At 62.4% G+C, this 47601-nt stretch carries 51 protein-coding genes and 1 tRNA gene; 27 read left to right on the forward strand and 25 right to left on the reverse strand.

Features of this window, described 5'->3' with window-relative positions; translation table 11 throughout:
• Positions 1-55: 55 nt before the first annotated feature.
• Positions 56-778, forward strand: coding sequence for a heme-dependent oxidative N-demethylase family protein (locus B4F27_RS09605; protein ID WP_286759537.1), 723 nt, complete (start codon positions 56-58; stop codon positions 776-778).
• 39 nt (positions 779-817) lie between these two features.
• On the opposite strand, the gene B4F27_RS09610 is transcribed toward B4F27_RS09605, so the two are convergent.
• The 4 genes from B4F27_RS09610 to B4F27_RS09625 form a co-directional block, all read right to left on the reverse strand.
• The gene (locus B4F27_RS09610) at positions 818-1255 is read right to left on the reverse strand and encodes a glyoxalase superfamily protein (RefSeq protein ID WP_286759538.1); all 438 of its coding nucleotides are present in this window, start codon (positions 1253-1255) and stop codon (positions 818-820) included.
• 279 nt (positions 1256-1534) lie between these two features.
• Positions 1535-2338, reverse strand: coding sequence for a lytic murein transglycosylase (locus B4F27_RS09615; RefSeq protein WP_286759539.1), 804 nt, complete (start codon positions 2336-2338; stop codon positions 1535-1537).
• A gap of 149 nt (positions 2339-2487) precedes the next feature.
• Positions 2488-3894: a type I glutamate--ammonia ligase gene (gene glnA, locus B4F27_RS09620; RefSeq protein WP_005852657.1), complete on the reverse strand. Its 1407-nt coding sequence runs from the start codon at positions 3892-3894 to the stop codon at positions 2488-2490.
• A gap of 36 nt (positions 3895-3930) precedes the next feature.
• A complete protein-coding gene (locus B4F27_RS09625; protein ID WP_005852659.1) occupies positions 3931-4269 on the reverse strand; it encodes a P-II family nitrogen regulator in 339 nt (112 codons plus the stop codon).
• A 246-nt stretch (positions 4270-4515) separates the two neighbouring features.
• Between B4F27_RS09625 and B4F27_RS09630 the strand changes: the two genes are divergently transcribed.
• Both B4F27_RS09630 and B4F27_RS09635 read left to right on the forward strand, forming a co-directional pair.
• The gene (locus B4F27_RS09630; RefSeq protein WP_286759540.1) at positions 4516-5358 is read left to right on the forward strand and encodes an NAD(P)H-hydrate dehydratase; all 843 of its coding nucleotides are present in this window, start codon (positions 4516-4518) and stop codon (positions 5356-5358) included.
• 103 nt (positions 5359-5461) lie between these two features.
• Positions 5462-5545: transfer RNA gene (locus B4F27_RS09635), tRNA-Leu, on the forward strand.
• 122 nt (positions 5546-5667) lie between these two features.
• Here the strand turns inward: B4F27_RS09635 and B4F27_RS09640 are convergent.
• The 5 genes from B4F27_RS09640 to B4F27_RS09660 all read right to left on the reverse strand — a co-directional run bounded on the left by B4F27_RS09640 (position 5668) and on the right by B4F27_RS09660 (position 11314).
• Positions 5668-6180, reverse strand: a complete 513-nt coding sequence (locus B4F27_RS09640; RefSeq protein WP_286759541.1) for a hypothetical protein — start codon at positions 6178-6180, stop codon at positions 5668-5670.
• Between the two features lie 139 nt (positions 6181-6319).
• The gene (locus B4F27_RS09645; RefSeq protein WP_286759542.1) at positions 6320-8122 is read right to left on the reverse strand and encodes a cation:proton antiporter; all 1803 of its coding nucleotides are present in this window, start codon (positions 8120-8122) and stop codon (positions 6320-6322) included.
• 185 nt (positions 8123-8307) lie between these two features.
• Positions 8308-9591, reverse strand: a complete 1284-nt coding sequence (locus B4F27_RS09650) for a serine hydrolase domain-containing protein (RefSeq protein ID WP_286759543.1) — start codon at positions 9589-9591, stop codon at positions 8308-8310.
• 173 nt (positions 9592-9764) lie between these two features.
• Entirely contained in the window at positions 9765-10388 is a 624-nt protein-coding gene (locus B4F27_RS09655) for a glutathione S-transferase (protein ID WP_286759611.1), read from the reverse strand.
• Entirely contained in the window at positions 10385-11314 is a 930-nt protein-coding gene (locus B4F27_RS09660) for an AEC family transporter (RefSeq protein ID WP_005852681.1), read from the reverse strand. Before B4F27_RS09660 ends, B4F27_RS09655 begins: the two co-directional genes overlap by 4 nt.
• Positions 11315-11422: 108 nt before the next feature.
• Between B4F27_RS09660 and B4F27_RS09665 the strand changes: the two genes are divergently transcribed.
• Positions 11423-11950 (forward strand): hypothetical protein, encoded by a 528-nt coding sequence (locus B4F27_RS09665; protein ID WP_005849675.1) that lies wholly within the window; start codon positions 11423-11425, stop codon positions 11948-11950.
• 60 nt (positions 11951-12010) lie between these two features.
• Positions 12011-13381, forward strand: coding sequence for a glutamate--cysteine ligase (locus tag B4F27_RS09670; protein WP_286759544.1), 1371 nt, complete (start codon positions 12011-12013; stop codon positions 13379-13381).
• On the opposite strand, the gene B4F27_RS09675 is transcribed toward B4F27_RS09670, so the two are convergent.
• From B4F27_RS09675 to B4F27_RS09705, 7 genes are all read right to left on the reverse strand, one after another.
• Positions 13375-13650 carry a hypothetical protein gene (locus B4F27_RS09675; RefSeq protein WP_286759545.1) on the reverse strand — a complete coding sequence of 92 codons (276 nt, stop codon included), beginning with the start codon at positions 13648-13650 and terminating at the stop codon, positions 13375-13377. The genes B4F27_RS09670 and B4F27_RS09675 overlap by 7 nt on opposite strands.
• A gap of 4 nt (positions 13651-13654) precedes the next feature.
• A complete protein-coding gene (plsY, locus tag B4F27_RS09680; RefSeq protein WP_286759546.1) occupies positions 13655-14266 on the reverse strand; it encodes a glycerol-3-phosphate 1-O-acyltransferase PlsY in 612 nt (203 codons plus the stop codon).
• 2 nt (positions 14267-14268) lie between these two features.
• Positions 14269-15549: a dihydroorotase gene (gene pyrC, locus B4F27_RS09685; protein WP_286759547.1), complete on the reverse strand. Its 1281-nt coding sequence runs from the start codon at positions 15547-15549 to the stop codon at positions 14269-14271.
• A 155-nt stretch (positions 15550-15704) separates the two neighbouring features.
• The gene (locus B4F27_RS09690; protein WP_037944808.1) at positions 15705-16241 is read right to left on the reverse strand and encodes a hypothetical protein; all 537 of its coding nucleotides are present in this window, start codon (positions 16239-16241) and stop codon (positions 15705-15707) included.
• Complete coding sequence (locus B4F27_RS09695; protein WP_005849663.1) at positions 16238-16753, reverse strand: hypothetical protein; 516 nt, start codon at positions 16751-16753, stop codon at positions 16238-16240. Before B4F27_RS09695 ends, B4F27_RS09690 begins: the two co-directional genes overlap by 4 nt.
• Positions 16750-17190 (reverse strand): hypothetical protein, encoded by a 441-nt coding sequence (locus B4F27_RS09700; RefSeq protein WP_286759548.1) that lies wholly within the window; start codon positions 17188-17190, stop codon positions 16750-16752. Before B4F27_RS09700 ends, B4F27_RS09695 begins: the two co-directional genes overlap by 4 nt.
• On the reverse strand, positions 17187-18134 hold the full coding sequence (locus B4F27_RS09705; protein WP_009825243.1) for an aspartate carbamoyltransferase catalytic subunit: 948 nt from the start codon (positions 18132-18134) through the stop codon (positions 17187-17189). Before B4F27_RS09705 ends, B4F27_RS09700 begins: the two co-directional genes overlap by 4 nt.
• A gap of 156 nt (positions 18135-18290) precedes the next feature.
• Here B4F27_RS09705 and B4F27_RS09710 point away from each other — a divergent pair, with 156 nt between their 5' ends.
• The 5 genes from B4F27_RS09710 (at position 18291) to B4F27_RS09730 (ending at position 25213) form a co-directional block, all read left to right on the forward strand.
• Complete coding sequence (locus tag B4F27_RS09710) at positions 18291-19064, forward strand: uracil-DNA glycosylase (protein ID WP_197145825.1); 774 nt, start codon at positions 18291-18293, stop codon at positions 19062-19064.
• Positions 19057-19665, forward strand: a complete 609-nt coding sequence (locus B4F27_RS09715; protein ID WP_037966025.1) for a LysE family translocator — start codon at positions 19057-19059, stop codon at positions 19663-19665. Before B4F27_RS09710 ends, B4F27_RS09715 begins: the two co-directional genes overlap by 8 nt.
• On the forward strand, positions 19662-20204 hold the full coding sequence (moaB, locus tag B4F27_RS09720; protein ID WP_005849653.1) for a molybdenum cofactor biosynthesis protein B: 543 nt from the start codon (positions 19662-19664) through the stop codon (positions 20202-20204). The genes B4F27_RS09715 and moaB overlap by 4 nt, the downstream gene beginning before the upstream one ends.
• A 142-nt stretch (positions 20205-20346) precedes the next feature.
• Positions 20347-21807 carry an efflux RND transporter periplasmic adaptor subunit gene (locus tag B4F27_RS09725; RefSeq protein WP_286759549.1) on the forward strand — a complete coding sequence of 487 codons (1461 nt, stop codon included), beginning with the start codon at positions 20347-20349 and terminating at the stop codon, positions 21805-21807.
• A gap of 4 nt (positions 21808-21811) precedes the next feature.
• Entirely contained in the window at positions 21812-25213 is a 3402-nt protein-coding gene (locus B4F27_RS09730; RefSeq protein ID WP_286759550.1) for an efflux RND transporter permease subunit, read from the forward strand.
• Here B4F27_RS09730 and B4F27_RS09735 read toward each other — a convergent pair whose 3' ends face one another.
• The gene (locus tag B4F27_RS09735) at positions 25214-26011 is read right to left on the reverse strand and encodes a protein-disulfide reductase DsbD domain-containing protein (protein ID WP_286759551.1); all 798 of its coding nucleotides are present in this window, start codon (positions 26009-26011) and stop codon (positions 25214-25216) included. It abuts the gene before it with no gap.
• A gap of 129 nt (positions 26012-26140) precedes the next feature.
• Here B4F27_RS09735 and B4F27_RS09740 point away from each other — a divergent pair, with 129 nt between their 5' ends.
• A complete protein-coding gene (locus B4F27_RS09740) occupies positions 26141-26701 on the forward strand; it encodes a YqgE/AlgH family protein (protein ID WP_005849645.1) in 561 nt (186 codons plus the stop codon).
• Between the two features lie 27 nt (positions 26702-26728).
• Here the strand turns inward: B4F27_RS09740 and B4F27_RS09745 are convergent, their stop codons facing one another.
• Positions 26729-27673: an L-threonylcarbamoyladenylate synthase gene (locus tag B4F27_RS09745; protein ID WP_286759552.1), complete on the reverse strand. Its 945-nt coding sequence runs from the start codon at positions 27671-27673 to the stop codon at positions 26729-26731.
• Between the two features lie 152 nt (positions 27674-27825).
• On the opposite strand from B4F27_RS09745, the gene B4F27_RS09750 reads away from it, so the two are divergent.
• The 5 genes from B4F27_RS09750 (at position 27826) to B4F27_RS09770 (ending at position 31937) form a co-directional block, all read left to right on the forward strand.
• Positions 27826-29541, forward strand: a complete 1716-nt coding sequence (locus B4F27_RS09750) for an acyl-CoA dehydrogenase (protein ID WP_286759553.1) — start codon at positions 27826-27828, stop codon at positions 29539-29541.
• Positions 29541-30590 carry an MBL fold metallo-hydrolase gene (locus tag B4F27_RS09755; protein ID WP_286759554.1) on the forward strand — a complete coding sequence of 350 codons (1050 nt, stop codon included), beginning with the start codon at positions 29541-29543 and terminating at the stop codon, positions 30588-30590. The genes B4F27_RS09750 and B4F27_RS09755 overlap by 1 nt, the downstream gene beginning before the upstream one ends.
• A 3-nt stretch (positions 30591-30593) precedes the next feature.
• Positions 30594-31079, forward strand: a complete 486-nt coding sequence (locus B4F27_RS09760) for a DUF6173 family protein (protein ID WP_005849637.1) — start codon at positions 30594-30596, stop codon at positions 31077-31079.
• 89 nt (positions 31080-31168) lie between these two features.
• Positions 31169-31303, forward strand: a complete 135-nt coding sequence (locus B4F27_RS09765; RefSeq protein ID WP_009825233.1) for an aa3-type cytochrome c oxidase subunit IV — start codon at positions 31169-31171, stop codon at positions 31301-31303.
• Between the two features lie 31 nt (positions 31304-31334).
• Entirely contained in the window at positions 31335-31937 is a 603-nt protein-coding gene (locus tag B4F27_RS09770; protein ID WP_286759555.1) for a hypothetical protein, read from the forward strand.
• On the opposite strand, the gene B4F27_RS09775 is transcribed toward B4F27_RS09770, so the two are convergent.
• Positions 31926-32258 (reverse strand): AzlD domain-containing protein, encoded by a 333-nt coding sequence (locus B4F27_RS09775; RefSeq protein WP_009825231.1) that lies wholly within the window; start codon positions 32256-32258, stop codon positions 31926-31928. The two genes, B4F27_RS09770 and B4F27_RS09775, sit on opposite strands and share 12 nt — an antisense overlap.
• Positions 32258-32992 (reverse strand): AzlC family ABC transporter permease, encoded by a 735-nt coding sequence (locus tag B4F27_RS09780; RefSeq protein WP_286759556.1) that lies wholly within the window; start codon positions 32990-32992, stop codon positions 32258-32260. The genes B4F27_RS09775 and B4F27_RS09780 overlap by 1 nt, the downstream gene beginning before the upstream one ends.
• 48 nt (positions 32993-33040) lie before the next feature.
• Here B4F27_RS09780 and B4F27_RS09785 point away from each other — a divergent pair, with 48 nt between their 5' ends.
• The 4 genes from B4F27_RS09785 to glp are packed head-to-tail and all read left to right on the forward strand — an operon-like array spanning position 33041 to position 37087.
• Positions 33041-33928, forward strand: coding sequence for a formate dehydrogenase accessory sulfurtransferase FdhD (locus B4F27_RS09785; protein ID WP_286759557.1), 888 nt, complete (start codon positions 33041-33043; stop codon positions 33926-33928).
• A complete protein-coding gene (gene mobA, locus B4F27_RS09790) occupies positions 33925-34527 on the forward strand; it encodes a molybdenum cofactor guanylyltransferase MobA (RefSeq protein ID WP_286759558.1) in 603 nt (200 codons plus the stop codon). Before B4F27_RS09785 ends, mobA begins: the two co-directional genes overlap by 4 nt.
• Positions 34524-35015, forward strand: coding sequence for a molybdopterin-guanine dinucleotide biosynthesis protein B (gene mobB, locus B4F27_RS09795; RefSeq protein ID WP_005849624.1), 492 nt, complete (start codon positions 34524-34526; stop codon positions 35013-35015). The genes mobA and mobB overlap by 4 nt, the downstream gene beginning before the upstream one ends.
• A complete protein-coding gene (glp, locus tag B4F27_RS09800) occupies positions 35012-37087 on the forward strand; it encodes a gephyrin-like molybdotransferase Glp (RefSeq protein ID WP_286759559.1) in 2076 nt (691 codons plus the stop codon). The genes mobB and glp overlap by 4 nt, the downstream gene beginning before the upstream one ends.
• Positions 37088-37090: 3 nt before the next feature.
• Here glp and B4F27_RS09805 read toward each other — a convergent pair whose 3' ends face one another.
• The 3 genes from B4F27_RS09805 to B4F27_RS09815 form a co-directional block, all read right to left on the reverse strand.
• Entirely contained in the window at positions 37091-38125 is a 1035-nt protein-coding gene (locus tag B4F27_RS09805) for a hypothetical protein (protein ID WP_005849620.1), read from the reverse strand.
• Between the two features lie 15 nt (positions 38126-38140).
• The gene (greA, locus tag B4F27_RS09810; protein WP_005849618.1) at positions 38141-38611 is read right to left on the reverse strand and encodes a transcription elongation factor GreA; all 471 of its coding nucleotides are present in this window, start codon (positions 38609-38611) and stop codon (positions 38141-38143) included.
• A gap of 138 nt (positions 38612-38749) precedes the next feature.
• Positions 38750-39133 carry a VOC family protein gene (locus B4F27_RS09815; RefSeq protein WP_286759560.1) on the reverse strand — a complete coding sequence of 128 codons (384 nt, stop codon included), beginning with the start codon at positions 39131-39133 and terminating at the stop codon, positions 38750-38752.
• Between the two features lie 93 nt (positions 39134-39226).
• Between B4F27_RS09815 and soxR the strand changes: the two genes are divergently transcribed.
• The 4 genes from soxR (at position 39227) to B4F27_RS09835 (ending at position 44272) form a co-directional block, all read left to right on the forward strand.
• Positions 39227-39679, forward strand: coding sequence for a redox-sensitive transcriptional activator SoxR (gene soxR / locus B4F27_RS09820; RefSeq protein ID WP_237279978.1), 453 nt, complete (start codon positions 39227-39229; stop codon positions 39677-39679).
• Between the two features lie 152 nt (positions 39680-39831).
• The gene (locus tag B4F27_RS09825; RefSeq protein WP_005849615.1) at positions 39832-41481 is read left to right on the forward strand and encodes an electron transfer flavoprotein-ubiquinone oxidoreductase; all 1650 of its coding nucleotides are present in this window, start codon (positions 39832-39834) and stop codon (positions 41479-41481) included.
• A 218-nt stretch (positions 41482-41699) separates the two neighbouring features.
• Positions 41700-43418 carry a tetratricopeptide repeat protein gene (locus B4F27_RS09830; protein ID WP_286759561.1) on the forward strand — a complete coding sequence of 573 codons (1719 nt, stop codon included), beginning with the start codon at positions 41700-41702 and terminating at the stop codon, positions 43416-43418.
• Positions 43415-44272: a 4-(cytidine 5'-diphospho)-2-C-methyl-D-erythritol kinase gene (locus B4F27_RS09835; RefSeq protein ID WP_286759562.1), complete on the forward strand. Its 858-nt coding sequence runs from the start codon at positions 43415-43417 to the stop codon at positions 44270-44272. Before B4F27_RS09830 ends, B4F27_RS09835 begins: the two co-directional genes overlap by 4 nt.
• Before the next feature lie 27 nt (positions 44273-44299).
• On the opposite strand, the gene B4F27_RS09840 is transcribed toward B4F27_RS09835, so the two are convergent.
• Positions 44300-45298 (reverse strand): polyprenyl synthetase family protein, encoded by a 999-nt coding sequence (locus B4F27_RS09840; RefSeq protein WP_286759563.1) that lies wholly within the window; start codon positions 45296-45298, stop codon positions 44300-44302.
• A 59-nt stretch (positions 45299-45357) separates the two neighbouring features.
• On the opposite strand from B4F27_RS09840, the gene B4F27_RS09845 reads away from it, so the two are divergent.
• The 3 genes from B4F27_RS09845 (at position 45358) to B4F27_RS09855 (ending at position 46611) form a co-directional block, all read left to right on the forward strand.
• Entirely contained in the window at positions 45358-45579 is a 222-nt protein-coding gene (locus B4F27_RS09845) for a DUF2007 domain-containing protein (RefSeq protein WP_074634802.1), read from the forward strand.
• A 5-nt stretch (positions 45580-45584) separates the two neighbouring features.
• The gene (locus B4F27_RS09850) at positions 45585-46334 is read left to right on the forward strand and encodes a tRNA1(Val) (adenine(37)-N6)-methyltransferase (RefSeq protein WP_286759564.1); all 750 of its coding nucleotides are present in this window, start codon (positions 45585-45587) and stop codon (positions 46332-46334) included.
• A 112-nt stretch (positions 46335-46446) separates the two neighbouring features.
• Positions 46447-46611 (forward strand): YdcH family protein, encoded by a 165-nt coding sequence (locus B4F27_RS09855; protein WP_005849604.1) that lies wholly within the window; start codon positions 46447-46449, stop codon positions 46609-46611.
• 92 nt (positions 46612-46703) lie between these two features.
• On the opposite strand, the gene phbB is transcribed toward B4F27_RS09855, so the two are convergent.
• Complete coding sequence (gene phbB, locus B4F27_RS09860) at positions 46704-47426, reverse strand: acetoacetyl-CoA reductase (protein ID WP_005849603.1); 723 nt, start codon at positions 47424-47426, stop codon at positions 46704-46706.
• Positions 47427-47601: the final 175 nt, after the last annotated feature.

The following is a 47601-nucleotide window of genomic DNA, read 5'->3' on the forward strand; positions in this document are numbered from 1 at the left end:
CCGGGTGCCCCCCCCCCCCGGCTGGCCCTCATCCGCTGACCAAAAAGGAGACCTCATGCCCGTGATATTGCAAACCAGACTACCGGATGCGCAGACCGGCACGCCCGGATTGCCGGGCACGGGGCCTTGCGGGGCGGAGGACTGGTTGCTGATGGACGAAGCCTACGCGCCGCAGATGGTCTACCGCGAAGCGCTGCTGGCGGACCGACCCGAGGCTGTTTTCTACCAAAGCGAGGCCGCCAGACCCGCCGCGGCAGAGCTGCTGTCCGAGGCGCTGGCCCTTCTGCCGCGTTTCGGTTTCACCCTCGGGGCTGATGCGGTGGTTTGCCCCGACGGGCGCAAGGTCACGCTGGACCGGTCGCAACCGCTGTGGACGTTGGCGCATCTGGTGCAAGAAGACCTCTGCATCCTGCAAAAGCGTGGCGATGAACATGTGCTGACCGCTGCGGCACTGTGCTTTCCGGCGAACTGGCGTCTGGCGGATAAGATAGAGCAACCCCTGACGGGCATTCACGCCCCGGTCGAGGAATATGACGCCGATATCGCGCGGCGTGTGCAACGTCTGTTTGACGGCGTGCGGGCAGGGCGGCCCCTGTGGCGGTTCAACAAACTGCGCTATGCGGATGCGGATCTGCACCAGCCGCGGCGGCGCGAGACAGGCAGCGACATGCCCTTTATCCGGTCAGAGCGGCAGTGCATCCTGCGCCTGCCCGAAAGCGACGCAGTCGTCTTTACGATCCACACCTATGTGGTGCGCGACGGAGATGCGCCTGCCTGAGCGAACCCGGACAGGCGCGATGCTTCGGGAGTGATGACGCTAGGTCAGGACCAGATGCGGCTGCCCGTCAGAGGTCTTGCGCGGGGAGACCCCCTGGGCATCGACCACCGCATTGATCTGCCGCCGCATATTGCTGAACAGGGGCGAGGTCACAACGTCAATCGCCGTGTCAAAGCGCAGGGTCAGCGACCACATGCCACTGCCCGATAGCCGCGCCGCCTTGACCACGCCGGTAAAGGGATGGCCTAGATAGCGGCCCTGCACGCGGTCCCCGGGCGTCCAGCCCTGCGCAGGGGCCGCGGCCTGGGCGCTCAGCGTGTTCCAGTCGCGCGCGCCCCATTGGTGGGCCACCATTTCCAGCGTCGCCGCATGGGACAGTGCTGCGCCTTGGGCTGCAAGGTCCGCGCGCAAGCGTTTGGCTTGGGATTTCAACACATCAGCCGAAGGTACGGCGGTGGGATGGGTTTGGGTTGTCATCATAACACTCCTGCTCTCGCAAAAGTCGAAGGGGGTCCGCGTTGCCCGTCAATCCGCGAGATTGAAGGTGTGTTCTTGATCAAGGACTTCACCGATATGCGGACGGCAGGGGCCTTTCCCTATGGGCGCTATATGGCGCTTGGGTGCTGCAATTGCAATGGGGTGGTGCGGGTGGCACGGGGCGGATGCCTTCGGCGAGGATTTTCAGCCATTTGGAAGCAAAACGCGCGCGCCGCAGGACCGGCGCGCGCGTGGCGGTTGTTTTTATTTTCGAGCGGGTTAGCCGTCGATGCGGGCGGCCATGATTGCGATGGCTTTCTGGTACACGCCGGCAGCGTTCCACTGTTTGATCACATTGAAGTTGGTTTGCCCTTCCTGATAGCCGGCACCGGGTTGCCAGCCTTTCTGACGCAGGAAGTTCGCGGTCGAGGCCAGCGCATCGGTCTGGTTGTAGAAATCAACGCGGCCGTCGCCGTTACCGTCCACCCCATAGCGCAGGGCATTGCCGGGCAGGAACTGGGTGTGGCCAAGCTCGCCATGTTTTGCGCCTTTGGTGCCGCCATTGATCGCGCCGGCATCAACCAGTTTCAGCGCGCCGATGGCGTGGGGGGCAAAGAAATCGGAGCGGCGGCAGTCATAGGTCAGCGTTGTGATCGCAGAGACCACCGAGGTATCGCCCATGAAGCCACCAAAGGCGGTTTCCATCCCGTGGATCGCGATGATCACCCCCGCTGGCACGCCGTAGCGCGCTTCGAGTGACTGGTAGAAGCTTGCATTGCGGGCCTTGCGCTTGCGGCCTTGGGCGACGATCGTATCGGCACCGCGCACCTGCATGAACTTATCGAGCGAATAGTTGAAGGATTTCTGGTTGCGGTCGGCGGCGATGGTGCTGCTGGCATAGCGCGCGTTTGCCAGTGCATCGAGCCCCCGTTGACCGACACCCGCGGCGGCGGCCTCTTTCGCGAAGGCGGGTTTCCAGGCGTCGAAGCCTCCCGCGTTGTTGCCACATTGGGCCGCTGCAACTGGGGCGGCGAAGCCCAAAGAAAGCATAAGTGCCGTGGCAAGACGTTTGGTGGGGCGCATGAAATAACCTCTGACTATATTAAACTTCGGCTGACTCTAGCCCAGCTGTTTCGAACTTCAAATAGCAAGACGCATTCCAAGCGAAAGGGCGCCCCGATAGGGACGCCCTTTGCTGTTGGTCTGGCCACCCGTCCGGGTGGAGAGCGCGTTTAGCAGCTGTAGTACATGCCGAATTCAACAGGGTGGGGGGTGTGCTCGTATTTGTGCACTTCTTCCATCTTGAGTTCGATATAGCCTTCGATCTGGTCTTTGGTGAAGACGTCACCGGCCAGCAGGTAATCCATATCCGACTGCAGTTCTTCCAGCGCTTCGCGCAGGGAACCGGAAACGGTTGGGATATCGGCCAGTTCTTCGGCGGGCAGATCATACAGGTTCTTATCCATGGCTTCGCCCGGATCGATCTTGTTCTTGATCCCGTCAAGGCCGGCCATCAGCAGCGCGGCAAAGCACAGGTAGGGGTTTGCCGCCGGATCGGGGAAGCGGGCCTCTACGCGTTTTGCCTTGGGGGATTCGGTCCATGGGATACGGACACAGCCCGAGCGGTTGCGTGCGGAATAGGCGCGCAGAACGGGGGCTTCGAAGCCGGGGATCAGACGCTTGTAGCTGTTGGTCGCCGGGTTGGTGAAGGCGTTCAGCGATTTCGCGTGGGACAGGATGCCGCCGATGAAATACAGCGCTTCCTGGCTCAGGTCGGCGTATTTGTCGCCTGCGAACAGGGGCTTGCCGTCTTTCCAGATCGACATGTTCACATGCATGCCGGAGCCGTTGTCGCCATAGATCGGCTTGGGCATGAAGGTTGCGGATTTACCATAGGCGTGCGCCACGTTGTGGATCACGTACTTGTATTTTTGCAGCTCGTCCGCCTGTTCGGTCAGCGTGCCGAAGATCAGTCCCAGTTCGTGCTGGCAGGACGCCACTTCGTGGTGGTGTTTGTCGACCTTCATGCCAAGACGTTTCATGGTCGACAGCATTTCGGCGCGCAGGTCCTGGGCTTCGTCCGTGGGGTTCACGGGGAAGTAGCCGCCCTTGAGGCCCGGGCGGTGGCCCATGTTGCCCATTTCATAGTCGGTGTCGGTGTTCCAGGACGCGTCGGACGCATCAACTTCGTAGGATACCTTGTTGATCGAGTTCGAGAATTTGACGTTATCGAACAGGAAGAATTCGGCTTCCGGACCCATATAGGCCACATCACCGATACCGGAGGCTTTCAGATAGGCTTCGGCTTTTTGCGCGGTGCCACGGGGGTCACGCTCATAGGCTTCGCCTGTGTCGGGCTCTACAACAGAGCAGTGCACGCAGATGGTTTTTTCGGCATAGAACGGATCAACATAAGCGGTGTCCGTGTCGAGCATCAGCTTCATGTCGGAGGCTTCGATGCTTTTCCAACCCGCGATGGAGGAGCCGTCAAACATGAACCCTTCTTCGACAAAATCTTCGTCAACAAGATCGGAGACGATTGTCACGTGCTGCAGTTTACCGCGTGTATCGGTGAAACGTACATCAACGTATTCGATGTCCTCGTCCTTGATCTTCTTCAGGAAGTCCTTGGTGCTCATTGGATGATATCCTTTTCTTGAATCTCGTAAATTCGATTAAAGCGCGTCTGACCCGGTCTCGCCGGTACGGATGCGGATTGTTTGTTCGATGGGGCTGACGAAGATTTTGCCGTCGCCGATCTTTTCGGTCTTCGCGGCCGATACGATGGCCTCGATGGCGGCGTCTACCTGATCGTCGTCCAAGACGATCTCGATTTTTACCTTGGGCAGAAAATCCACGACATATTCAGCGCCACGGTACAATTCTGTATGGCCCTTTTGACGCCCGAAGCCTTTGACTTCGATAACGCTAAGGCCCTGAACGCCAACCTCTTGGAGCGCCTCCTTGACTTCATCAAGCTTGAACGGCTTGATTACAGCTTCGATCTTTTTCATCTGAGGCCTCCCTGCCAGACGGGTGATTTTCGGTCTACATCGGTGTCATCTCACCGTGCGGGCCGACGGTCTACCAGACGCGCGATGGAGTCCACCGAAAGAGGCGAAAATTTGTGCGCATCGGCTGTTTTATGTGCGTTGCGATTAAAATCTGTGCAGTTTGAAAATCCATGTGCTGGCAGGCTTGGCTATCGCTTGGGCAGGTGGTTTATCTTTGGGCAAAAGACGGACCGGAAAGGGGCTGCCATGCAACCGACTGCCATCACCGCAGACACGCTGGACTTTGATCAATTGGCCAAGGGGCAGGGGCATAAGTTCGATCACGGGCATGCGATTGTCGTGACCGGTGGGGCCGGGCGCACGGGTGCGGCGCGGCTGTCCGGGCGGGCGGCGTTGCGGATGGGGGCGGGGCTGGTCACACTGGCCGTACCGCCCGCCGCGCAGATGGAGGTGGCGATGCAGATCACCGCCCTGATGCTGTCGCGCGTCACAGGCCCCGAGGATCTGGCAGAGCTGGCCGGTGACAAACGCGTGCGGGCGCTGTGCATCGGGCCGGGCTTGGGGCTGAAACCGGCCCATGTGGCGCTGGTGCGGGCAGTGCTTGAATGCGGCAAGCCCTGCGTGCTGGACGCCGACGCGCTGACCCTGATCGCGCAGGAGCCCACCCTGTGGGAGCGCCTTGGCCCGCACTGCGTGCTGACCCCGCATGGCGGAGAGTTCGCGCGCCTTTTCAAGCAGATATCCGAGAGTGACGCCGATAAGGCGCAGGTCTGTCTGATGGCGGCACAAAAGGCGGGGGCGGTTGTTCTGTATAAGGGGGCGACCACCCTGATCGCGCATCCCGACGGCCGCGTCGCGGCGCATCACGGCACGGGCGATCGCGCGGCCCCGTGGCTTGCCACCGCAGGCGCGGGGGATGTGCTGTCGGGTATGATCACCGGTCTGCTGGCCCGCGGCATCGCGCCTTTCGAGGCGGCGCAATACGCCACGTGGCTGCATGTAGAGGCAGCACGTCAGTTCGGACCGGGGCTGATCGCCGAAGATCTGGTCGAAGAAATCCCCCGCATCTTCAAGGCGCTGGACCTCTAGCGGCCGTCGGGTGCAGGCACGCGTGGCAGGTGACAAAAACTATACGTCATGCGCGTTTTTCCCCCTCGCCACTGGGAAAATTCTTTGATAGTGAACGCGCAATGCGGGTGTGGCGGAATTGGTAGACGCACCAGATTTAGGTTCTGGCGCCTATGGCGTGGGGGTTCGAGTCCCTTCACCCGCACCACTTCAACTTATTGATAATCATACATAATTCGCGCGCTTCAGTGCTTGCGTTTTGATGTCTGTCTTGGCAGTGAACTATGCGCCGCGCCCGAAGGGTGTTCGGGCGCGGCGGGGCTGCGTGGGTTACGCGGCGGCTTTCAGCGCTTTGTCGGCCTTGTCGGCGACGGGCTCAGCGGCGGATTTGGCCGTTGATGCGGCCTCTGTTGGCGCGTTCGATTTCAGCAGGGCCGACAGGTAGGATTTGCTGGCCTGCTGGGGCGAGCTGCTGACCGGCGCGATCGAGTCGATCAGGCTGCGGGCCTGTGCGGCTTCGATCCGGGCTTCGGCTGCGGCGCGGGCTTGCGCCTCGCTCATGCCGCTGTCTTCGGCGTCCGAGGTGGCAACCGGGGTTGGGGCGACGGGGGCCGGAGCCTCCGCAGCGGGGGCTTGCGCTTTCTGCGCAGGGGCGGCGGCCTGAGACGACTGCGCAGGGGCAGTTTCAGCGGAGGGCTGCGTTTCTTGCGCGGCCGGCTGTTCGTCTTTGGCTTTGGCGTTGTTCTTTTCGGTGTTACCGGTCTCGGACTTATCTTTCTGTTTCTCGGCCCCTTTGGGCTGAGACTGCTGGCTGCCGCCAGAGAAAAGTGAACTTACTAACATAGATGTGCCTTTTCAGTTGGTTACCTACATGACTGAAGCAACTGCCTGACCGGTGTGGCGAAAAAATGGTCCAATTAAGGTTAATGCAAAGCTGAAATACCCGCGTAGATAGTATGCTGCGCGGGTGGGTGTGGTTTGATCACTCCTCCGGCGGGCGCAGAGCGATAACATGGATGCCATCGCCGCCCTTGAACTCCTCGTTCTTGCGCATGAACTTGATCTCGCCGCTGGTGGTGATCTGGGCGAGCAGCCGCGCCTCGGGGCTTTCGGCGCGCCAGTCTTCCAGCGTGAACTCCTCGGACAGACGCGTGCTGCGGAAGCGCCAGCCTTGGGCGATCAGATCACGCAGTTCCGCATGGGTCGCCTCTAGCCCCAAGGGCCGACCGCCAAGGGTGCGGGGCAGTTGGTGGCGGCTGCTTTCGGATTTCTCGCGCATCACCTGAAACACATTCTCGCGGCCGAATTCCGGTGCCAGGTCGGTGGTGACCAGCGTGTTGTAAGCGTCGTTATCCGTGGCAGCGATCAGCGTGGCATAGCTGACGAGTTCGACGCGCTGCTCTGCCGCCTCTGACAGAATATCGCCCGAAAATGTATCGATCCCCGCCGCACGCGCCTTGCGCAGGCGGATGAAGTTGGGGTCGGTCATCAGCACCGGAATCTTCGCTTTCTTGAGCACTTCGGCCAGCTGCGTGGTCCAGTCCGAGCCGCCGATGATCACCACGCCGGGCGTGTCCGCACCGGTCAGCCCCAAAAGCCGTGCAAAGGGGGCGAGGGTGAAGCCGTTGACCACCACGGTCACCGCCACAAGCGCAAAGGCAAGCGGCGCGATCAGGGCGGCGTCCTCGAACCCGAGGCTCAGCAGGCGTTCGCCGAACAGACCCGCGACCGCGACCAGCACGACGCCGCGCGGTCCGGTCAGGGCCACCAGTAGCTTTTCGCGGAACGGGATGCCTGACCCGATGAGCGAGATAAACACCGTCACAGGCCGTGCGACAAGCACCACCACAGCAACAAAGGCTGCCGCGCGCCAGTCAAGATTGCCAAGCGCGTCAACATCCAGCCCTGCGGCCAGGAGGATGAACACGCCCGACACCAGCAGCACGGTGGCATGTTCCTTGAAGCGGCGCATTTCCTCGTAGCTGGGCAGTTTGGAGTTCGCGATCACGATCCCCATGATGGTCACCGCCAGCAGCCCGCTTTCGTGCAGCACGGCATCGGACGCGGCAAAGACCCCCAGCAGCAGGGCAAAGAGCACGGGCACCTTCATATACTCGGGCACCCAGCCGCGTTTGAAGGCGCGCGACAGGCCGATCCCCGCAGCGACACCAGCGGCCGTGGCGACGGCGGCACCGATAAACAGCTCCAGCATCGCCTCGGACGCTGTTGTCGCGGTGTTCAGCGCGATGACGACCTCGAAGGCCAGTACGGCGGCCAGCGCGCCGATGGGGTCGTTCAGGATCGCCTCCCATTGCAGCAGGGTGGCAGGGCGGCGCGACAGCCGCGCGGTGCGCAGCAGCGGCGCGATCACCGTGGGGCCGGTCACGATCATGATCCCGCCAAAGACGGCCGCGCTGGACCAACTGAGCCCTGCCACATAATGCAGCGACAGTGCGGACATCAGCCAGCCAAGGGGCGCGCCGATATAGACCAGCCGGCGGACACCGCCGACCGCGTCTTGCAGCGTGTGAAAGTTCAGCGACAGACCGCCCTCGAACAGGATAATCGCCACGGCGATAGAGATCATCGGCCCCATCAACGGCCCGATATCCCGTGCGGGGTCGAAGATGCCCAGAACCGGCCCGATCAGGATGCCGGCCACTAGCATCAGCACGATCGCGGGCATCCGCAGCCGCCATGCGATCCATTGAGACCCCACCCCGATCGCGCCGACCAATGCGATCGCAGTTACAGGATTTAGCGCGCCGAGTGTTTCTGTTGCCACAATGTGAACCCTTTATAATCAAAGCGATGACGTAACGCGGACCATCCCGCTGGCAATGGCCGGTGTGAAATTTTAGGGGGTTTCCGTGTCGCAAGCCAGCGATCTGTGGTGCTGAACGACAAAAGGCCCCGACGTCAGGGGCCTTTTGTGCGAGGGTATGGGGCAGGGCGCGTGGCCCCGCGGGGTCAATCGTCGACGCGGCTGTCGGCCAGCGTGCTAAAGGCGAGGTTCTTGAAGATCAGCCGCAGCGGCCCACGATTGGCGGGCGACTGGATCATCAGCAGCGCGATCATATCTTCGGCAGGGTCCGCGTGATAGCCGGTGCCCGCTGCACCGCCCCAGTTGTATTCACCGGCGGAGCCCATTGACGGGGCGTTGCCGGTTTCAAGTCGCACACCGTACCCCAGACCAAAGCCGTAGCCGGGGCCGGGCAGGTAGTATTTTCCGGGTTTGATGCCTTCAAGGTGGTTCGAGGTCATCAGCTGCACCGACTTGGGCGACAGCAGCCGCGTGCCGTTCAGCTCTCCGCCATTTAGCATCATCTGCGCGAATTTGGCGTAGTCATGCACGGTGGACATCAGCCCGCCGCCGCCCGACTGGTTCGGCTTGCGCACGCGCGGGTCAAAAACATCGCGGCTGCCCAGTTTGGCCTGATCGGCGAAGGGTTCGGCGATCCGCGGGAAATCCGCAGCGTCATCGATGTAGAAGGCCGTATCCTCCATCCCCAGCGGGTCGAAGATACGCGCCTTCATGAATTCTTCGAGCGTCTGGCCCGACGCGACCTCTACCACCGCGCCCAGAACATCCGTCGCGCGGGAGTATTCCCATGTGGTGCCGGGGTCATGCTCCAGCGGCAGAGACGCCAGCAGATTGGCCTGCTCGATCGCCGTGTTCTCGGGCGAGGCGACCCCGGCCGCGTTATAGGCCTCGCGCGCGGGACCGGCCCCGAAGAAGCCATAGGTCAGCCCCGAGGTATGGCGCATCAGGTCGCGCACCGTCATCACGCCTTTGGCGGGGCGAGTCACGGGCTTGCCCTCGGCGTCTTTCTCGCCGGTGACCACGGTCAGGGTCTTATAGGCGGGCAGATAGGTCGAGACAGGCGCGTTCAGCAGCAGTTTGCCTTCTTCGACCAGCATCATCGCGGCGACGGATGTGATGGGTTTGGTCATGGAGTAGATGCGGAACAGCGTGTCTTCGGTCATCGGCTCCCCGTCGGGGGTGCGTTTGCCCATGGTGGACAGATGCGCGATCTGACCGTCGCGGATCAGCATCAGCACGGCCCCCGGCGTCATCCCCTTGTCCACCAGCGCGCCAAAGGTGGCATCCATCCGCGCCAGTCGGTCAGGGTCGAACCCCAAGGCGGTCGCATCGCCGCGCGGCAGCTCTTGGGCCCATGCGGGGGTTAGGGTGGCAAAGGCGGTGCCAAGGGCCAGCGCCCCGGCGACCAGACCTGATCTGAAATGTTTCATTATGTCTCCTCCCGGTTGTTGTGATCCGGTGGGACCACGACCCAAGGTTAGGAGTGTGCACGCCGCTGTGGCAACCTGCCTGACGGCTGTCAGGACGGAGGCACGGCCTCGTGACGTAGGGTAACTTGTGCCGCAATGCAGCGTTTGCGGGGGCGGGGCGAGGGGCTGTCGGCCTAGGCAGGAAAGACCGTAGGCGCGTCGCCCTCTGCCCATTGCGGGTATTTATCCATCACGGCGGCAAAGGCCTGCGCGGTCAGGAACCGGTCCAACCACGCCTGCAACTGTGGCCAGGGCTGCGCGTCGAACCAGGGTTTGTCGATGAAGGCGAACTGCCGCACGAAGGGGGCAATCGCTATGTCGGCAAGGCTGGGGGTGTCGAAAATATAGGAGCTAATTTGCGCGTCCAGCGCCGCCAGATGAGCGACGGCTTTGGCCCGCTCTGCCTCCGGATCGGCGTCGGGGTAGCGGGTGGCGTATTTCGTGCGGTCCAGTGCGTGTTTGAACGGCCCGTCGCAGCGGTTGATCCAGTCCCATCCCGCGTCAGGCATGTTCAGCAGCCCTTCGGGATCGTGTCGGCGCAGAGCCCAGATCAGGATGTCGAGGCTTTCGTCAATGACCTCGCCCGTATCCAGCGCCAGACAGGGCACTGTCCCACTGGGCGAGGTCGCCAGAAAGGCGGCGGGCTTGTCGCGCAGCACGACCTCGCGCAGCTGCACCTGCTGGCGGGCCGACCGCAGCGCCAGCCGCGCGCGCATGGCATAGGGGCAGCGCCGGAAAGAATAGAGCACGGGCATCATGGCAGCACGCTGAGCCAGAGCCACGCGGTCAGCACCGACCCCACCGTCGCCACCAGCACCGAGCTTGCCGCGACCCGCCGCGCGCGGCCATACATATTGGCGAAGATATAGGCGTTGAACCCCGGTGCCATCGCTGCCGTCAGCACGCCCGAGCGGAACAGATCCTGCGGCAGGCCAAAGCCGCTGCCCATGAACCAGACAATCGCGGGATGGACGATCAGTGCCAAAAGACAGACCATGGCGATGGTCTTGCTGTCGCCCTCGGGGCGGTACTGGATCAACACGCCGCCCAAGGCGAACAAGGCCGCGGGCAGGGCGGCGCGTACGATCAGCGACAGCGCGTCGTCGATCACACCGGGGATCGCCAGCCCGCTAAAGTTCACGGCAAAGCCCGCGAGGATGCCCAGAACCAACGGGTTGTGGAACATCGCCCGCGCCACATTGCGCGCAAAGGCCGGACCGGATTGGCCCCGGTTGCGCACGAACTCCATCACCGTGATCCCCAGCCCGTAGCAAAACGGCGAGTGGATGGCGATGATCGCAAAGTTGCCGATCAGCGCCTCGGGCCCATAGGCGCGTTCCGTGATCGGCAGCCCCAACAGGACCGAGTTGGAAAAGAGGCTGCAGAACCCGATGGCCACACAGTCTTCCCAGTCGCGTTTGAACAGGATGCGCGCGCCGAACAGCCCCAGCGTGAAGCAGACCGCCGCGCCGGTGTAGAAGCTGAACAGCAGTCGCGGGTCGAAAGAGGCCGATAGATCCAGATGCGCGATTGATTGGAACAGCAGGCAGGGGATCGCGAAGCTTTGCGCGAACCGCATGACCCCGTCGATGCCCGAGACCGGAAAATACCCTCGCCAGACAGAGACATAGCCAAAGCCGATGACAAGGAAGACGGGCAGGATGACTTCGAGAAGCGTTTGCACGAGAGATATGGCCTTGGGTGCGGGTGGCGCTGTCGGAGTGGGGGTTTCACCCCCCCACGCCCCCGTGGAGTTTATCTGGCAAAATGAAGCCTGCAGTAGGAGAGCACGATGAGTTTTCTGCGACCTGAGGCGAAGGCTGAACTGTGGCGTTGGCGCGAGGTTCTGGGCGGAATCGCGGTCGCTTTGATCGGGCTTTGGCTGGTGGCGGGGCCGGGGTTGCTGTTGGCGATACCGGGCTATGCGCTGATCCTTGCGGGGGTGATCTTTGTCTGGATCGGCGGGCAGCGTGTGCGGTTTCGCAAGACCGGACTCGGGGCCGGAGCGGTGCAGGTGGATGAGGGGCAGATCGCCTATTTCGGTCCCCTGACCGGCGGCGTCATCGCCCTACGCGAGATGGAGCGTCTGAGCCTTGAGCGCGGGGCCTATCCGGCGCATTGGAAACTGGAACAGCCTGGACAAAATCCCGTGATGATCCCCGTGGATGCCGCGGGGGCGGACGCGCTTTTTGACGCTTTTGCCGCACTTCCGGGGCTGCGTACCGAAAGAATGTTGGCTGAATTGGCCGATGACAAGACCCTGTCCGTCGTGATTTGGGAGCGGCGTTCGATGCGGCCGGCCTCGACCCTGTTGCATTGACACCCCGTCCAAATCGCACCATCCCTTAGATCACAGAAATTGAACTCGGAGCCACCCCACATGTCTATCCCTCAATCCGGCGGCGGCCCGATCGAAAGTTACGACCAGCTGGTCAACTATCTCGCGGACGGGTGCAAGCCCAAGGAAGATTGGCGCATCGGCACCGAGCACGAGAAATTCGGCTACAATAAAGAGACGCTGCTGCCCTTGCCCTATGAGGGCGATTGTTCGATCCGCGCCATGTTGGAAGGGCTGCGCGACGGCCACGGCTGGGATCCTGTGGAAGAAGGCGGCAAGCTGATCGGGTTGGTCAAGGACGGGGCGAATATCTCGCTCGAGCCGGGCGGTCAGTTGGAGCTGTCGGGCGCGCCCGTCGAAACCATCCACGAGACCTGCGACGAGGTGAATACCCATCTGCGCGAAGTGCGCGATGTGGCGGACCGGATCGGCGCGGGGTTCATTGGCTTGGGCGCGGCACCGGAATGGTCCCACGACCAGATGGATCTGATGCCCAAGGGCCGGTACAAGCTGATGAACGAATATATGACCAAGGTCGGCACGATGGGCCGGGTCATGATGCGCCGGACCTGCACGGTGCAGGTGAACCTTGATTTCGGGTCCGAAGCGGACATGGTGCAAAAGCTGCGCGTGGCGCTGGCCTTGCAACCTGTCGCGACGGCGCTGTTTGCGAATTCGCCGTTTTTTGAAGGTAAGCCCAACGGCCATAAGTCATGGCGCAGCCGCGTGTGGCGTGATCTGGATGCGGCGCGTACGGGCATGTTGCCCTGGGTGTTTGAAGACGGCATGGGTTTTGAACGTTGGGTGGAATATGCGCTCGATGTGCCGATGTATTTTGTCTACCGCGATGGAAAATATATCGATGCCCTGGGGCAGTCTTTCCGCGACTTCCTGAAAGGCAAGCTGCCTGCGCTGCCCGGGGAAATGCCGACGCTGAGCGATTGGGCGGACCACCTGACCACCGCCTTCCCCGAGGCGCGGATCAAGAAATTCATCGAAATGCGCGGTGCCGACGGTGGGCCTTGGCGTCGTCTGTGTGCCTTGCCCGCGTTCTGGGTCGGGCTGACTTATGACCAACAGGCGCTGGATGGTGCGTGGGATCTGGTTAAAGACTGGGACGCGGAAACGCGCGAGGCGCTGCGGGTCGCGGCCTCTGTCGACGGGTTGCAGGCCAAGGTGGGCGGCGTGCGCATGCATGACATCGCGCGCGAGGCCGTGGCCCTGTCCGAACAAGGGCTGAAAGCACGGGCGCGCAGCGGTGCCGGAGGGATGGTCCCGGACGAGACGCATTTCCTGAACGCGCTGAAGGAAAGCATCGAGACCGGCAAGGTCCCTGCGGACGAGCTGCTGGAGGATTACAACGGCAAGTGGCAGGGTGACCTCAGCCGTATCTACGCCGACTATTCTTACTGATCCTCGATGATCAGCCCGCGGACAAAGGCAATGACCTTGCCCGCGGGCATTTCGCAGGGATAAAGACGTGCGCCGCTGGCTAGCGCATAGAGGTTCAGGCTGATATAGTCCGGACCGCCTAATTCCTCGGCCACCAGTTTCCAGCTTTTACCTGTGTTGAAGGTGTTTTTTGACCAAACATAGCGGCGGGTTTGATATCTGCCGGTGTGGGTGCCGTCGGGCAGCGCGTGGAACGCGTCCAAAAAGCGCGCGTCTACGGTAGCCGTCACAGGGTCAGTCTTTCTTGGCACCGATTTTGGGTTCGGTGCCCGCGCGGATGCGTTTGATGTTCTCGCGGTGGCGCCAGAACACCAGCAGGGTCAGCAGGATGCCCAGAAATAACGCGCTGCCGTAGCCCAGGAAGATCATAAAAAAGGTCGATGCCGCGGCGGATGCCAGCCCCCCGATGGACGAGGTGCGGGTGAGGGCCATGGCGATCAGCCACGCCAGACAGCAGGCGAGGCCGACGGGCCATGCAAGTGCCAGCAACACACCAAGGAATGTCGCGACGCCCTTGCCGCCCTTGAACCCCAGCCAGACCGGATAGCAATGGCCCAGCATCGCGGCCAATGCGGCAATTTGGGCGGCGTCCTCGCCCGCGAAGAGCCGTGCCAGCAGCACCGCAACGGCCCCTTTGCCCCCATCCAGGATCAACGTCAGCGCCGCCGCTTTTTTGGAACCAGTGCGCAGGACATTGGTGGCACCGATATTGCCCGACCCGATGCTGCGCAGATCGCCTAGATTCATCGCGCGGGTCAGCACCATGCCAAATGGGACCGACCCGATCAGATAGGCCGCAACGGCCCAGAACAGGAGCACGAATAGGGAAGAGTCGATCAGGGGCATATTCAGGAGGCCTTATAGATGCAGGTGCCGGAAACGTAAGTTTCCAAGACCTTACCTTGCATGCGCATCCCGTCAAAGGGGGTGTTGCGCGATTTCGACCGCAAAACCTCGCGGTTCATCACGAAAGGCGCGCCATCATCAAACAGCACCAGATCGGCGGGGGCACCGACGGACATCCGCCCCCCGGGCAGCCCCAGACGTTTCGCAGGGTTGAACGACAGCGCACGCCACAATGTTGCGATATCGATCATCTCGGAGTGGACCAGTCGCAAGGCTGCCGGCAGCAGGGTTTCCAATGCGACGGCCCCCGATGCGGCTTCCTCGAACGGGAGCCGTTTGGATTCCTCGTCCTGCGGGGTGTGCATGGAACAGATGATATCGATCAGACCAGAGGCCACGGCCTCTATCACGGCGATGCGATCCTCTTCGTCGCGCAGGGGGGGCTTGAGCTTGAAGAAGGTGCGATAGTCGGCCACATCCAGCGCGTTCAGCGTCAGGTGGTGGATGCCGACCCCGGCGGTGATATCCAGACCGTTCTTCTTTGCGCGCTCCAGCGCGGGTAGGGCGCGGGCGGTGGTGATCTGGTCGGCGTGATAGCGGGCACCCGTCATTTCGATCAGGGCGATGTCGCGGTCCAGCCCCATGCGTTCCGCCATGGGCGAGACGGCAGGCAGCCCGCGCAGCGACGCGAATTTACCAGAGGTCACCGCCGCCCCCTTGCTCAGAATGGGTTCCTGCGGGTGAGCGATGACAAGCGCGCCAAGGCTACGGGCATAGGTCAGCGCGCGGGAGAACACTTTGGTATCCGTCACCACGCGATCACAATCGGTAAAGCCCACGGCACCGGCATCCATGAGAAATCCGATCTCTGTCATCTCGCGGCCTTCGCGGCCCTTGGTCAGCGCGGCCATGGGCACGACGTTGACCGGCGCGGCCTCGTTCGCACGGCGGGTGACGAATTCAAGCACTTCGGGGCTGTCGATGGTGGGGTCGGTGTCGGGGCGGGTGACCATTGTCGTGACCCCACCCGCAGCCGCTGCCAGCCCGGCAGAGCGGAAGCTTTCCTTGTGTCGCTCCCCGGGTTCACAAACCTTGACGCCCAGATCGACGATACCGGGGGCGAGGTATTTCCCACGGCAATCCACGACCTGCGCATCTCCGGGGATCGGTGCGGTATCGTCCAGTACCGCCGCGATCTTGCCATCCTCGACCCGAAGCGTGCCGTGGGTGACGGTGCCTGCTTCGGGGTCGATCAGCTGCGCGTTGATAAAATGCAGGGTCATGGAGGGGCCTTCGTCGTTAGGAAAACAGGGGTGCCGCAGGGGCAGTCAGAAAGGTCAGGACCCGATCCACACCATCATGCCCGCCACGCCAAAGGCGACAAGCAGGGCAATCATGGCGATACGGCCGGACATCTTGGGATCGGGTTTGGGTTCTTTCAAAGCAGCCACCATAGAATAAGACCAATCAGCACGATCACCGCTAAAAGCACGATCATACCGCCGGCGCCGCCCTTGGGCGGGGATTTCGGGGTCATATCCGCGGCACCGGTGTAGGGCTGTGCAGAGTCAGCCTCAAGCGGGGTGACGGACATATCGGGCTGCGCCTCGCCATAGGTGCCGATCATCGTCAGTTCGGGGCCAAGGTCCAGCGTCGCTTCCTGCCCGTCAAAGGCCGAGGAGAACAGCAGCAATACATAGCCGTCCAGCGCATCCAACCGCGCGCGGTCGCGGCTGATCTGTTCACGCGGCACCGCATAGCCATCACCCAGATAGGAGGCGAGACCCACGCCGGTCAGATCGGACACGGGGAACAGTTCGGCCGCGCCTTCGGGCATAGGGCGGCCCAGCAGATCAGCAATCAGCGCCTCTTTACTGTCGTTGCGCAGGTCGCGGGCCAATTCGTCAATCGGGCGGTTCACGGCAAACAGGCGGATCTGGCCGATCTCGCCCTTGGGGATTTCGAGTTGTGTCATCGTGTTGCACCTTTGTACGGGGTTACCATCAATGCACTTAATCTGTCGCTGTCTTCGACATATTCAAATCCTAGATGCGCGGCGCGTGCCGGATTGCCCGGCTGTTCATGCCGGATAAAGAAAACCGACGGCGGGCTGGTCGGGCGCAGATCGGGTTTCGTCTCGGCGCTGCGGGGGAAAGCTTTGGCACGGGTGCCGTCGCGGGTCAGTTTGAAAAACAGGGCGCGGTGGTTGGTCAGCGCATAGCGGGTGCGGCGCAGGTCGGTCAGGCGTTTCATTCCGCGCAGCAACGACAGCGCCACCAGCGCGACGATCACCGCCACCACGACCGATTGCGACACGGGCAGGGTGTTGCCTCGCAGCACAAATGCCCCCGCGACCACGGTGCCAATGGCCCCGACAAAGGGGCCGAACAGCTGAAAATTGCGCAGCGACAGCTTGGGGCGGGGGCGGCCCGTCCAGAGCAGCTCTTCTTCGGGTTCAAGCAGGTCTTGCCAAAAACGATCGCTCATGACGCAGCCTCTATCGCTTGGGCAAGGCGGGCCTTGGTCTCTGCCCGGTTCGGCACCAGCGGCAAGGTGATCCGCTGGCCGTCGGGCAGGCCAAGACTGATCGACCACAAGGACAGTTTCCCGATCGACCGGATGTCGGTCAACGGCAGGACCAGCGGCTCCGCCGTATCGGGGGAGTTGATGTAGAGCGCACGGTTGGTCAGCCGCCAGACGGTATTGCGGTTGCTGAACCAGATCTGGAATTCCTCAAACACCCACATGTAGAACACCGCAATCAGGACCGAGGCAAGCAGCCACGTGAACGGGTCCAGCCAGATGAGCAAGGGCAGTGTGAACAACATGGTCAGCACCGCCAGCGCCACGCATCGCCAAAAGAACGCCCGCGGCGAGATACGCCAGTGCAGCAGGTCACGTTCTTCGGGCGGGGCTGCGGTCATGCGGTGGCCTTGCGGCTGTCGACAAGGTTGCGCGCCAGCAGGTCCATCGCGGCCATGCGCACGGCGACGCCCATCTCTACCTGATCCTGAATGACGCTGCGGTTGATGTCATCGGCGAGCGTTCCGTCGATCTCTACCCCGCGGTTCATCGGGCCGGGGTGCATCACGATGGCATCGGGCTTGGCATGGGCCAGTTTTTCGGCGTCCAGCCCATATCTGTGATAATACTCGCGTTCGCTGGGGATAAAGCCGCCATCCATGCGTTCTTTTTGCAAGCGGAGCATCATCACAACATCAACGTCTTTCAGCCCTTCTTCCATATCATCGAAGACTTCGACGCCGAATTCACCGATTTGCGCGGGCATCAGCGTCGGCGGCGCGATAAGGCGGATGCGGTTCTCCATCTTGCCAAGCAGCATGATGTTGGACCGTGCCACGCGACTATGGGCAATGTCGCCGCAGATGGCGATGGACAGGCGATGCAAGCGGCCCTTGGCGCGGCGGATCGTCAGCGCGTCCAGCAGTGCTTGCGTAGGGTGTTCATGCCGCCCGTCGCCCGCATTGAGCACCGCGCAGTTCACCTTCTGTGCCAGAAGATCGACGGCACCGGATTGCGGATGGCGGACCACCAGCAGATCGGGGTGCATGGCGTTCAGCGTCATCGCCGTATCAATCAGGGTTTCGCCCTTTTTGATCGAGGACGCCTGCATCGCCATATTCATCACATCCGCACCCAACCGCTTGCCCGCGATCTCGAAGCTCGCCTGCGTCCGGGTGGAGTTTTCGAAGAACATATTGATCTGTGTCAGCCCGCTCAGCGCGTCGCTGTGTTTATGGGGCTGGCGGTTCAGATCGGCATAGCTGTCGGCCAGATCAAGCAGGGTTGTGATGTCGTCCTGGGACAGGTGTTCAATGCCCAGAAGATGGCGGTGTGCGAAACTCATGACGGGGGACCCCACGTTATTTTTGGCGTTATAGGCGGCGGCGCAGGGCGGGGCAAGTCGTCGGGCGGGGGCATCCGGCCGTGGGGGCCGCGTTGGATTTAAGACCATTTGGAAGTTGGCATTTTTATTGCCGACACCAGCGCGTAAGTTGGGCGCATGGAATCAGTGGATTATCATCAGGCGCTTGCGCTTTTGCATTGGCAGATCGAACTTGGCGCGACCGAGGCGATTTGCGATGCGCCGGTGAACCGTTACGAGGTGCCCGCCGCGGTCGAGAAGCCGAAGGCGCAAAAGGGCAAGAGCGGACCAGTGCCTTTGGCTGCCCAAGGGCCGGATGTGGTGGCAGAGGCGACACTGGCCGCGGCTGGGGCTGCGACGCTGGATGAATTGCGTGCCGCCATGGCCGCCTTCGAGCATTGCGAGCTGAAACGCGGCGCGCGCAAAATGGTTTTCTCGGACGGGACGCCGGGGGCACGGGTGATGATCGTGGGCGAGGCACCAGGGCGGGACGAAGACCGCGAGGGCCGGCCCTTTGTCGGGCGTGCCGGCGTGTTGCTGGACAAGATGCTCGCGGCCATCGACATGGGGCGCCATCACCAGACGTCGCCTGTCTATATCACCAATGTCTTGCCCTGGCGGCCGCCGCAGAACCGCGATCCGAAGCCGGATGAAATCGCGATGATGAAGCCATTTCTGGCGCGGCATATCGCTTTGGCCAAGCCCGAGGTGTTGGTCATCGTTGGCAATTGGTCCGCGCAGGCGTTGCTGGGCAAACGTGGCATCACCCGCTTGCGCGGTCAGTGGACGCAAGCCGAGGGGTTGCCCGCATTGCCCATGTTCCACCCCGCCTATCTGCTGCGCAGCCCCGAGTTCAAACGCGAGGCCTGGGCCGATTTACTCTCACTGAAAGCGAAATTGACGCATGGTTGATCCCCTCACATTGCTGGCCTTTGTGCCCGCCGCCCTGGCGCTGAACCTGACACCGGGCGCGGATATGATGTTTTGTCTGGGGCAGGGCATGCGCTTTGGTCCGCGCGCCTCGGTTGCGGCCAGTGCGGGGGTCGCCCTTGGCGGTATGGTGCATGTGACCTTGGCAGGGCTTGGCCTTGGTGCGGTGGTGGCGGCCCTGCCGTGGGCCTTTGATGTGATCCGCTGGATCGGGGTTGGCTATCTTTTGTGGCTGGCCGTGCAGACCTGGCGTAGCAGCGGCGCGGCCGCAAATCCCGTGCCTGCGCCGAAATCCGCGTTTCGCAGCGGTTTGATCGTGAACCTGACGAACCCCAAGGTGATCCTTTTCGTGCTGGCCTTTGTCCCGCAGTTCGTCGTGCCAGAAGCGGGGCCGGTTTTGCTGCAGTTTCTGATGCTGGGGGCGGTGCTGTCCCTTGGCGGGTTGATCATCAACGCCTTGGTCGGTGTATTTGCCAGTGGTCTGGGCCGCCGGATGGTGGGGGGCGGGCAGGCGCTGCGCTGGATCAGCAGCGGTATTTTCGTGGCCCTCGCCGCACGTCTTGCAGTATTGGAGCGGACATGAGCCGGATTGACGAGACGATTGATTTTATCCCCGTGCGGATCGCGGTGCTGACAGTATCCGATACCCGCGGTTTGGCCGAAGACAGGTCAGGCGATGTCTTGGTCGCGCGCATCGCCGAAGCGGGGCATTTCCTCGCGGCACGCAGCATCATCCGCGATGAGCGGGGCGAGATTGCCGACCAGTTGCGCGACTGGTGTGCCGACCCTGAGATTGACGTGGTGATCAGCACGGGGGGCACAGGGCTGACGGGGCGCGATGTTACAGTCGAGGCACATCGCGATGTCTACGAGAAAGAGATCGATGCATTCGGCACCGTGTTCACGATCGTATCCATGCAAAAGATCGGCACCTCGGCGGTGCAAAGCCGGGCCACCGCTGGCGTCGCTCAGGGGACGTATCTCTTTGCGCTGCCCGGGTCTCCGGGGGCGTGCAAAGATGCGTGGGACGAGATTTTGATCAAACAGCTCGACTATCGGCACAAGCCTTGCAACTTCGTTGAGATCATGCCGCGTCTGGATGAACACCAGCGCCGGAAATAGCGGCTGCGGCGATGGATTTAATCCAATTCCCCCGCCGTACATCGTGATGCGTCTGATAAGCCGTGCGTGGCTGTCACAACTGTGATTTTGTTCTGCAGGCCTGCGGGGTAAGCTGGCACGGACGAAATAGGATCGGGGCAAGATGCGTTTTCTACGGCAAAGCATGATCGGGTTGTTTCTGGCAGCGGCGACATTGGGGTTTCTGGTGCTTGCGGCGGACCTCATTGGCGGGGCGGTTCAGCAGCGTCTGACCGACACGCCGCCCGAGCGCGTCCCGCGAGAACGGGTATTCTCGGTCAATGTGGTGCGTGCGCAGTCTGGGACCGAAGTGCCGATCCTGCAAAGTTTTGGCGCGGTGCAAAGCCGCCGCACGCTAGAGCTGCGTGCGGCCGTTGGCGGGCGCGTGGTCGAGCTGGCACCGGACTTCGAAGAGGGCGGGCAGGTCACGGCGGGTCAGGTTCTGGTGCGCCTTGACCGGTCGGATGCTTTGGCCGAGGTCGCGCGGGCGCAAAGTGCCGTACGCGATGCAGAGGCTGAGGGGCGCGATGCGGACCGCGCGCTGGCTTTGGGACTGGACGAGCTTGCCGCCGCCGAAGAGCAGGCCGCGCTGCGCACCCGCGCGTTTGACCGCCAGCGTGATCTGGGCGAACGCGGTGTCGGCACCGCAACGGCGACAGAAACGGCGGAGCTTGCTGCCTCAAGCGCACGACAGGCCGTTCTTGCGCGTCGACAGGTGGTGACCCAGACAGAAGCGCGCGTGGATAACGCGGTGCGCTTGTTGTCCAACGCTCAAATTGCGTTCGAGGATGCGCAGCGTGCGTTAAAGGAAACCACGATCACCGCGCCGTTTGATGGGGCGCTGAGCGAAACCTCGGTCGTCGAGGGGCGCTTGGTCTCTGCGAACGAGAGGCTGGCAGAGCTGATCGCGCCAGATGATCTTGAGATTTCCTTTCGCATCTCGACCGCGCAATACGCGCGCCTGCTGGATGCGCAGGGCCGGTTGATCAAGGCAGAGGTTACGGCGCGCCTTGATGTCGCGGGCGTGGACCTTGAGGCCCGCGGCCAGATCACCCGCGCGGGGGCCGCTGCGGGCGAGGGGGCCAGCGGGCGTCTGATCTTTGCCGCGTTGACGCAGGCACCGGGGTTCAAACCGGGGGATTTCGCGACGGTACATGTGCGTGAACCTGCGCTGGACGATGTGATCCGCCTGCCAAGCTCTGCCCTTGATGCCACCGGGGCGGTCTTGGTGCTGGATGCGGAGAACCGATTGGAAAGCATTCAGGTTTCTGTTCTGCGCCGCGTGGGCGACGACGTGTTGGTCCGTGGTCCGGTCGAGGGTCGCGACGTGGTCGAGGCGCGGTCGCCCCTGCTGGGGGCCGGTATTGCGGTAAAGCCGTTGCGTCCGGGGGCGGATGAGACCGCGCAGGGAGATGTCCCCAGCATGATCGCCCTGACAGAGGAGCGTCGGGCAAAGCTTGTGGCCTTTATCGAGGGGAATAGCCGAATGCCCCAAGAGGCGAAGGCGCGCGTGCTGGCGCAGCTGGCCGAGCCGCAGGTGCCGGCGCGCATGATCGAACGCCTTGAAAGCCGGATGGGAGGCTAGGGAGATGGCGCGCAGCATGTCCGGTCGTGCAGGGGGGATCCTGTCGTATTTCACCCGTCACCGGACGGCAGCCAACCTGCTGCTTGTGGTGCTGCTGGTCTGCGGGGCGGCCGCTGCGCCGAATATGCGGGCGCAGTTCTTTCCCGATGTGATCATCGACAGCGTGTCGGTCACTACCGTGTGGGAGGGGGCGGGGGCCGACGATGTGGACAGCGCCATCGTTCAGGTGCTTGAACCGGTCTTGCTGGCGGTCGAAGGGGTCGAAAGCTCCACCGCTGCCTCGCGTGAGGGCAGCGGGACCGTCTCGCTTGAGTTCGAGCCCAATTGGGACATGGCCCGCGCCGCGACGGATGTGCAAACGGCGGTGGATTCGGTTACCACACTGCCAGAAGATGCCGAAGATCCGGTGGTCCGGCGTGGTATCTGGCGCGACCGTGTGACCGATGTCGTGATCACCGGCCCGATCAGCGCGGAACAGCTGGGGCGTTTCGCGGATGAATTCGTCACGCGGCTGTTCGCGGCGGGTGTAACGCGCAGCACCATTCAGGGGGTCGCGGCACCGCAAACCCTGATCGAGGTGCCGTCGACCAGACTGATCCGTCACGACATCACCATGGCCGAAATCGCCGCCGTGATCGCGGCCGAGGTGGACGCCAACCCCGCCGGTGATGTGACAGGTGCCAATGCGCGCGTGCGCACCGGCACCGCGAAGCGTAGCGCGGATGCCCTGTCTCGCGTCGTGTTGCGCAGCAATGCGGACGGGTCGTCATTGCTGGTCGGGGACGTGGCGCGGGTGATCGAGCAGGGCTCCGACCGAGAGGTAGGGTATTTCGTGGGGGATGATCCCGCGATCTCTGTGCGTATTGACCGCTCTGACGGGGGGGATGCCATCGGTATCCAGCATAGCGTCGAAAGCGTCGCGGCGGATATGTCTGTGATGCTTCCCAAGGGCGTGACGATAGAGCTGATCCGCACGCGGGCCGAGGCGATCACCGGGCGGTTGGACCTGCTGATTGATAACGGGCTGATGGGGCTCGCACTGGTGGTGGGGTTGCTGTTCCTCTTTCTTAATGCGCGCACGGCCTTTTGGGTGGCCGCGGGCATACCTGCGTCGATGGCCGCGGCGATTGCGTTGATGTATGCGGGGGGGATCACGATCAATATGATCTCTTTGTTCGGGTTGATCATCACGCTTGGCATCGTGGTTGATGATGCGATCGTTGTGGGCGAACACGCGGACTATCGCCACAAAGAGCTGGGCGAGCCCCCCATGCAAGCGGCAGAGAATGCGGCGCGGCGGATGGCGATGCCGGTCTTTGCCGCAACGATGACAACGATCATTGCTTTTTTCGGTCTGCTTGCCGTGGGCGGGCGCTTTGGCAGTCTGATCGGCGATATCCCCCTCACAGTGATTGCCGTGCTGGCCGCGTCACTGGTTGAATGTTTTCTGATCCTACCGAACCATATGGCCCATGCGATGGCAGCAGGGGCCAAGCAACGGTGGTATGACCTGCCCAGCCGAGTGGTCAATCGCGGGTTTCTCTGGGTGCGCGAACGGCTGTTCCGCCCCTTCATGGCGGGGGTGATCCGCGCGCGCTATGTGGTGCTTGCCGGTGTGGTCGCTGTGCTGGCCTCGCAGGTGGCGCTGTTCATCCAGGGTGACGTGCAATGGCGGTTCTTCAATGCGCCGGAACGCGGGTCGGTGACGGGTAATTTTGCCATGGCCGAAGGGGCCACCCGCGCCGATACGCTGGCGATGATGCGCGAAATGCAACGCGCTACAGAAGCGCTGGGCGCGCAATACGCCGAGGAATACGGCACCAACCCCATCGACTATGTGATCGCGCAGGTCGGGGGCAATGCGGGGCGTGGTCTGGACGGGGCCGACAGCAAGGACGCCGATCTGCTGGGCGGCATCTCGATCGAGCTGATCGACGCCGATCTGCGCCCCTATTCCAGCTTCGCCTTTGTCGCCGAACTGCAAGACGCGGTGGTCAATCATCCCCTTGCCGAAACCGTCAGCTTTCGCGGCTGGCGGTCGGGTCCCGGGGGGGACGCGCTGGATGTGCAGTTCTACGGCGCTGACACGCAGGTGTTGAAAGCCGCATCGCAGGACCTGCAGGATGCCCTGCGGCAATATCCCGAAGTCAGCGCGGTGCAGGATAATCTGGCCTACGACAAGGAAGAGCTGATCCTTGATCTGACGCCGCAAGGACAGGCGCTTGGGTTCACGATTGATACCTTGGGGCGGGTGCTGCGCCACCGTCTGGGCGGGATCGAGGCGGCGACCTATCCCGACGGTCCACGATCGGCGACAATCCGGGTTGAACTGCCCGAGGGTGAGCTGACGGCGGATTTCCTTGAACGGACGCAGATGCGCACGCCGGACGGGCAATATGTGCCGCTGGCCGATATCGTCAGCGTGGACCGGCGCACAGGCTTCAGCACGGTCCGTCGCGAGAATGGCATCCGGCTCATCTCAGTCACGGGCGACATATCAGAGGATGACCCCGCCCGCGCGAGCGAGATCACGACGGCCCTGCGCGAGGATATTCTGCCGCGCATCGCCTCTGAACGGCAGGTGGATTTCCGCATCGGCGGGTTGAGCGAGCAGGAAGGCACGTTTCTGTCGGATGCGCTGACCGGCCTGATCCTTGTGCTGACGGGCATCTACCTTGTTCTCGCCTGGGTTTTTGGCAGTTGGACGCGGCCCATGGTGGTGATGGCGGTGATCCCCTTTGGTCTGGTCGGCACAATCTACGGGCACGCCCTGTGGGAGGTGCCGCTGAGCATGTTCACGGTCGTGGGCCTGCTGGGGATGACAGGGATCATCATCAACGATTCCATTGTTCTGGTGGGCACGATTGACGAATACGGAGCCACCCGCGGGGTGATCCCGTCGATCATTGATGGCGCGGCGGACCGGTTGCGGCCGGTGATGCTGACCACGCTGACAACGGTCCTTGGCATGGCCCCGCTGCTTTATGAGCAAAGCCAGCAGGCGCAGTTCCTGAAGCCCACGGTGATCACGCTGGTCTATGGTTTGGGTTTTGGCATGTTTCTGGTGTTGCTGGTCGTGCCTGCGCTGGTCGCGGCGCAGCATGATATCGGTCGCCAGATCCGGGCGATGCGTCGGGCCATGCGGGCTCGGGCAGGGGGTCTGCGCCTCGGCATTCTGGCGCTGTGGGTGCTGGTGGTGCTGTGGGGCGGGGCAACGCTGGGGTGGGTTGCGGTGACAGGCGGCTTGCATCCCGCACTGGTCGAGCTGCTGCCTGAGCTCGGGGCGATGGCCCCGCGCAGCGCGGCGCTGCTGCTGTTCCTGACCGGGGCGGCTTTGATCGCGCTGGTGGGCTATATCGTCGGCGCGGTGGCGTTGCTGCTGTCGCGTCGCAAACGGGCCCTGTGATCAGCCCGCATTGCATCCCACAATATCGACGGCCTGCTTGCTGCCCAATACCGTCATGCGGATGTGCGACCGGTTCAATGCCACGGGGCCGCCGCTGACGTGGCCCACGTCCACCCGCGCATGTAGGACGTTGCCCTTGCGGGTGGTATCTGCCTCGCTGACCCAAAGATCTGGGTTGCCGGTTTCGATCACCACCAGCTCTTGCCCGCCCGCGGGGGGAAGGGTGATCGCGGCGTCCAGTGTCAGGTCCGCGCCTGCCATACCGATGGTGCAGGTCACGTCTTTCACGCGGGCCTCTTTCGCCGAAAACGGGCGCTGCGCCAATGAGGCGGCAATCGCTGGATCGGCGCGGGTTGTGGTGGTGTCGATCACGCCGCTCAGCTCAAGCGAGGCGGGCACGCAGATGTCGCTGCACACGCCCAGATCAATGGTGGTCTGGACCGTGACGGGGGCCCCTTTTTCGGGCACGCTGATCCGCAGCGGCAACACGACCTGATCCTTGTATCCGATGGTGGTCAGATTGGGTTCGCGGAACACCGTGGGCGCAGGCCATTCCACGGCCACCGCCGACAGGTTGCGCGAGCCGGACCAGTCGAAGCTGGGCGGGATACCCATGTCACCGGGCGCGCGCCAGTAGGTCTTCCAGCCCGGCTCCACCGTCATGCGGATCGCGGCCATACGGTTGCCATCGGGCAGTACCCAGCCTTGCAGGATTTCCCCGTGGATCACTTCCATTGCAGAAGCGGGCAGCGGGGCGATAAGGGCAGCGGCCATCAGGCCAAGAATTTTTCTGGTCATGGCGCTTTCATGGGCCATCTGCCCCCGGTTTGCCAAGTCACGTTTGCATTATGATGTGTTGCAGTCGCGGGGGTTGAAAGCCGCAGGGGCGCAGGTCATGCTATTGTAATGACGCATAAGGACGACAGCATGAAAATGGATCTGACCGGCCAGCTTCTGGTGGCGATGCCCGGCATGGGGGATCCTCGGTTCGATCATTCGGTGATCTTTATCTGCTCGCATGATGACGAAGGCGCGATGGGGTTGATCGTCAATAAACCTGCCGCTGATCTGAAGCTTGGCGATGTGCTTGACCGGCTCAGCGATGTGGATATGGACGATGTTTCCGGACTGGGGGTGCATGTGGGTGGCCCCGTCGAGACAGAGCGCGGCTTTGTCCTGCACAGCGCCGAATACCGGTCCGTGATGCAGACGACGGATATCGCGGACGGGGTGGCGATGACAGCGACGCTGGACATCCTCGAAGACATTGCCCGCGGCAAGGGGCCGCGTCGGGCGATGTTGATGCTGGGCTATGCCGGTTGGGCCGCGGGCCAGCTAGAGGCTGAGATTGCCCAGAACGGCTGGCTGACCTGCCAAGGCGATAGCGCTATCCTCTTCGACCTGCCCGATGCGCGCAAATGGGAAGCGGCGCTGACCTCTATCGGCGTGGACCCTTTGGGGCTTAGCGCGACAGCAGGGCGCGCCTGACCTGCGACGATCTGCGGGGCAAAAGCCCTAACGCGGTGCGGCCGCACGGCGCAAACGGTCATTGATGGCACGGCCCAGACCGGTTTCAGGGATCGGGGCCACCGCAATCGGTTTTCGCAGCCGGTCAAGCGCGTGCAGTCGGTCAAACAGATGCGCTGCCGCTTCCACCAGATCGCCACTGGCCGATAGGGTCAGGTCATCCGGCCCGCTCCCGCTTGCTGCGCCAAAGCCAAGATAAACCTCTCCATCCGTCGCCGTTTGGGCGTTCAGACGCACGCTGGCACGGGGCGCGTAGTGAGAGGCGAGCTGACCCGGGGCGATAATCTCTGCCCCGTCGGCCACATCCAGCGGTGCGCCAAGAGCTGCCTCTATCGCCTCCGACGGCAGCCCGCCTGCGCGCAGCAACGTGGGGCGGGGCTGGTTCAGGCCGATGATGGTGCTTTCCAGGCCCACCGTGGAGGGGCCGTCATCAACCACAGCGGCGATCCGCCCCCCAAGCCCCGTCAGAACATGTTGCGCCGTCGTGGCGCTGATCTTGCCCGAGGGGTTGGCCGAGGGGGCCGCCACCGGACCGCCAAGCGCACGCAGAATGGCGCGGGCCGTGGGGTGCGCGGGCACGCGGATGCCGACGCTGTCCAGTCCCGCCGTCACCAGCGACGATAGCCCGTGCCCGTCGGCCAGAGGCAGCACGAGTGTCATCGGACCGGGCCAGAAGGCGCTTGCCAAAATCTCGGCGGTGTCGGACCAGCGCCCGTAGCGCCGCGCCTGATCCACATCGGCGACATGGATGATCAGCGGGTTGAAGCTGGGCCGCCCCTTGGCCTCGTAGATGCCCGCGACCGCCGTCCCGTTGCGCGCATCCGCCCCCAGACCATAGACCGTTTCAGTCGGTAGCGCGACCAATGCGCCTTGCTGCAGCAGGGTGGCGGCGCGGGCAATGCCGGAAGGGTCGGCTGGAAGAATCTCGGTCATTGGCTTCTCTCACGGGGGATGACGCCGCGTTTTGGGTTGCGGTGCGCAGGCTTGAGCGACATTCTCGCCGCAACAGCCCGGAGTATCGCCTTGGGCTTATCAGGTCGCTGTTCGGTTTGCCAAGCAGACGAACGCGTTAATGGAGGAAAACTATGCCCTATCGCGCCCCTGTCGAAGATTTTGCCTTTCTGTTTGATCATGTCGTAGGGCTGGACGCTGTGCGTCAGACCGACCGCTTCGAGGACGCCAGCGAAGACGTCACCCGCGCGATCCTCGAAGAGGCGGGCAAGATGACCAATGACGTTCTGGCCCCGCTGCAACGCGCCGGCGACCAGACCCCCGCCAAGCTTGAAAACGGCGTCGTGCGCACCTCGCCCGGTTTCGCCGACGGGTTCAAGGCCGTGGCCGAAGGCGGCTGGATCGGCATGTCGGCCGACCCCGAATTCGGCGGCATGGGCCTGCCCATGACCCTGACGACCGCCGTCAACGAAATGATGAGCGGCGCCTGCCTGTCCCTGCAACTTGCCCCCTTGATGAGCCAAGGCCAGATCGAAGCGCTTGAGCATCACGCCAGCGACGCGATCAAGGAGCTGTACCTGCCCAAGCTGATCAGCGGCGAATGGACCGGCACGATGAACCTAACCGAACCGCAAGCGGGGTCGGACGTGGGGGCACTGGCGACCAAGGCCGAAGACAATGGCGACGGCACCTATGCGATCTCGGGTCAGAAGGTCTATATCACCTGGGGCGACAATGACTTTGGCGGCAACATCTGCCACCTTGTCCTGGCGCGTCTGCCCGGTGCGCCTGCGGGCACCAAAGGCATCAGCCTGTTCCTCGTGCCGAAATACCTGCCCAATGACGACGGCAGCCTTGGCAATGCCAATAGCCTCAAGGTGGTGAGCCTTGAGCACAAGCTGGGGATTCACGGGTCTCCGACATGCGTGATGCAATATGACAAGGCGACCGGCTGGCTGGTCGGGCCCGAGCAAGGCGGCATGGCGGCGATGTTCACAATGATGAACAACGCGCGGCTTGGCGTCGGCGGGCAGGGCATCGGCATCGCCGAAGCGGCCTATCAGCACGCGCTGGCCTATGCGCTGGACCGTAAACAGGGCAAGACATCGCGCCCTGACGGCACCGGCACCATCGTGGACCACGCCGATGTGCGCCGCATGCTGATGACGATGAAGGCCGAAACCTTTGCAGCCCGCGCCATCGCGCTGTGCTGTGCCAAGGCCATCGACATGACAAACGCCACCGGTCAGGCCGAGTGGAAAGCCCGCGCGGCCTTCCTGACCCCGATCGCCAAGGCTTTTGGCACCGACACCGGCATAGCCGTCGCTGAGATGGGCGTTCAGGTCCACGGTGGCATGGGCTTTATCGAAGAAACCGGTGCCGCGCAGTACAGCCGCGACGTCCGTGTGACCGCGATTTACGAAGGCACCAATGGCATTCAGGCGATGGATCTGGTCGCGCGCAAGATGATGGACGGGGGCGAGGCCGCGAACCGTTTGCTGGACGAGATCGAGGCAGACGCCGAAGCCGCCCGCGACGTTTTTCCGAATATGACGGATGCCCTGTGGCAAGCATCGGAAACCCTGCGCGAGGCGACCGACTGGCTGACCGAGCAATCGAACATGGACACGCGTTTTGCCGGAGCGGTGCCGTACCTGCGGGCCTTTGCACGGGTGCTTGGCGCGCATATGCACCTCAAGGCGGCGCTGGCCGACAAGGGCGGGCCACGCGAAAAGCTGGCGCGGTTCTACATCCTGCGTCTGTTGCCGGAACACGTTGGCCTGCTGGCCCATGCCCAAGCGGGCGAGGCCGATCTTTTCGCGCTTTCCGCTGACGAACTGGCCGCCTGATGCCTGATACCGCACCCACCGGTTTGCGTTTCCCCTGGGAGACGCCGCCCGCCCATGATGCGGCGATAGAGGTCGCCCCCGGCGTGCTTTGGCTGCGTCTGCCGCTGCCGATGAAGCTGGATCACGTTAACGTCTATGCCTTTGACGAAGGCGACAGCTGGACGATCATCGACACGGGGTTCGCGTCGAAAAAGTCCAAGGCGCTGTGGACGGACCTGATCGCGGGGCCCTTGGGCGGCAAGCCGGTGTCGCGGGTGATTGTGACCCACCACCACCCCGATCACATCGGGTTGGCGGGCTGGTTCCAGACCGAACACGGGGCAGAGCTGGTGACGACGCGCACCGCGTGGTTGACCGCGCGGATGCTGACCCTGGACCCACAAGAGGCACCGCCAGCCGAGACGCTGGCTTTCTACAAACTGTCGGGGATGGACGCCGCGCTGTACGACAAACGCGCCTCCGAGCGGCCATTCAACTTTGCCGACATCGTCTCGCCTCTGCCGCTTGGCTTTACGCGGATCAAACAGGGCGACGAGATCACCATCGGGGGGCGCGTGTTTGACGTGCATATGGGCAATGGGCACGCCCCCGAACACGCCACCTTCTGGAGCCGTGATGACAATCTGGTGATAGCTGGCGATCAGATCCTGTCGTCCATCAGCCCTAACGTCGGGGTCTATGCCACCGAACCCATGGCCGACCCCATTGGCGAATGGATCGAGGCCTGTGACCGTCTGTCGTTGCTGGCGCGCGAGGATCATCTGGTGCTTGGCGGGCACAAGCTGCCCTTCACCGGTCTGCCCACCCGCATGCGCCAGTTGATAGAGAATCACCACAGCGCCCTGCGCCGTCTGGAAAAGGCGATTGCAGAGCCGAAGTCGGCGTCTGAGTGTTTCTCGACCCTGTTCAAGCGCAACATCGGCGAAGGCGAATACGGTCTGGCGCTGGTTGAAGCGGTCGCCCATCTCAGCCATCTTTACCAAACGGGCCGTGCCACACGCAGCTTGCGGGCGATGGATGGGGCTTGGGTGTATCAATCAAAGGGCTGACCGATGGATAACGAGATCAAGACAGCGGCCGAAGCGATCGAGGCCGACGCGTTGCCGCGCCTCTACGAGGTGCATTCGGACCCCGACAGACGCAATGCCTCTGACCAGCCGGTGCCCAAGGGGATGACCCAAAAGCCCGCCGCGCAGAAATCACCGGCGCAATGGGCCTACGAGCGGGTCGTGCTTTACCTTAGAAATTTCGAAGAGCAGCTGGATGGCGACCACGAGGTCGCGATGGGGTTCGCAGGCGGTGACGCCGGTGTGCTGCGGATCGAGGGTATGGGCTATTTCGATCCGGACATCGTGACCTTTTACGGCAAGGACAACGCGGGGGCACGGATGCAGCTGGTGCAGCATGTCACCCAGTTAAATGTCGCCCTGCGTGCGCTGCCCAAAGCGGTGCAGGAAGCCCCAGCGAATCGTATCGGTTTCCGCTTGGCACAAGACCTTGAGACGCAAGAGCCGGCACAGACAGGCGAAAACACCTGATCCCGCGCATTTTGATGCCGTGACATAGGCAGATGAATACAGTATTCCCCAGTTCAAATCATACGCACGTTAAGACAAGGATCGCGCAAATGGCCAAACATGAACACGGCTCGATGGACACCAGCACGCACGAGAAGACTTTTGACAGCTTCATGAACTTCGTCAAATGGTCGAGCATCGTGATTATTGCCATTCTGGTCTTTATGGCGATCTTCGCGCGCTAAGGCGGGCAAACCTAACCGACAGGATATTTCTATGCGTGTTTGGATGGCTTTGGCCTGCGTCGGGCTGCTTGCGGCCTGTGCGAATGATACCGGGATTGATAACACACCGGCAGAAGTCGCGGCGGCCGCCTATGTGGCACCGGGGCCGCGATCCATCACGTTGATGACGATGATCAACAACCGCACCGGCAGCGGCGGCCATACGGCGCTGGTGGTCAATGGCTCGCAGCAGGTGATCTTTGACCCTGCCGGTTCCTTCCGCGATCCGCGCGTGATTGAACGCGGCGACGTGCTTTACGGTATGACACCCAAGTGGATTCAAGGCTACAAATCCTCGCACGCACGCAGCACCTACCATGTTGTCAGCCAGGAACTTCAGGTGACGGACGCGCAGGCGGAACAGATCTTGCAGCTTGTGATGTCGAACGGCACGGTAGCAGGGGCGTTCTGCGCCAATGCGACCTCGGGCATTCTGTCGCAGGTCCAAGGGTTCGAAAGCATCTCCAAGACCTTCTATCCGGCCAAGCTCAGCGAACAGTTCGCCAGCTTGCCCGGTGTCACGACGACAAAATACTACGAGAATGACGAAGGCGATGTGATCGACGCGGTGCGGGCGTCGCTTCTAGCCCAGTAACCAAAGCAGACTGTAAAGCGTTGCTGCACCGCTGATGATGGCGAGCAGCACGTTTTTGGTGATCACCCCGATTGTCAGGGCCGCAGCCGCTGCCGCCATGCGCGGCAGGTCAAGCTGCCCGTCCGTGGCTGCGGGCCAGATCACCTGCGGAGCCACAAGCGCGGGCAGGATCGCCACCGCCGTATAGCGCAGGTGCCGCAGCAGCCATGCGGGCATCTCGCGGTCGCCAACCAATCCGGTAAAGACAAAGCGCAGCCCGAAGCTGCCGATGCCAAGGGCGATGATCACGAACCAAAGTGTGCCGGTGTTGATATGATCCATTATACCGCGTCCTGTTCAGGGTGTTGGGGCTGGCGCCGGTCCAGCCAAAGCTCTGTCTGCGCACCGGCCATCATCCCCGCAAGCCCCGCGATGATCAGCCCCAGCGAATAGGGCACTCCCGCCGTCAGCAGCCCCGCGACAGAGGCGACCAGCGCCGCGACCACATGGGCCGGCGTGCGGAACATCGGCGCGATCATGGCCAGAAAGGTGATCGGCAGCGCAAAGTCCAGCGCCCAGCTTTCGGGGATCTGCGCGCCCACCATCGCCCCCACCAGCGTGAACAAATACCACAGCGGCACAATCGGGGTCACACAGCCAAAGAAATACGCCATCCGCTGCGGAATCGTCATATCGGGCTGTTTTTCGTACTGCGCCATCGCGCAGACATAGGATTGGTCGACCGTCAGATAGGCCGCCAGCGCGCGTTGCCACAGCGGGGCGGAGCCGATGTAAGGGGTCAGCGACGCGGAATACATCGCCATCCGCAGGTTCACCGCCAGCGCAGAGGCCAGCACGATTGCCGTCGGGGCATGTTCCTGCATCAGTTGCAACGCGGTGAACTGTGCTGCCCCCGCAATGACCACAACCGAAAAGGCGAGCGTTTCGAATACGTTCAATCCTGCCTCGGTGGCGAGGATGCCAAACAGGGACGCAAAGGGGATGATCACCAGAACAAAGGGTGCGGCGTCGGCAAGACCTTTTCGAAAGGCCGATTTCGTGGTGGTGATGGCCATGCGTTCCCCCTAGATTGCCGGGACATGCTTAACTGCCGCTTTGGGGGGATGCAATTGTCCGTCAAGACAGACACCGATGCTTATTTGATCGCACCGCAACCGGGTTTGGCGCGGCTGACCCGTGCCGTGACCGGGCGCGACCAAACAGGGGCTGAAACAACGATCAATGTGGTCGAGGAACGCCCGCTGACGATATATCTGAATGCGCAGGAAATCGTCACCGCGATGACGATCGGCGATTACCCCGAATACCTCGCGCTTGGGTTCTTGCGCAATCAGGGCATGCTGCGCGACGGTGAGGATATCACTAGTGTAGACTATGACGAAGAGCTTGAGGTCGTCGTCGTCCGCACCGCCCGCAAAACCGATTACGAAGATAAGATGCGCAAAAAGACCCGTACCTCCGGCTGTGCCGTGGGCACCGTCTTTGGCGACATGATGGAGGGGCTAGAGGATGTGTCTCTGCCCACGACCCCGCTGCGGACCTCGTGGCTGTATGACCTTAGCGCGCAGATCAACCGCACGCCGAGCCTGTACCTGGAGGCCGGGGCGATTCACGGCACGGTGCTGTGTCAGGGCAATCGCCCGCTGGTCTATATGGAGGACGTGGGCCGCCACAACGCGGTCGACAAGATCGCGGGCTGGATGCTCTCTGAAAAAGTCTCGGCCGAGGATAAGATCCTCTATACCACGGGGCGGCTAACCTCCGAGATGGTGATCAAGACCGCGATGATGGGCATCCCCGCGCTGGTGTCGCGCTCCGGCTTTACCGCCTGGGGGGTAGAGATCGCGCAGCAGGTCGGGCTGACGCTGATCGGCCGGATGAAGGGCAAACGCTTTATCTGTCTGGCGGGCGAGGACCGGTTGATCCGTGACGCGGACCCCGACGGAATCGCGGATGAACCGAAACGATCTGGGCGAAAGGGCAGCGCATGAAACAGCCACTTGGGGTGATCCTTGCCGGTGGGCAGGCGACGCGGATGGGCGGCGGCGACAAGGGGCTGTTGCAGCTTGGCGTTCAAAGCGTGCTGGGTCATGTGATTGAACGGCTGACCCCGCAGGTGGATCGCGTCGCGTTGAATGCCAATGGTGATGCCGCGCGGTTTGCGGGGCTGAAGCTGCCGGTGTTGCCCGATAGTATCGACGGGTTCGCCGGTCCCCTTGCGGGCGTGCTGGCCGGGCTGGATTGGGCCGCTGATCAAGGCGCGGATACCATCGTCACGGCGGCGGCAGACACGCCGTTCTTCCCCGGTGATCTGGTGCCGCAGCTGTTGCTGGCAAGCGAGGGGATGACCCATCCGCTGGTGCTGGCCGCCACGCCGGATGCCAAACGCGGCACCGCGCGGCATCCGACCTTTGGCCTCTGGCCTGTGGCCTTACGCGACGATCTGCGCGCCGCCTTGCAGGAGGGGCTGCGCAAGGTCGTGATGTGGACCCAAACGCATGAGGGTCGCGAAGCGATGTTCCCCCATGAGGACGCGTTCTTTAACATCAACACCCCCGAAGATCTGGCCCGCGCACAGGAGATGCTATGAGAGTTTACGGCGTTGTCGGCTGGAAAAACGCAGGCAAAACGGGGCTGATGGAACGCCTTGTGACCGAAATCACGGGCCGCGGGTTTTCAGTGTCTACCGTGAAACATGCGCACCACAGTTTTGATGTGGATCATCCGGGCAAGGACAGCCACCGCCACCGCGTCGCTGGCGCGCGCGAGGTGCTGTTGGCCTCGCGCAACCGCTTTGCCCTGATGCATGAGCTGCAGGGCGAGGATGAACCGACGCTCGACGCGCTGCTGGCCAAGCTTGCGCCCGTCGATCTGGTGCTGGTCGAAGGCTACAAACGCGACGGTCACGCCAAGGTCGAAGCGCATCGGGCCGAAACCGGCAACGCGCTGATCGCGCCGGAGGATCCGACGATCAAGGCGATTGCCAGCGACACCCCCATGACGTTGGATCGCCCCGTATTCGATCTGAATGACACCAGCACCATCGCCGATTTCATTCTGGCCGAGGTGGGGTTGTGAGCCCTTTCGACACGCTTGTTGTGGTCGATTGGTCCGGCGGTAATGACACCGGACCAACCCCGCGCAAAGATGCGATTTGGGCGGGGGTGTCGCGCGGGGGCATCTCGGACCCGCCTGTCTATCTGCGCAACCGGTCCGAGGCAGAGGCGTGGATCGCCGCGTTGATCGAAGCAGAGCTGGCGCAGGATCGCCGCCTGTTCATCGGCTTCGATTTCCCCTTTGCCTACCCCAGCGGTTTTGCCGAGGCCCTGACGGGTAGCGACGATCCCTTCGTCCTGTGGGAGTGGTTCGAGGCGCGGGTCGAAGACGCGCCAGACCGTAACAACCGTTTCGATCTGGTGGCCGAGATCAATCTGGGTCTGGGCGATGGCAGCGGCCCTTTCTGGGCCAACGGGCTGCCCAACCGCGATATCGCAGGGCTTCCGCGCACCAAGGCGGGCTACGCCAACCCGTTTCCCGACAAGCGCGCGGGGGAACAGCGTGCCAAGGGCAGTTTCACCTGCTGGCAAATGGCCGGGGCAGGGGCTGTCGGGTCGCAGGTGGTCATGGGGCTGCCTGTGCTGTCACGCCTGCGTGCTCGTTTTGCCGATCATGTCGCGGTCTGGCCGTTTGAAAGGCCGGATGCGCAGGTGGTCTTTGCCGAGATCTGGCCGTCGCTCACCGTGGGGCCCGCCCCTGACAACAGGGTCAAGGATGCGTGGCAGGTGCAGGAGCTTGCACGGCAGCTGGCCGCCGTCCCCGCCGCCGATCTGGCGCAGATGCTGGATGTTGAGGCAGCGGAGGAGGGTTGGATTTTCGGTCTGGGGTTCGAACATCTGCTCAAGGCCCCGCCACCCCTGCGCAACGATTGTTTTGCCCTGCCGCCGGGCGTGCATTGGACGCCGGTGGACGAGGCGCTGGCGCAGTTGCGGGCACGGCTGCATCCGGTGACCCCTGTCGAAGACGTGCCCTTGGCTGCCACCTTGGGGCGCATCGCCGCGGCGGACGCGCTGGCACGCCGCGCCAATCCGCCGCTGCCCAATACGGCTGTTGATGGCTATGGCTTTGCGGGCGGGCGCGCGGCCGGGGCCCATGCGATGCCGCTGGCCGAGGGGCGCGCGGCGGCAGGCGACGCGCCGGGGGCGCTTGCCGAAGGGCAGGCGATCCGCGTGCTGACAGGGGCCGCGCTGCCCGAAGGCGTCGATACCGTGGTACTACAAGAAGACGTGACCAGCGACGGGCGCACCCTGCGGTTTAACGGTCCGGTGAAACAGGGTGCCAATACCCGCAAAGCGGGGGAGGACGTGACAGCGGGTGCCGTGACACTGCGCGCAGGACGGCGGATCACAGCGGCGGATATCGCCTTGCTCGCGGCCACGGGGACGGCGTCTGTGTCGACCCATCGGCCGTTGCGCGTTGGCGTGCTATCGACAGGGGACGAGATCGTCGAAGCCGGTCAAACCGCGGCCGACGGGCAGATATTCGATGCGAACCGCCCGATGTTGCTGGGGTTGGTATCGCAGTTCGGACATCAGGGCGTGGATCTGGGACATGTGGGTGACGATCGCGCAGCTTTGCGCAGGCGGCTGGATGAGACGCAGGGACGTGTTGACGCGATCCTGACCAGCGGTGGCGCGTCGGCGGGGGATGAAGACCACGTGTCGGCCCTTTTGTCCGAGGCGGGGGCGCTTGACCTGTGGCGCATTGCGGTCAAACCGGGGCGGCCCTTAGCGCTTGGCATGTGGCAAGGCGCGCCGGTTTTTGGTCTGCCGGGCAACCCCGTGGCGGCTATGGTCTGCACCCTGATTTTCGCGCGCCCTGCGTTGGCGCGGCTGGCGGGGCAGGACTGGCCTGTACCGCAGGGGTTCGACGTGCCCGCAGATTTCAGTAAACGCAAGAAACCGGGGCGGCGCGAGTATCTGCGCGCGCGGATGCGCGACGGGCGGGTGCAGGTCTTTGCATCGGAGGGGTCGGGGCGGATCAGCGGGCTGGCTTGGGCCGAAGGATTGGTCGAACTCCCGGACGCCGCGGCCGACATCCAGCCGGGCGATCTGGTGCGCTATATTCCCTATGGGTCTTTCGGGATCACCTGACCGCTAGTCGAACGTCCCTGCCACGCGGCCCAGCAACATGAAGGCCCGCACGGTGCGCGTGTCGGTCAGTGCCGAGATGTCGGCGTCAGAGGCCTCGGCTTCAAAGGCGGCGAAGGCGCGGTCGAAACGGCGCAGGAAGTGATGCGCGGCATCGCGGAAGATCGGGTCCTGCTTCATGCGGGCACTGGTCAGCGCCAGCGAGGACCGGTCGCGGATGCCGCCCAAAGCTGCGATCGGACGGCCTCGGGCCCCTTGGGCGAATTGGCGCCAGATTTCGGGGCGTGCACGGTCGGGGCGCAGGTCATCCATATAGATACCGTCCTGACTAAGCAGCGTCAGCACGTCCTGCGACGCCTGCACCAGCTGGGACGCATTGCGGTCTTTCAACGCCTTGCGCAGCGCCGAAAAGCCTTCGGTATCCTCTGCCGTTTCGGGGAAATTCAGCGCGCGAATAAAATCTTCATGTGACAGCGGTGGGGTCATATCCGCGGCCGAAGTGCCAAGCGCCAGCGCAGGCTGGTCATCGACCACCGCAGGCTTGAGAGGTGCAAGGCGGGTGCTGGCGTCGCGGCGGCTTTGGAAGGTGGCCAGCGTGCTTTCGGTCTTGCGGGCGGCGGCGGCGATTTCATCCAGCTTGCGCGCGACGGTCGCGTCTGCGCCAAGGTTCTGCCCTTGCTGTTGCGCGATATACGCCTGCCGGATCGCGTCGATCGCGGCCTGCAAGCGTTTGCTTTCCTCGCGCATGACACGGCTGGCGCGGGCCGCTGTGGCGGCGACCCAGATCATGCCAACGGGCATGAAGATCGCCAGCATCGTCATCAGGAACCGCAAGCCGGCACCGCCCGTATCGGGTTGCTGATCCGACGGCAGCATCAAGAAAAAGATCGCGGACCCCAGCAACCACACAGCGCTTAGCGCTGCGGCGATGAGTTCGATGTTCGAGATCCCGCCGTCGTTCGGGCGCGAATAGACGCCAAAGGGGGTCGACCGCGCGGATTGGCGCGGCGCGTTCGGTGTCAGCTGCGGTTTGTCGGTCATCTCTTTGTCCCCGGCTTATGCGTAGACGATTTTGAGAACCTCATAGGATTTGTCCCCCCCGGGTGTCCGCACCTCGACGCTGTCGCCTTCTTCCTTGCCGATCAGGGCGCGGGCGATAGGGGATTTGATGTTCAGCAGACCTTTTTCGATATTGGCCTCGTATTCACCAACAATCTGGTAGGTCTTCTCTTCGTCGGTGTCTTCGTCCACGAGGGTCACGGTCGCGCCGAACTTGATCGCGCCGGACATCTTGGCCGGGTCAATCACATCCGCAAGGGAGATCACGCCTTCGAGCTCTTTGATGCGGCCTTCGATGAAGGACTGCTTTTCCTTGGCGGAATGGTATTCGGCGTTCTCGGACAGGTCACCGTGTTCGCGGGCTTCGGCGATGGCTTTGATGATGGCAGGGCGTTCAACCGACTTCAAATGCTTGAGTTCGGTTTCCAAAGCCGTGTGACCGGCGCGGGTCATGGGGATTTTTTCCATCAGGGGGCGTCCACGCAATGAGGGTCACAGCCCCCGAACTGTCGTCCGAGGGTGCAACCGATTTGAATTGATCTTTACCTGACCCAAACTGCCCCGCGATTGCAAGAGCAGAGTCAGCCCGTCCGCGGCAATCCGCGCTTAGTCATCGTATTGGACCAGCTCGTATTCGACACCGTCGTGATCGCGAAAATAGAAGCGCCGCCCGGGTTCGTAATTGGCGTGGTTCACCGGCGTGAACCCCTGCGCTTTGACCAAGGTTTCGGCGGCGTCTAGATCATCGACGGTCACCCCGATATGGTTCAGCGCGCCGGTGGTGTCATAGCTGCTGGTGCCCGTGGTCGGCGACTTTTTCGGTGTGTAGAGCGCCACGTATGAGCTGTCGGTTCCGATGTGAATAGTATGTCCGCCCGCGATCGCATCGCCTTGCCAGCGGATACGCCAGCCAAAGATCTGCGCCATCCAGGCGGCGGTGGCTTGCGGGTCGGTTACGGTGATGTTGGCATGTTCCAATTGTGCTGGCATTGTCGGGTCTTCCTTCCTTGTTTGTGACGTTGACCCTATGGTGTGTAATTTCTAAACCTAACTTTAGGTCAAGGATTATTTCGGGGAATGTCTATGGCGGTGAATGACGGGTTGTCGATTGGCGCTTTGGCGCGGCGCACAGGCTTGGCGGTGTCCGCCATCCGCTATTACGAGGCGCAAGGGTTGATCAAACCCTGGCGCAACAGCGGCGGGCAGCGGCGGTTCGAGCGTGCCGATCTGCGGCGGCTGAGCTTTGTGATGATCGCGCAGCAATTCGGCTTTACCTTGCCGCAGATCAAGCAAGAGCTGGATCGCCTGCCAGATGGGCGCACCCCCACCAAACAGGACTGGGCGCGTATCAGCCAGGCGTTTCGTACAACGCTGGACGACCGGATCGCGACGTTGACCCGCCTGCGTGACGACCTAGATGGATGTATCGGATGCGGTTGCCTGAGCCTACAGGCCTGTGCGCTTTATAACCCTCAAGACCGCGCGGGGGAGAAAGGGCAGGGGCCGCGCTATCTAATGGGAGATCCGCGCAGCTAGCATTTTGCGATGCGAAACAATATTGCTGCACTTGCAACATTTAAGATGCAAACTGTCGTGGGTGCGCTAATTTACGCTGTGTTGCGATTGCAATAGCGACCGTGCTGGTTTAGCGAAATCCAAACCGTTTTCTGCCCGAAGAGGAGCCCCAAATGGCCGAAGTTGAACGCGAAGCAATGGAATATGACGTCGTTATCGTCGGTGCGGGCCCTGCCGGTCTGTCCGCCGCGATCCGTCTGAAACAACTCGACGCCGACTGCAATGTGGTCGTGCTGGAAAAGGGCTCTGAGGTGGGGGCGCATATCCTGTCGGGTGCGGTTCTGGACCCGATCGGTCTGGACGCCCTGATGCCCGACTGGAAAGAAAAAGGCGCGCCGATCAAGACCAAGGTCGAGGAAGACAACTTTTACATGCTCGGCGAGGCGGGTAAAATCCGGGTGCCGAACTTCCCCATGCCACCGCTGATGAACAACCACGGGAACTACATCGTTTCTATGGCCAATGTCTGCCGCTGGATGGCAGAACAGGCCGAAGAGCTGGGGGTAGAGATTTTCCCCGGTATGGCGTGCTCAGAGCTGGTCTATGGCGACAATGGCGAGATCAAAGGCGTTGTGGCCGGTGAATTCGGCATCAGCGCCGATGGCACCAAGGGCGACGGCTATGAGCCCGGCATGGAACTGCACGGCAAATACGTCTTCCTGTCCGAAGGCGTGCGCGGCAGCCTGTCCAAGCAGGTGATTGCGAAATACGATCTGGACGCCGGAAAAGAGCCGCAGAAATACGGCCTTGGCATGAAAGAGATCTGGGAGATCGACCCCGCCAAGCACAAAGAAGGCACCGTGACCCACACGATGGGCTGGCCTTTGAACAGCAACGCGGGCGGCGGGTCGTTCATCTATCACATCGAAAACAACCAGGTGTACGTCGGTTTCGTTGTCCACCTTGGCTACAAAAACCCGCATGTCTTCCCCTACATGGAATTCCAGCGCTTCAAGCACCACCCGATGGTTGCTGAGCTGCTTAAAGGCGGCAAGCGCGTGGCGTATGGCGCGCGCGCCATCACCGAAGGCGGCTATCAGTCGATGCCCAAGATGGTCGCACCCGGTGTGGCGTTGCTGGGCTGTTCGGTGGGCATGGTCAACGTGCCGCGCATCAAGGGCAACCACAACGCGATGCTGTCGGGCAAAGCTGCCGCCGAAGCGGCCTATGACGCGATCCAGGCGGGCCGCGCCGGTGACGAGCTGACCGCCTACGAGGAAGATGTCCGCAGCGGCGAGATCGGGAAAGATCTAAAAAAAGTGCGCAACGTCAAACCGTTGTGGAGCAAGTACGGCCTTGTGACCTCGCTTGCCGTGGGTGGGTTCGACATGTGGACCAATACCTTCGGCTTCTCGCTGCTGGGGACGCTGGGGCATGGTAAATCCGATGCTGAAGCGACCGAAAAGGCCGACAAACACAAGAAGATCGACTACCCCAAGCCCGATGGCAAGCTCAGCTTTGACCGTCTGACCAACGTGGCGTTTTCCTTCACCAACCACGACGAAAGCCAGCCCGCGCATTTGACGCTGAAGGATCCGTCGGTGCCGGTGAACATCAACCTGCCGGAATACGCTGGCCCCTCGGCGCGGTATTGCCCTGCGGGCGTGTATGAATTCGTCGAGGAAGACGGCAAGGACCCGCGCTTTGTCATCAACTTCCAGAACTGCGTGCACTGCAAGACCTGCGACATCAAGGACCCGACGCAGAATATCGTCTGGACCACGCCGCAGGGTGGGGATGGCCCGAACTATCCTAATATGTAAGCGTCGCTTACGGGCCTAACATGTAAGCGTCGCTTGCGGGCCTAACGTGTACGCATCACTTACTGGATGAAATCGATCAAAGGCGTGCTGCGGCGCGCCTTTTTTCATGCAAGGTTCCGCCGATAGAGGATAAGCGGGATGTCCCTTTGGATAGGCGGCATTGCGCTTGGTCGTGAACCTGTTAGCCTTGCGCGCAAATACAAATGAGGCGTGCCAGTATGATCCGTAACCTTCTGTTGACCGCAAGCGTTTTGGCGCTGACCGGAGCCGTTGCAATGCCCGTACAGGCGCAATCGGCGGCGGGGGCCTATCTTGCCGGTCGGCATGCTGCGGTGCGCAGCGATTTTGCGGAATCTGCCAAGTATTATGGCGAAGCGCTGGCGCTTGATCCTAAGAACCCCGAATTCCTTGAAAGCACGGTTCTGGCGCTGCTCTCGCTGGGGGATATCGACCGCGCCCTGCCTTTGGCGCGCATCATGGCCGCGTCGGACCAGCCCGGGCAGATCGCCTATCTGGTGACAACCGCTGGCATGGCGCAGGAAGAAAACTATGCGGGTCTGATCGAACAATCCGCAGACGAGGGCGGGATCGGCCCTTGGGTGGACGGTTTGGTCAAGGCTTGGGCGCATGTGGGCGTGGGTGACATGACCGCTGCCATCACCCAGTTCGACGATCTGAGCAAAGAAGCCGGCATGCAGGGGTTCGTGCTGTATCACAAGGCTTTGGCACTGGCGTCGGTCGGCGACTACGAAGGGGCGGAGGCGATCTTTGCTTCGAACCAAGCGGGATCGGCAGGGCAGACACGGCGCGGTGTGATCGCGCGGGCGGAAATCCTTGGCCAGCTCGGGCGAAATGAACAGGCGCTTGCGCTGCTGACCGATAGTTTCGGGGCCAGCAGCGACCCCGAGCTTGACGGGTTGGTCGCCGCCTTGCAGGGGGAGGGGCAGGTCACCTTTACCCAGATCCCCGATGCCAAGGCAGGCATTGCCGAAGTCTTCTTTACCTTCGCCGCCGTGCTGCGCAATGAAAGTGCCGGTGACTACTATGTGCTGCTTTATTCGCGCATCGCGCGTTACCTGCGACCCGATCATATCGACGATCTGCTACTGACCGCGGATCTGCTGGAAAACATCGGCCAGTACGAGCTTGCGATCGAGGAGCTGCAGGACGTACCCGCCGACAACCCCGCCTATCACGCAGCCGAGCTCGGGCGTGCGGCGGCGCTGCGACGGTCGAACAAACCGGAACAGGCGATCGAGGTTCTGCAACAGCTGACCCGCAGCCACGGCACCTTGCCGTCGGTCCACTCCGCCTTGGGCGATGCGTTGCGGGCGCAGGACAACTTCAAGGCCGCAATCAAATCCTATGACCGCGCGATAGAGCTTACACCCGACAGCAATCCGCAACGCTGGGTGCTGTATTACGCCCGCGGCATTGCCGAAGAACGCTCTGGCAATGGCGAGGCATCCGAACGGGATTTCCGCGTCGCTCTCGAGATCAACCCCGATCAGCCTCAGGTGCTGAACTACCTCGGCTATTCACTGGTCGAACAGGGGCGGAACCTGGACGAAGCGTTGAACATGATCGAACGCGCCGTCGCGGCGAGCCCTGACTCAGGCTATATCGTCGATTCACTGGGCTGGGTCTTGTACCGTTTGGGCCGCTACGAAGAGGCCGTCGACCAGATGGAAAGGGCCGTTGAACTGGTTGCCGTTGATCCGGTGGTCAACGACCATTTGGGCGACGTTTACTGGTCCGTTGGCCGTCAACGCGAGGCTGAATTCCAATGGCGTCGGGCGCTATCGTTTGTTGATCCCGAAGACAAAGACAGCGAGGCCGATCCCGTCCGCATGCGCCGCAAACTCGAGGTGGGGCTGGACGCGGTATTGGCCGAAGAAGGGGCCGAGCCGCTCAGCAAAGCCTCAGCCGAGAAATGACGACCCAAGCCGCTGCCCTCGGGGTTGCCAACGCGGGTTTCGCCTGGGCCAAGGTGAACCTGACCCTGCATGTCACTGGGCAGCGCGGCGATGGCTACCATCTGCTGGATAGTCTTGTGGTGCGCGCCGGCGTGGGCGACCGGATCGCGGTATCTCCCTCTGACCAGCTTGAGCTGTTTATCGATGGTCCCTATGGCGGTGCCGCCCCCCATGATGATCGCAACCTCGTGGTGCGTGCGGCAAGGCTGCTGGACGCGGGCGCGGGCAGGGGGGCACGGTTGCATCTGACGAAAAACCTTCCCGCCGCGGCAGGGATCGGCGGAGGATCAGCGGATGCGGCCACGGCGCTGCGCTTGCTCTCGGCGCATTGGGGGCTGCCGGTGCCCGAGGATGTGGCGCGACTGGGTGCCGATGTTCCGGTTTGCCTGCATGACACCCCCCAGCGGATGGAGGGGATCGGCGAGAGTTTGACGCCCGCGCCCAAGCTGCCGCCCTGCTGGCTGGTGCTGATCAACCCGAATAAATCCGCCGCCACGCCCGAGGTCTTCTCGCGGCTCGAGTCCCGCGCCAACGCGCCCATGCCCAAAGAGCTGCCCGCATTCACCAGCGCGCCTGCCTTCGCCGCCTGGCTGGCCACACAGCGCAACGATCTGGAGGCACCGGCGATCCAGGTGGTGCCAGAGGTGGCAGAGTGTCTGGGCAGCCTACAGGACGCGCTGCTGGCGCGTATGTCGGGTTCTGGTGCGACCTGCTTTGGCCTTTACGAGACGGAGGCACTGGCGCAGCGCGCCGTCACGCGTATTTCCGCGGCACAGCCCGGTTGGTGGGTCACCGCCGCACCGATGCTGGGGTAGCTTCGACGCGCCCCAATGGGGGGGCGATTAGCTAATACGCGCAACGACGTAGTCGGCCAGATCGCGCAGCATCTGCGTCAGATCATGATCCGGCAGGGTGTTCAGCGCAGTCTTGGCCTGTTCCGCCCATGCCAGCGCCTCTGCCTTGGTTTCATCCAGAGTGCCATGTGCATTCAGCAGCGATAGTGCATGTTCAAGATCGCCGTCCTCCTGCTTGCCCTTCTCGATGGTGCGGGTCCAAAAGGCACGCTCCGCCGCGTCGCCTTTGGCGATCGCCTTGATCACGGGCAGGGTCAGCTTACGCTCGCGGAAGTCATCACCGATGTTCTTGCCGGTGGCATTCGGATCGCCTTGATAGTCCAGCAGATCGTCGACAATCTGGAACGCGATCCCCAAGGCATCACCATAGTCAAACAGGGCCTGAACCTGTGCGTCAGGGGCCGTGGCAATCACCCCGCCCACCTGTGTCGCCGCCGAAAACAACGCCGCCGTCTTCCCGCGCACGACCTGTAGGTAGATGCCTTCATCCGTGGCCAGATTCTGCGCGGCGGTCAGTTGCAGCACCTCGCCCTCTGCAATCGTGGCGGAGGCATTGGCAAGGATCGCCAGCACGCGCATGTTATTCGTCTCGGTCATCAACTGGAAGCTGCGCGCGAAAAGGTAATCGCCCACCAGCACCGAAGATTTGTTATCCCACAGCAAGTTGGCCGTCGGCCGCCCGCGACGCTGCGCGCTTTCATCGACCACATCGTCGTGCAGCAGGGTCGCGGTGTGAATGAATTCGACCGTGGCGGCAAGGTGCACGTGGTAGGGGCCGTCATAGCCACACAGTCGCGCCGCAGCGAGGGTCAGCATCGGGCGCAACCGCTTGCCGCCTGCCTCTACCAGATGGGCCGTGACCTCGGGGATGCGCGGCGCATGTTCTGACGCCATGCGGTCGCGGATCAGATCGTTCACCGCGGTCATATCCGCGTTAAGATAGGCCGCCATCCGGTCATGTGGTTTCTGGGTGTTTTCGCTCGTCATTTACACGACCTTAATTGGAAGGCTCGACAATCAACGTCGATTGCCCTTACATCTCTGTTATGAAGGAACTTTTGCGCACAACCGATCCGACAATAATCGCCTTTGCCAGCGCCCTTCTTCAGGGCGAGGATATAGACTGCTTTCCGCTGGACGTAAACATGAGCGTGCTTGAAGGCGGGATCGGCATTTTCCCCCGCCGCTTGATGGTGCACGACGACGATTACACCGCCGCAACGCGGGTCCTGCGCGACAACGACATCCCCACCGGGTTGCCCAAATAACCGCTGTGGACGTCTATGACCCCGACGCGCTCACGCGGGATGCGTTTCTGGGCGGCAAGCTGCATTTGTGGCAGCCGCGTAAAGGCTACCGTGCGGGCGTTGACCCTGTTTTATTGGCTGCAACGGTGCCGGCGCAGGCAGGTCAGCGCGTGCTAGAGCTGGGCTGCGGGGTCGGGGCGGCGTCGCTTTGTCTGGGCGCGCGGGTGCCGGGCTTGCAGCTGACAGGGGTCGAGATTCAGCCTGCCTATGCCGCGCTTGCACGGCGCAATAATCCAACATTTGAAGTGGTTGAGGCCGACATTGATGCCATGCCGCTGGCCCTGCGGCAGCGACAATTTGACCACGTTCTTGCCAACCCGCCGTATTTTGATCGCCACGCCTCTGTCGCGGCGACGAACAGCGGTCGTGAAACCGCCTTGGGTGAAGCGACCCCCTTGGAAACCTGGGTCAAGATCGCGGCCAAACGCCTTGCCCCGAAAGGGCAGGCGCATTTTATCCATCGGGCGGAACGCCTGCCCGATCTGATCCGCGCGCTACCCCATGATATGGGCAGCATAGAGGTGCTGCCGATCGCACCGCGCATCGGTCGCATGGCTGAACTGGTCATCCTGCGTGCGCGCAAAAGCGGGCGGGGGGCGTTTCGCTTGAACGCGCCCCTTGTCATGCACGAAGGCGCACAACATTTGAGCGACGGCGACAGCTATGTGCCCGAAATACGAGCGGTCCTGCGCGAGGGCGCAGCGCTACCATTCTAAGCAGCCTCTCGCCGATATCTCAACTTGTCGATAGTTTTGCTGCGCTGCCGCGTGACAGGTGGAATATTTCGTGCTTCAATCATTCTACGCAACATAACCTAAGGAGAGTTACATGGCTTTTGACGCACATCTGGATGCTCTGAAACGGAAGCATTTGGCAATGAGTGACGCTGTAGAACAGGCCCAACGATCGCCGAGTATGGACGGGCTAAAGGTTGCGAATATGAAAAAGGAAAAGCTGCGCTTGAAAGAGGAAATTACCCGGCTTTCCGCCTGATAGATTTCAATTCCGTTGGCGTGCCCATTGGTGGGCCGCCGACAAAAAGGCCAGCGCGAAATGCGCTGGCCTTTTGCGTTCAGGTAGGCCGTTTAGACCAGATGCTGTGCACCATTCGCGGTGATCGTGGACCCGTTGATAAAGCCCGCGTCATCACTGACTAGGAATACAACCGCGCGGGCGATTTCTTCGGGTTCGCCCAAGCGGCCGGTCGGGATTTGCGCCACGATAGAGTCGCGCACCTTCTCGGGCACCGCCATCACCATATCCGTCGCGATATAGCCGGGGCAGATCGCATTCGCGGTAATATTGGCACGCGCGCCTTCCTGCGCGAGTGACTTCACAATGCCCAGATCGCCTGCTTTGGTCGCGGCATAGTTCACCTGGGCGAACTGACCTTTCTGCCCGTTGATCGAACTGATGACGACGATCCGACCGAACTTGCGTTCGCGCATGCCAGGCCAAACCGGGTGGATCGTATTGAAAACACCCGTCAAATTGGTGCCAACCACTTCGTTCCACTGGTCGGGCGTCATCTTGTGGAAAGGTGCGTCACGGGTGATACCTGCGTTCGCTACGACCACGTCGATCGGGCCTAAATCTTCTTCGACTTTGGCAATCCCGGCTTTGGAATCGTCATAGTCGGCGACGTTCCACTTGTAGGTTTTGATGCCCGTGGTTTCTGTAAACTGCGCAGCTGCCTCGTCGTTCCCGGCATATGTTGCCGCGACGGTGTATCCTGCGTCTTTCAAAGCTGTGGAAATAGCCGCCCCGATCCCGCGGCTTCCCCCTGTTACAAGTGCAACACGTGACATAAATCTCTCCCCTTAAGGCAATGTTGTTTCGTTTGCCTTGTTAATTTCGTAATTTAATTACGTGGAGAATTTGTAGTCAGGCTTGAAATTCATTGCAACAGTTTACGCAGGGAAAAAGCAGATGTTTTTCGCGTGGCGCGCGTTCTTGCCGAACGCGCGCCACGCCTGATTGATT

The organism is Sulfitobacter sp. UBA1132 (genome assembly GCF_002311545.1).
GTDB classification, from domain to species: Bacteria; Pseudomonadota; Alphaproteobacteria; order Rhodobacterales; family Rhodobacteraceae; genus Sulfitobacter; species Sulfitobacter pontiacus.

Excerpts from the sequence above, each read along its gene's own strand:
- B4F27_RS09605 (WP_286759537.1), top strand. The coding sequence starts at position 56 with ATGCCCGTGATATTGCAAACCAGACTACCGGATGCGCAGACCGGCACG.
- B4F27_RS09610 (WP_286759538.1), bottom strand. The coding sequence starts at position 1,255 with ATGACAACCCAAACCCATCCCACCGCCGTACCTTCGGCTGATGTGTTG.
- B4F27_RS09615 (WP_286759539.1), bottom strand. The coding sequence starts at position 2,338 with ATGCGCCCCACCAAACGTCTTGCCACGGCACTTATGCTTTCTTTGGGC.
- glnA (WP_005852657.1), bottom strand. The coding sequence starts at position 3,894 with ATGAGCACCAAGGACTTCCTGAAGAAGATCAAGGACGAGGACATCGAA.
- B4F27_RS09625 (WP_005852659.1), bottom strand. The coding sequence starts at position 4,269 with ATGAAAAAGATCGAAGCTGTAATCAAGCCGTTCAAGCTTGATGAAGTC.
- B4F27_RS09630 (WP_286759540.1), top strand. The coding sequence starts at position 4,516 with ATGCAACCGACTGCCATCACCGCAGACACGCTGGACTTTGATCAATTG.
- B4F27_RS09640 (WP_286759541.1), bottom strand. The coding sequence starts at position 6,180 with ATGTTAGTAAGTTCACTTTTCTCTGGCGGCAGCCAGCAGTCTCAGCCC.
- B4F27_RS09650 (WP_286759543.1), bottom strand. The coding sequence starts at position 9,591 with ATGAAACATTTCAGATCAGGTCTGGTCGCCGGGGCGCTGGCCCTTGGC.
- B4F27_RS09655 (WP_286759611.1), bottom strand. The coding sequence starts at position 10,388 with ATGATGCCCGTGCTCTATTCTTTCCGGCGCTGCCCCTATGCCATGCGC.
- B4F27_RS09665 (WP_005849675.1), top strand. The coding sequence starts at position 11,423 with ATGAGTTTTCTGCGACCTGAGGCGAAGGCTGAACTGTGGCGTTGGCGC.
- B4F27_RS09670 (WP_286759544.1), top strand. The coding sequence starts at position 12,011 with ATGTCTATCCCTCAATCCGGCGGCGGCCCGATCGAAAGTTACGACCAG.
- plsY (WP_286759546.1), bottom strand. The coding sequence starts at position 14,266 with ATGCCCCTGATCGACTCTTCCCTATTCGTGCTCCTGTTCTGGGCCGTT.
- pyrC (WP_286759547.1), bottom strand. The coding sequence starts at position 15,549 with ATGACCCTGCATTTTATCAACGCGCAGCTGATCGACCCCGAAGCAGGC.
- B4F27_RS09690 (WP_037944808.1), bottom strand. The coding sequence starts at position 16,241 with ATGACACAACTCGAAATCCCCAAGGGCGAGATCGGCCAGATCCGCCTG.
- B4F27_RS09695 (WP_005849663.1), bottom strand. The coding sequence starts at position 16,753 with ATGAGCGATCGTTTTTGGCAAGACCTGCTTGAACCCGAAGAAGAGCTG.
- B4F27_RS09700 (WP_286759548.1), bottom strand. The coding sequence starts at position 17,190 with ATGACCGCAGCCCCGCCCGAAGAACGTGACCTGCTGCACTGGCGTATC.
- B4F27_RS09705 (WP_009825243.1), bottom strand. The coding sequence starts at position 18,134 with ATGAGTTTCGCACACCGCCATCTTCTGGGCATTGAACACCTGTCCCAG.
- B4F27_RS09710 (WP_197145825.1), top strand. The coding sequence starts at position 18,291 with ATGGAATCAGTGGATTATCATCAGGCGCTTGCGCTTTTGCATTGGCAG.
- B4F27_RS09715 (WP_037966025.1), top strand. The coding sequence starts at position 19,057 with ATGGTTGATCCCCTCACATTGCTGGCCTTTGTGCCCGCCGCCCTGGCG.
- moaB (WP_005849653.1), top strand. The coding sequence starts at position 19,662 with ATGAGCCGGATTGACGAGACGATTGATTTTATCCCCGTGCGGATCGCG.
- B4F27_RS09725 (WP_286759549.1), top strand. The coding sequence starts at position 20,347 with ATGCGTTTTCTACGGCAAAGCATGATCGGGTTGTTTCTGGCAGCGGCG.
- B4F27_RS09730 (WP_286759550.1), top strand. The coding sequence starts at position 21,812 with ATGGCGCGCAGCATGTCCGGTCGTGCAGGGGGGATCCTGTCGTATTTC.
- B4F27_RS09735 (WP_286759551.1), bottom strand. The coding sequence starts at position 26,011 with ATGACCAGAAAAATTCTTGGCCTGATGGCCGCTGCCCTTATCGCCCCG.
- B4F27_RS09740 (WP_005849645.1), top strand. The coding sequence starts at position 26,141 with ATGAAAATGGATCTGACCGGCCAGCTTCTGGTGGCGATGCCCGGCATG.
- B4F27_RS09745 (WP_286759552.1), bottom strand. The coding sequence starts at position 27,673 with ATGACCGAGATTCTTCCAGCCGACCCTTCCGGCATTGCCCGCGCCGCC.
- B4F27_RS09750 (WP_286759553.1), top strand. The coding sequence starts at position 27,826 with ATGCCCTATCGCGCCCCTGTCGAAGATTTTGCCTTTCTGTTTGATCAT.
- B4F27_RS09755 (WP_286759554.1), top strand. The coding sequence starts at position 29,541 with ATGCCTGATACCGCACCCACCGGTTTGCGTTTCCCCTGGGAGACGCCG.
- B4F27_RS09760 (WP_005849637.1), top strand. The coding sequence starts at position 30,594 with ATGGATAACGAGATCAAGACAGCGGCCGAAGCGATCGAGGCCGACGCG.
- B4F27_RS09765 (WP_009825233.1), top strand. The coding sequence starts at position 31,169 with ATGGCCAAACATGAACACGGCTCGATGGACACCAGCACGCACGAGAAG.
- B4F27_RS09770 (WP_286759555.1), top strand. The coding sequence starts at position 31,335 with ATGCGTGTTTGGATGGCTTTGGCCTGCGTCGGGCTGCTTGCGGCCTGT.
- B4F27_RS09775 (WP_009825231.1), bottom strand. The coding sequence starts at position 32,258 with ATGGATCATATCAACACCGGCACACTTTGGTTCGTGATCATCGCCCTT.
- B4F27_RS09780 (WP_286759556.1), bottom strand. The coding sequence starts at position 32,992 with ATGGCCATCACCACCACGAAATCGGCCTTTCGAAAAGGTCTTGCCGAC.
- B4F27_RS09785 (WP_286759557.1), top strand. The coding sequence starts at position 33,041 with ATGCAATTGTCCGTCAAGACAGACACCGATGCTTATTTGATCGCACCG.
- mobA (WP_286759558.1), top strand. The coding sequence starts at position 33,925 with ATGAAACAGCCACTTGGGGTGATCCTTGCCGGTGGGCAGGCGACGCGG.
- mobB (WP_005849624.1), top strand. The coding sequence starts at position 34,524 with ATGAGAGTTTACGGCGTTGTCGGCTGGAAAAACGCAGGCAAAACGGGG.
- B4F27_RS09805 (WP_005849620.1), bottom strand. The coding sequence starts at position 38,125 with ATGACCGACAAACCGCAGCTGACACCGAACGCGCCGCGCCAATCCGCG.
- greA (WP_005849618.1), bottom strand. The coding sequence starts at position 38,611 with ATGGAAAAAATCCCCATGACCCGCGCCGGTCACACGGCTTTGGAAACC.
- B4F27_RS09815 (WP_286759560.1), bottom strand. The coding sequence starts at position 39,133 with ATGCCAGCACAATTGGAACATGCCAACATCACCGTAACCGACCCGCAA.
- soxR (WP_237279978.1), top strand. The coding sequence starts at position 39,227 with ATGGCGGTGAATGACGGGTTGTCGATTGGCGCTTTGGCGCGGCGCACA.
- B4F27_RS09825 (WP_005849615.1), top strand. The coding sequence starts at position 39,832 with ATGGCCGAAGTTGAACGCGAAGCAATGGAATATGACGTCGTTATCGTC.
- B4F27_RS09830 (WP_286759561.1), top strand. The coding sequence starts at position 41,700 with ATGATCCGTAACCTTCTGTTGACCGCAAGCGTTTTGGCGCTGACCGGA.
- B4F27_RS09835 (WP_286759562.1), top strand. The coding sequence starts at position 43,415 with ATGACGACCCAAGCCGCTGCCCTCGGGGTTGCCAACGCGGGTTTCGCC.
- B4F27_RS09840 (WP_286759563.1), bottom strand. The coding sequence starts at position 45,298 with ATGACGAGCGAAAACACCCAGAAACCACATGACCGGATGGCGGCCTAT.
- B4F27_RS09845 (WP_074634802.1), top strand. The coding sequence starts at position 45,358 with ATGAAGGAACTTTTGCGCACAACCGATCCGACAATAATCGCCTTTGCC.
- B4F27_RS09855 (WP_005849604.1), top strand. The coding sequence starts at position 46,447 with ATGGCTTTTGACGCACATCTGGATGCTCTGAAACGGAAGCATTTGGCA.
- phbB (WP_005849603.1), bottom strand. The coding sequence starts at position 47,426 with ATGTCACGTGTTGCACTTGTAACAGGGGGAAGCCGCGGGATCGGGGCG.